The 54940-nt window shown below is 62.4% G+C and carries 59 protein-coding genes and 1 pseudogene (1 of these 60 only partly in view); 34 read left to right on the forward strand and 26 right to left on the reverse strand.

What is annotated here, in order from left to right; all coding sequences use genetic code 11:
• On the reverse strand, positions 1-7 hold the 5' end (the start) of the coding sequence (locus V1292_RS02225) for a pyridoxal phosphate-dependent aminotransferase (RefSeq protein ID WP_334370119.1). It extends 1196 nt beyond the left edge of the window; the window shows 7 of its 1203 coding nt (coding positions 1-7); its start codon is at positions 5-7; its stop codon lies beyond the left edge, outside the window.
• A 793-nt stretch (positions 8-800) separates the two neighbouring features.
• On the opposite strand from V1292_RS02225, the gene V1292_RS02230 reads away from it, so the two are divergent.
• The 3 genes from V1292_RS02230 to V1292_RS02240 all read left to right on the forward strand — a co-directional run bounded on the left by V1292_RS02230 (position 801) and on the right by V1292_RS02240 (position 3047).
• Complete coding sequence (locus V1292_RS02230; RefSeq protein ID WP_334370120.1) at positions 801-1454, forward strand: glutathione S-transferase family protein; 654 nt, start codon at positions 801-803, stop codon at positions 1452-1454.
• A 186-nt stretch (positions 1455-1640) separates the two neighbouring features.
• Positions 1641-1814 (forward strand): hypothetical protein, encoded by a 174-nt coding sequence (locus V1292_RS02235; protein ID WP_176721808.1) that lies wholly within the window; start codon positions 1641-1643, stop codon positions 1812-1814.
• A gap of 72 nt (positions 1815-1886) precedes the next feature.
• Positions 1887-3047, forward strand: a complete 1161-nt coding sequence (locus V1292_RS02240) for a PQQ-dependent sugar dehydrogenase (protein WP_334370121.1) — start codon at positions 1887-1889, stop codon at positions 3045-3047.
• 21 nt (positions 3048-3068) lie between these two features.
• On the opposite strand, the gene V1292_RS02245 is transcribed toward V1292_RS02240, so the two are convergent.
• Positions 3069-3419 carry a DMT family protein gene (locus V1292_RS02245; RefSeq protein ID WP_334370122.1) on the reverse strand — a complete coding sequence of 117 codons (351 nt, stop codon included), beginning with the start codon at positions 3417-3419 and terminating at the stop codon, positions 3069-3071.
• Positions 3420-3621: 202 nt separating this feature from the next.
• Here V1292_RS02245 and V1292_RS02250 point away from each other — a divergent pair, with 202 nt between their 5' ends.
• The 3 genes from V1292_RS02250 to V1292_RS02260 all read left to right on the forward strand — a co-directional run bounded on the left by V1292_RS02250 (position 3622) and on the right by V1292_RS02260 (position 6209).
• Positions 3622-4434: a PAS-domain containing protein gene (locus V1292_RS02250; RefSeq protein ID WP_334370123.1), complete on the forward strand. Its 813-nt coding sequence runs from the start codon at positions 3622-3624 to the stop codon at positions 4432-4434.
• Between the two features lie 105 nt (positions 4435-4539).
• A complete protein-coding gene (locus tag V1292_RS02255) occupies positions 4540-5001 on the forward strand; it encodes a GNAT family N-acetyltransferase (RefSeq protein ID WP_334370124.1) in 462 nt (153 codons plus the stop codon).
• Between the two features lie 266 nt (positions 5002-5267).
• A complete protein-coding gene (locus tag V1292_RS02260; protein ID WP_334370125.1) occupies positions 5268-6209 on the forward strand; it encodes an aldo/keto reductase in 942 nt (313 codons plus the stop codon).
• Here the strand turns inward: V1292_RS02260 and asnB are convergent.
• The 3 genes from asnB to V1292_RS02275 form a co-directional block, all read right to left on the reverse strand.
• Complete coding sequence (gene asnB / locus V1292_RS02265) at positions 6196-8127, reverse strand: asparagine synthase (glutamine-hydrolyzing) (RefSeq protein ID WP_334370126.1); 1932 nt, start codon at positions 8125-8127, stop codon at positions 6196-6198. The two genes, V1292_RS02260 and asnB, sit on opposite strands and share 14 nt — an antisense overlap.
• A 96-nt stretch (positions 8128-8223) precedes the next feature.
• A complete protein-coding gene (locus V1292_RS02270; protein ID WP_334370127.1) occupies positions 8224-9891 on the reverse strand; it encodes a hypothetical protein in 1668 nt (555 codons plus the stop codon).
• Positions 9892-10019: 128 nt separating this feature from the next.
• Complete coding sequence (locus tag V1292_RS02275; protein WP_334370128.1) at positions 10020-10751, reverse strand: class I SAM-dependent methyltransferase; 732 nt, start codon at positions 10749-10751, stop codon at positions 10020-10022.
• Between the two features lie 318 nt (positions 10752-11069).
• Here V1292_RS02275 and V1292_RS02280 point away from each other — a divergent pair, with 318 nt between their 5' ends.
• Genes V1292_RS02280 through V1292_RS02290 form a run of 3 tightly spaced genes read left to right on the forward strand, consistent with a single transcriptional unit; the run spans position 11070 to position 13447 of the window.
• Positions 11070-11852: a class I SAM-dependent methyltransferase gene (locus V1292_RS02280; protein ID WP_334370129.1), complete on the forward strand. Its 783-nt coding sequence runs from the start codon at positions 11070-11072 to the stop codon at positions 11850-11852.
• 9 nt (positions 11853-11861) lie between these two features.
• Complete coding sequence (locus V1292_RS02285; RefSeq protein WP_334370130.1) at positions 11862-12587, forward strand: class I SAM-dependent methyltransferase; 726 nt, start codon at positions 11862-11864, stop codon at positions 12585-12587.
• Positions 12584-13447, forward strand: coding sequence for a glycosyltransferase family 2 protein (locus V1292_RS02290; RefSeq protein ID WP_334370131.1), 864 nt, complete (start codon positions 12584-12586; stop codon positions 13445-13447). Before V1292_RS02285 ends, V1292_RS02290 begins: the two co-directional genes overlap by 4 nt.
• 26 nt (positions 13448-13473) lie before the next feature.
• Here V1292_RS02290 and V1292_RS02295 read toward each other — a convergent pair whose 3' ends face one another.
• Together V1292_RS02295 and V1292_RS02300 are read right to left on the reverse strand one after the other, a co-directional pair.
• Positions 13474-14718 carry a DUF1501 domain-containing protein gene (locus V1292_RS02295; RefSeq protein WP_334370132.1) on the reverse strand — a complete coding sequence of 415 codons (1245 nt, stop codon included), beginning with the start codon at positions 14716-14718 and terminating at the stop codon, positions 13474-13476.
• On the reverse strand, positions 14715-16283 hold the full coding sequence (locus tag V1292_RS02300; protein WP_334370133.1) for a DUF1800 domain-containing protein: 1569 nt from the start codon (positions 16281-16283) through the stop codon (positions 14715-14717). Before V1292_RS02300 ends, V1292_RS02295 begins: the two co-directional genes overlap by 4 nt.
• A gap of 98 nt (positions 16284-16381) precedes the next feature.
• On the opposite strand from V1292_RS02300, the gene V1292_RS02305 reads away from it, so the two are divergent.
• The 5 genes from V1292_RS02305 to V1292_RS02325 all read left to right on the forward strand — a co-directional run bounded on the left by V1292_RS02305 (position 16382) and on the right by V1292_RS02325 (position 20739).
• Complete coding sequence (locus V1292_RS02305; protein WP_334370134.1) at positions 16382-16585, forward strand: cysteine-rich CWC family protein; 204 nt, start codon at positions 16382-16384, stop codon at positions 16583-16585.
• A complete protein-coding gene (locus V1292_RS02310) occupies positions 16582-17268 on the forward strand; it encodes an HAD family hydrolase (protein WP_334370135.1) in 687 nt (228 codons plus the stop codon). The genes V1292_RS02305 and V1292_RS02310 overlap by 4 nt, the downstream gene beginning before the upstream one ends.
• 165 nt (positions 17269-17433) lie before the next feature.
• Positions 17434-17613, forward strand: coding sequence for a hypothetical protein (locus V1292_RS02315; RefSeq protein ID WP_334370136.1), 180 nt, complete (start codon positions 17434-17436; stop codon positions 17611-17613).
• 1283 nt (positions 17614-18896) lie between these two features.
• Positions 18897-19076: a helix-turn-helix domain-containing transcriptional regulator gene (locus V1292_RS02320; protein WP_334370137.1), complete on the forward strand. Its 180-nt coding sequence runs from the start codon at positions 18897-18899 to the stop codon at positions 19074-19076.
• 238 nt (positions 19077-19314) lie between these two features.
• On the forward strand, positions 19315-20739 hold the full coding sequence (locus V1292_RS02325; protein ID WP_334370138.1) for a hypothetical protein: 1425 nt from the start codon (positions 19315-19317) through the stop codon (positions 20737-20739).
• A gap of 152 nt (positions 20740-20891) precedes the next feature.
• Here the strand turns inward: V1292_RS02325 and V1292_RS33820 are convergent.
• A pseudogene (locus V1292_RS33820) lies at positions 20892-21122 on the reverse strand (hypothetical protein); the annotation flags it as partial.
• Positions 21123-21821: 699 nt separating this feature from the next.
• Between V1292_RS33820 and V1292_RS02330 the strand changes: the two are divergent.
• The gene (locus V1292_RS02330; RefSeq protein ID WP_334370139.1) at positions 21822-22808 is read left to right on the forward strand and encodes a transporter substrate-binding domain-containing protein; all 987 of its coding nucleotides are present in this window, start codon (positions 21822-21824) and stop codon (positions 22806-22808) included.
• Positions 22809-23035: 227 nt separating this feature from the next.
• Here V1292_RS02330 and V1292_RS02335 read toward each other — a convergent pair whose 3' ends face one another.
• The 5 genes from V1292_RS02335 to V1292_RS02355 form a co-directional block, all read right to left on the reverse strand.
• Positions 23036-23224 (reverse strand): hypothetical protein, encoded by a 189-nt coding sequence (locus V1292_RS02335; protein ID WP_334370140.1) that lies wholly within the window; start codon positions 23222-23224, stop codon positions 23036-23038.
• 181 nt (positions 23225-23405) lie between these two features.
• The gene (uvrB, locus tag V1292_RS02340) at positions 23406-26366 is read right to left on the reverse strand and encodes an excinuclease ABC subunit UvrB (RefSeq protein ID WP_334370141.1); all 2961 of its coding nucleotides are present in this window, start codon (positions 26364-26366) and stop codon (positions 23406-23408) included.
• 352 nt (positions 26367-26718) lie between these two features.
• A complete protein-coding gene (locus tag V1292_RS02345; protein WP_057842216.1) occupies positions 26719-26931 on the reverse strand; it encodes a hypothetical protein in 213 nt (70 codons plus the stop codon).
• 245 nt (positions 26932-27176) lie between these two features.
• Positions 27177-28397, reverse strand: a complete 1221-nt coding sequence (locus tag V1292_RS02350) for an NAD(P)-binding domain-containing protein (RefSeq protein WP_334370142.1) — start codon at positions 28395-28397, stop codon at positions 27177-27179.
• Complete coding sequence (locus V1292_RS02355; RefSeq protein ID WP_334370143.1) at positions 28387-29292, reverse strand: LysR substrate-binding domain-containing protein; 906 nt, start codon at positions 29290-29292, stop codon at positions 28387-28389. The genes V1292_RS02350 and V1292_RS02355 overlap by 11 nt, the downstream gene beginning before the upstream one ends.
• Positions 29293-29383: 91 nt before the next feature.
• On the opposite strand from V1292_RS02355, the gene V1292_RS02360 reads away from it, so the two are divergent.
• The 5 genes from V1292_RS02360 to V1292_RS02380 all read left to right on the forward strand — a co-directional run bounded on the left by V1292_RS02360 (position 29384) and on the right by V1292_RS02380 (position 33459).
• Positions 29384-30145, forward strand: a complete 762-nt coding sequence (locus tag V1292_RS02360; RefSeq protein ID WP_334370144.1) for a sulfite exporter TauE/SafE family protein — start codon at positions 29384-29386, stop codon at positions 30143-30145.
• 13 nt (positions 30146-30158) lie between these two features.
• The gene (locus V1292_RS02365) at positions 30159-30407 is read left to right on the forward strand and encodes a hypothetical protein (RefSeq protein WP_334370145.1); all 249 of its coding nucleotides are present in this window, start codon (positions 30159-30161) and stop codon (positions 30405-30407) included.
• Between the two features lie 134 nt (positions 30408-30541).
• A complete protein-coding gene (locus tag V1292_RS02370) occupies positions 30542-31249 on the forward strand; it encodes a glutathione binding-like protein (RefSeq protein WP_334370146.1) in 708 nt (235 codons plus the stop codon).
• Positions 31250-31450: 201 nt separating this feature from the next.
• On the forward strand, positions 31451-31729 hold the full coding sequence (locus V1292_RS02375) for a hypothetical protein (protein WP_334370147.1): 279 nt from the start codon (positions 31451-31453) through the stop codon (positions 31727-31729).
• 185 nt (positions 31730-31914) lie between these two features.
• Positions 31915-33459 carry a peroxidase family protein gene (locus V1292_RS02380; protein WP_334370148.1) on the forward strand — a complete coding sequence of 515 codons (1545 nt, stop codon included), beginning with the start codon at positions 31915-31917 and terminating at the stop codon, positions 33457-33459.
• Positions 33460-33569: 110 nt separating this feature from the next.
• On the opposite strand, the gene V1292_RS02385 is transcribed toward V1292_RS02380, so the two are convergent.
• From V1292_RS02385 to V1292_RS02400, 4 genes are all read right to left on the reverse strand, one after another.
• Positions 33570-34109, reverse strand: coding sequence for a DsrE family protein (locus V1292_RS02385; RefSeq protein WP_334370149.1), 540 nt, complete (start codon positions 34107-34109; stop codon positions 33570-33572).
• A gap of 29 nt (positions 34110-34138) precedes the next feature.
• Entirely contained in the window at positions 34139-34762 is a 624-nt protein-coding gene (locus V1292_RS02390; RefSeq protein WP_334370150.1) for a hypothetical protein, read from the reverse strand.
• Positions 34759-35781: a TAXI family TRAP transporter solute-binding subunit gene (locus V1292_RS02395; protein WP_442895593.1), complete on the reverse strand. Its 1023-nt coding sequence runs from the start codon at positions 35779-35781 to the stop codon at positions 34759-34761. Before V1292_RS02395 ends, V1292_RS02390 begins: the two co-directional genes overlap by 4 nt.
• Before the next feature lie 90 nt (positions 35782-35871).
• Positions 35872-38046 (reverse strand): hypothetical protein, encoded by a 2175-nt coding sequence (locus V1292_RS02400; RefSeq protein WP_334370152.1) that lies wholly within the window; start codon positions 38044-38046, stop codon positions 35872-35874.
• 398 nt (positions 38047-38444) lie between these two features.
• Here V1292_RS02400 and V1292_RS02405 point away from each other — a divergent pair, with 398 nt between their 5' ends.
• Positions 38445-39137 (forward strand): glutathione S-transferase family protein, encoded by a 693-nt coding sequence (locus V1292_RS02405; protein ID WP_334370153.1) that lies wholly within the window; start codon positions 38445-38447, stop codon positions 39135-39137.
• Positions 39138-39177: 40 nt separating this feature from the next.
• Here the strand turns inward: V1292_RS02405 and V1292_RS02410 are convergent, their stop codons facing one another.
• Positions 39178-40026 carry a metal-dependent phosphohydrolase gene (locus V1292_RS02410; protein WP_334370154.1) on the reverse strand — a complete coding sequence of 283 codons (849 nt, stop codon included), beginning with the start codon at positions 40024-40026 and terminating at the stop codon, positions 39178-39180.
• Between the two features lie 249 nt (positions 40027-40275).
• On the opposite strand from V1292_RS02410, the gene V1292_RS02415 reads away from it, so the two are divergent.
• From V1292_RS02415 to V1292_RS02445, 7 genes are all read left to right on the forward strand, one after another.
• Positions 40276-40488: a hypothetical protein gene (locus tag V1292_RS02415; RefSeq protein WP_334370155.1), complete on the forward strand. Its 213-nt coding sequence runs from the start codon at positions 40276-40278 to the stop codon at positions 40486-40488.
• A gap of 237 nt (positions 40489-40725) precedes the next feature.
• Positions 40726-41175: a nuclear transport factor 2 family protein gene (locus V1292_RS02420; protein WP_057842225.1), complete on the forward strand. Its 450-nt coding sequence runs from the start codon at positions 40726-40728 to the stop codon at positions 41173-41175.
• A gap of 88 nt (positions 41176-41263) precedes the next feature.
• Complete coding sequence (locus tag V1292_RS02425; protein ID WP_334370156.1) at positions 41264-41662, forward strand: hypothetical protein; 399 nt, start codon at positions 41264-41266, stop codon at positions 41660-41662.
• Between the two features lie 172 nt (positions 41663-41834).
• A complete protein-coding gene (locus tag V1292_RS02430; RefSeq protein WP_334370157.1) occupies positions 41835-42269 on the forward strand; it encodes a nuclear transport factor 2 family protein in 435 nt (144 codons plus the stop codon).
• A gap of 213 nt (positions 42270-42482) precedes the next feature.
• Positions 42483-43385 carry a hypothetical protein gene (locus tag V1292_RS02435; protein ID WP_334370158.1) on the forward strand — a complete coding sequence of 301 codons (903 nt, stop codon included), beginning with the start codon at positions 42483-42485 and terminating at the stop codon, positions 43383-43385.
• Between the two features lie 183 nt (positions 43386-43568).
• Complete coding sequence (locus V1292_RS02440; RefSeq protein ID WP_334370159.1) at positions 43569-43985, forward strand: hypothetical protein; 417 nt, start codon at positions 43569-43571, stop codon at positions 43983-43985.
• A gap of 158 nt (positions 43986-44143) precedes the next feature.
• Positions 44144-44281, forward strand: a complete 138-nt coding sequence (locus tag V1292_RS02445; protein ID WP_275190187.1) for a hypothetical protein — start codon at positions 44144-44146, stop codon at positions 44279-44281.
• Between the two features lie 42 nt (positions 44282-44323).
• Here V1292_RS02445 and V1292_RS02450 read toward each other — a convergent pair whose 3' ends face one another.
• The 3 genes from V1292_RS02450 to V1292_RS02460 form a co-directional block, all read right to left on the reverse strand.
• The gene (locus V1292_RS02450) at positions 44324-44467 is read right to left on the reverse strand and encodes a hypothetical protein (protein WP_197427265.1); all 144 of its coding nucleotides are present in this window, start codon (positions 44465-44467) and stop codon (positions 44324-44326) included.
• Between the two features lie 223 nt (positions 44468-44690).
• Positions 44691-45179, reverse strand: a complete 489-nt coding sequence (locus V1292_RS02455) for a MaoC family dehydratase (protein WP_334370160.1) — start codon at positions 45177-45179, stop codon at positions 44691-44693.
• A gap of 2 nt (positions 45180-45181) precedes the next feature.
• Positions 45182-45643 (reverse strand): MaoC family dehydratase, encoded by a 462-nt coding sequence (locus V1292_RS02460; protein WP_334370161.1) that lies wholly within the window; start codon positions 45641-45643, stop codon positions 45182-45184.
• A gap of 205 nt (positions 45644-45848) precedes the next feature.
• On the opposite strand from V1292_RS02460, the gene V1292_RS02465 reads away from it, so the two are divergent.
• The gene (locus V1292_RS02465) at positions 45849-46142 is read left to right on the forward strand and encodes a DUF4282 domain-containing protein (protein WP_028350758.1); all 294 of its coding nucleotides are present in this window, start codon (positions 45849-45851) and stop codon (positions 46140-46142) included.
• Positions 46143-46277: 135 nt separating this feature from the next.
• On the opposite strand, the gene ychF is transcribed toward V1292_RS02465, so the two are convergent.
• The 4 genes from ychF to V1292_RS02485 all read right to left on the reverse strand — a co-directional run bounded on the left by ychF (position 46278) and on the right by V1292_RS02485 (position 49393).
• Positions 46278-47375 (reverse strand): redox-regulated ATPase YchF, encoded by a 1098-nt coding sequence (gene ychF, locus V1292_RS02470; protein WP_334370162.1) that lies wholly within the window; start codon positions 47373-47375, stop codon positions 46278-46280.
• Between the two features lie 39 nt (positions 47376-47414).
• Positions 47415-48020, reverse strand: a complete 606-nt coding sequence (gene pth / locus V1292_RS02475) for an aminoacyl-tRNA hydrolase (protein WP_334370163.1) — start codon at positions 48018-48020, stop codon at positions 47415-47417.
• A 21-nt stretch (positions 48021-48041) separates the two neighbouring features.
• Entirely contained in the window at positions 48042-48764 is a 723-nt protein-coding gene (locus V1292_RS02480; RefSeq protein ID WP_334370164.1) for a 50S ribosomal protein L25/general stress protein Ctc, read from the reverse strand.
• A 338-nt stretch (positions 48765-49102) separates the two neighbouring features.
• On the reverse strand, positions 49103-49393 hold the full coding sequence (locus V1292_RS02485) for an accessory factor UbiK family protein (protein ID WP_334370165.1): 291 nt from the start codon (positions 49391-49393) through the stop codon (positions 49103-49105).
• A 184-nt stretch (positions 49394-49577) separates the two neighbouring features.
• Here V1292_RS02485 and V1292_RS02490 point away from each other — a divergent pair, with 184 nt between their 5' ends.
• From V1292_RS02490 to pgeF, 4 genes are read left to right on the forward strand one after another with little or no spacing between them, the layout of a single operon-like run.
• A complete protein-coding gene (locus tag V1292_RS02490) occupies positions 49578-50312 on the forward strand; it encodes a dienelactone hydrolase family protein (protein WP_334370166.1) in 735 nt (244 codons plus the stop codon).
• A gap of 12 nt (positions 50313-50324) precedes the next feature.
• Positions 50325-51170, forward strand: coding sequence for a prolipoprotein diacylglyceryl transferase (lgt, locus tag V1292_RS02495; protein ID WP_334370167.1), 846 nt, complete (start codon positions 50325-50327; stop codon positions 51168-51170).
• An 8-nt stretch (positions 51171-51178) separates the two neighbouring features.
• Entirely contained in the window at positions 51179-52306 is a 1128-nt protein-coding gene (locus V1292_RS02500; RefSeq protein WP_334370168.1) for a class I SAM-dependent methyltransferase, read from the forward strand.
• Positions 52303-53070 carry a peptidoglycan editing factor PgeF gene (gene pgeF / locus V1292_RS02505; protein WP_334370169.1) on the forward strand — a complete coding sequence of 256 codons (768 nt, stop codon included), beginning with the start codon at positions 52303-52305 and terminating at the stop codon, positions 53068-53070. The genes V1292_RS02500 and pgeF overlap by 4 nt, the downstream gene beginning before the upstream one ends.
• A 4-nt stretch (positions 53071-53074) precedes the next feature.
• On the opposite strand, the gene V1292_RS02510 is transcribed toward pgeF, so the two are convergent.
• Positions 53075-54076, reverse strand: coding sequence for an NADP-dependent oxidoreductase (locus tag V1292_RS02510; RefSeq protein ID WP_334370170.1), 1002 nt, complete (start codon positions 54074-54076; stop codon positions 53075-53077).
• A gap of 133 nt (positions 54077-54209) precedes the next feature.
• Here V1292_RS02510 and V1292_RS02515 point away from each other — a divergent pair, with 133 nt between their 5' ends.
• Positions 54210-54830 (forward strand): hypothetical protein, encoded by a 621-nt coding sequence (locus V1292_RS02515; RefSeq protein ID WP_334370171.1) that lies wholly within the window; start codon positions 54210-54212, stop codon positions 54828-54830.
• Positions 54831-54940 lie beyond the last annotated feature (110 nt).

Below are 54940 nucleotides of genomic sequence, written 5' to 3' on the forward strand. Positions count from 1 at the left end.
AGGGCATCATGATCTCCTGGCAAACGTCGTGACTTCTGAAATTCACGACTCTTTTTGATGGGAACGCTGCACCCTAAGGCGCTGCGCGCTGCATCGCAAGAAGCTTGGCCAAACAACGGCCAAACTTTGGGGAACGTTGCGCGGGCTCGGTACGATCGGAGCAATCCGAACGCAATATTCGCAAAGTTCCGCGGGCCGAATTGACTCATATCTGACAAGCCGCGGGTCAGGCAGAGAGGGCGCAACTCCCGGAGCGGCTGACGGCCGAGCGCCACCTACCCTCAAGGGCCAAAGCGAAGCCGCACGGTTCAACGCCAAGCTGTGTCGCCGCGATCTGCATCCGCTCTCGATGATGGCCCGCGAAGTCACTTTCGGACGTGTGATGGCCACCGCCCCCGATCCTGGGTCCCGGCTCTGCGCCGCGTCCGGAACACGAAAGCTTTTGGGTCAACGACCGATCTCCGTTCCCCGAACGCAGCAGACGCGCAGCGGCGCGCCGCAGGGCCGGTGCCCACGCGCCGGGTCCATGGTCATCACCCCGAGGCGTGACGCAGCCAGCATCGTCGCGCAGGATTGAATCGATCCGCTCGTCCGTTCCCGACCATGTGATGCGTTGCCCGACTGAGTCGTGGCATGGCATGCTGCGCGCGTGCAGTGCAGTAGAGGTTTTCGACTTTTTCCATTCCGCGGGTCTTGCGACGCATTCGTATCGGCATCATTGTTTAGCCGCGTTGCGGCGCGAAGGCTTTCCGCAGTTCGCTCCTCGCGCGCGCCCCTCGACCTCTGTGAACCCAACGACAATGTACAAGCTCTATTCGATGCAGCGCTCCGGCAACAGCTACAAGGTCCGCCTTGCGCTGGCGCTGCTCAACGCGCCCTATGAAGCTATCGAGGTCGACATTCTCCGTGGCGAAAGCCGCACGCCGGAGTTTCTGGAGAAGAACCCCTCAGGACAGGTGCCGCTGTTGGAAGTCGCCGAAGGACGCTACCTCGCCGAATCCAACGCCATTCTCTGGTATGTCTGCGGCGGCACGTCGCTGGCGCCGGAGTCGCGGGTCGAGCGCGCCGAAGCGCTGCAATGGATGTTCTTCGAACAGCACGCGCTGGAGCCCAATATCGGCGCCGCATATTTCTGGCTGTCGCTGGTCAAGGGCGGCCGCGACCTGCAGACGCATGCGCTGGAGGACTGGATGGAGCGCGGCTATGCGGCGCTTCAGGTGATGGAAAACCATCTCAAGACCCGCGCCTATTTCGCGGCCGGACAACTCACGGTCGCCGATATCGCACTGTACGGCTACACCCATGTCGCTGACCGCTGCGACTACGACCTCGCGACCTTCCCTGCCATCCGCGCCTGGCTGCGGCGGGTCGAACAGACTCCCGGTTTCGTGACGATGGACTGGCAGCCGGAAACCGAGGTCGACGACCAGGCCGGCATCGCTGCAGGCGCATAGCCAGCCTCGCCCCTCTCACTTTCGCGCGAGCACTCCGCCAAAAGTTAATAATAGCGGGCATAACGTTAACCTTTGCCGCGATTCCGCCATTTTCAGCCTCTGATTGCCGCAATATTGCCGGTGATCGTTGCAAGATTTTCCTGATGAGGAGCGGGTGATTCGTCCCGCGTTACAAGGATTTAGACTATGATGCGGTCACCCGGCGCGGTCGGCTTCGAGAGCAGCCGCGCGCCCGTCGCTTCTTCCCGATTGCTTGGTGCCATCGCCACCTCGCTTGCGATCGGCACACTTTCGCTTTGCCTCGTGGTCACCCTGACGGTGCTATCGATCAAGGCCACCGTCGCGATGCCCATTCCGTGACAGGTCCAGCCTTTTTGTTTGCATCATTGGACTAGCGAACGCGCGATGATCAGCATCGCGATGTAGACCAGAATGAAGACACCCGTCGGCCTTGTGACCGTCGCCTTGACGGTAGCGATCCTGCTCGCCGTCTCCTTCCTGATCGCCACCGGCACGCGCGGCGAAGAGCCGGCGTTCGACTCGTCGGCGGGCGAACTCGAGGTTCGCACCATTGCGAGGGGCCTCGTCAATCCGTGGGCGCTGGCATTCCTACCCAATGGAACGATGCTGGTGACCGAGCGTCCCGGCCGCATGCGCCTCGTCAGCGCGGAGGGCCAAGTCTCGCCGCCGCTCAAGGGCGTGCCTGACGTGTGGGCCTCAGGCCAGGGCGGCCTGCACGATGTCGTCACCGACAATTCCTTTGCGCAGAACCGGACCATCTATTTCTGTTACGCCGAACGGACCACGGGTGGCGGCCGCACCACGGCCGCGCGCGCAAAGCTGAGCGACGACAATGGCCGTCTCGACGAGGTCAAGATCATCTTCCGCCAGCAGGGGCCGCTATCGTCAGGCAATCACTATGGCTGCCGCATCGCGCAGGCCGATGATGGCAATCTGTTCGTGGCGCTCGGCGATCACTTCACCCATCGCGACCAGGCGCAGAATCTCGGCAATCATATCGGCAAGGTCGTCCGGATCGCGCCGGATGGTTCGGTACCGGCAGGCAATCCGTTCGCCGGCCGCGCCGATGCCAAGCCGGAGATCTGGAGCTACGGGCACCGCAACGTGCAGGCGCTCGCGATCAATCCGGCGAGCGGCGAGCCCTGGGAAATCGAGCACGGACCGCGCGGCGGCGACGAGGTCAATGTCGTCGGCAAGGGCAAGAATTACGGCTGGCCGGTGATCGGCTACGGCATCGATTATTCCGGCGCGAAAATCCACCAGAGCACGGCCAAGGACGGCATGGAGCAGCCGCTCAAATATTGGGTGCCGTCGATCGCGCCGTCAGGCATGGCCTTCTACACCGGAAAGCTGTTTCCGAAATGGAACGGCAGCCTGTTCACCGGCGCGCTGCGCAGCGCAATGCTGGTGCGGCTGACGCTGAACGGCAACACGGTGACGTCGGAGGAACGCCTGCTGCAGAACCTGCACGAGCGTATCCGTGATGTCCGCCAGGGACCCGACGGCGCGCTGTGGCTGCTCACAGATAGTTCGAACGGACGGGTATTGCGGGTGGCGCCGGCGGTGAAATGACGACGATCTGAACAAAAGCGCTCACCATTTGTGGAAGATCAGAAACGCACCCGCGGCGATGAGGAGAAAGCCGAGTGCGTGATTCCACGCTAGCGGCTCCTTGAGATAGAGCACCGAGAAGCAGGCGAATACCACCAGCGTGATCACTTCTTGCATGGTCTTGAGTTGCGCCGCCGAATACACCGCGCTGCCCCAGCGGTTGGCCGGCACCGCCAGCCAGTACTCGATGAAGGCGATCCCCCAGCTCGCCAGCACCACCATTGGCAATGGGCTTTCCTTGAATTTCAGATGGCCGTACCAGGCAAAGGTCATGAAGATGTTGGAGGCAAACAGCATCAGGATCGGCAGCAGCGTCGGCGAAACAGTGGGCATCGATGTCCTCTTGCAAAATGTCGAGCAGCTCAATGGTCGGGTGCAGTACCCCGTTCCTCAACTCGATATCATTTGATTTCAAAAATGCGAAAGTCTTACGCATGCCCGCAACGCTCTCTTAGGACTGGCGGCAGAAAGGCGTGCACAATCGCAACAATCAGGCATGCTTGCGTCTTATTCCCGGCAAGTGGCGAGAACGGGTATGCAGTTAGACTGGCGCGCAATCTCCGGTCCGGCTCTCACGACAGCGACGGCGATGATCGCCTTCGTCGTCGACCGGCACTTCGTTGCAGTCCCCAATCCCGCGCCGCTATTCGTCTGCATCGTCGCCTTTGCCGCTTCCATCAGCGGCATCGTCTCCGGCATGGCCAGCGCCATCATTGCGGTGACGTCATCGGCGCTGTTCTTCCTCAACCACCGCGCTACGCCCGGTTACGACATGTCCGACCTGGCGCGCATGCTGCTGCTGGCGGCGACCGCCGGCGGCACCGCGCTGATCACCGGCTTGTTGCGGAAAAGATGGGTCGATGCGTTCGCGTGGGAGAAGAAGCATCACGCTACCGCGGAGCGCCTGTCGGCCGCGCTCGACCAGGTCGATATCGGCATCGTGCTGCTCGATTCCGCCACCCGCGCCGAATTCATCAACCGCGCCTTCCGCGACTATTTCAAGCTGTCCGACGAGCAGGCCGACAGCAAGCCGCCCTTCATCGCGCTGATGTATCACGGCCGCGACACCGGCGCCTGGCAACTGCCGGAGGACGAGTTGAGCACCTTCATCGCCAAGCGCACCGAGATGATACGGACAGGCGATTCCACGCCGATCAACGTCGGTCTCGCGGACGGACAGGTTCTGCGCTTCACCTGCACGGCGCTTCCCGACGGCGGACGCATGCTGAGCTACACGCCGGTCACCGACCTCGTTCGCCACACCGACGATCCCGGCAGCGCGGAGTATTATCGCGCGCTGCGCGGCAGCCATCGCAGCCTCGCTGGGCACCTCGGCGCCGCGGAGTAGCGAAGCGATAAGTTGATCGTCTGCAGCCACATCTGTAATAATCAACAGACATCCCTCCTTGCCGCGTCCCTGGCGCGCCATCTCTTAACCAAAACGGAATCGCGCATGCCTGGCGACCTCACCATCCGCTTCGTCACCCGCCAGGACTACGCGCAATGGCTTCCGCTATGGGACGGCTACAACGCCTTCTATGGCCGTTCGGACGCGACCGCGCTGGCGCCCGAGATCACGGCGATGACATGGGCGCGCTTCTTTGATGCTTATGAGCCGGTGCATGCGCTGGTGGCCGAGAGCGGCGGCGAGCTGCTCGGGCTGACGCATTATCTGTTTCACCGCTCTACGACCATGATCGAACCGAACTGCTATCTGCAGGACCTCTTCACCAGTGCCGCAGCGCGCCGCAAGGGCGTCGGCCGCGCCTTGATCAACGGCGTCTACGAACAGGCAAAGCTCGCCGGATGCTCCCGCGTCTATTGGCAAACGCACGAGACCAACCACACCGCGATGCAGCTCTACGACAAGGTGGCGGACCGCTCCGGCTTTGTCGTGTACCGCAAGATGCTCTGAGGCACGGCTTTCGGCCGACCTGTGGATAAGTTCTGCTGTCACGCGCGCGTAACAAAGCGCGGCTAGCCTGCCCCTGCGTCTGATCAGGCCCCCCGTCTCAGATCACGCGCCCCAGCGGTCCCCGTCAGTCGCCGCGTCTGACCGGGGCCGCATCTTTTTGTGCCGCATAGCTGCCAAGCGCGGGCGCTGGTCACCCCGCTGCTTGCGGGGCGAAGCTGTGCGCGCCACAATGCGCCCTCTCCCCGCTCTTCCCACAGGATCGATCCATGCAAATTCGCAACCTCGGCGGCTCCGGCCTGCGTGTTTCCGCCGTCGGCCTCGGCTGCAACAATTTCGGCCAGCGCACCGATCTGGAGACCTCGCGCAAGGTCATCCACAAGGCGATCGACCTCGGCATCACCCTGTTCGACACCGCCGACATCTATGCAGGCATGGGCGGCTCCGAGACCGTGCTCGGCACCGTGCTCGGCGACCGCCGCAAGGATATCGTGCTGGCGACGAAATACGCGAAACCGATGGCGACCGACGGCACCAAGCAGGGCGCCTCGCGCCGCTACATCATGTCCGCGGTCGAGGCCAGCCTGAAGCGGCTGAAGACCGACTACATCGATCTCTACCAGCAGCATGAATACGATCCCCTGACGCCGATGGAAGAGACGCTGCGCGCGCTCGACGATCTCGTGCGCCAAGGCAAGGTCCGCTACATCGGCAATTCGAACTTTCCGGCCTGGCGCATTGCGGAGGCCGAAATGATGGCGCGGCAGATGAACGTCAACCGCTTCGTCTCCTGTCAGGATGAATACAGCCTCGTGGTGCGCGGCATCGAGAAGGATTTGCTGCCGGCGGCGCAGGAATACAAGCTCGGCCTGCTGCCGTTCTTCCCGCTGGCGAGCGGCCTCCTCACCGGCAAATACAAGCGCGGCACTGATGCCCCCGCCGACACCCGCTTCGCCAAGGCCCCGGCGCTGAAGGACCGCTACGTCACGGCGCGCAACGAGGACATCGTCGAAAAGCTCCAGTCGTTCGCACTGGAGCGCGGCCACACCATGCTCGAACTCGCCTTCTCCTGGTTAGCCCAGCGCCCGCAAGTCGCAAGCGTCATTGCCGGCGCCACCCGCGTCGAACAGATCGAGCAGAACGTGAAGGCGATCGGCTGGACGCTGAGCGCCGAGGAGATGGCGGAGATCGATGGGATTACGAAGGGATGAGGGCTTGCGTCCTCTCCCCCCGCAACTGAACGCCTTCCAGGCTGGACCTGTAGAGCGCAAATGTCAGCAGCGGCCACAGCGCGTAGGCGTGATTGGTCTTGCGGTCCGCATGGTCCCGCCAGAGCTCGCGGATCGCGTCGGGTTCAAGATACGGCTCGAAAATGTAGCGCGACCGCTCGAACGCATTTTCGCACAACGGACGCAACGGACCGCGCAGCAATCCGGCCAGTGGATTATTGAAACCCCGCTTCGGCGCATCAGTGATCTCCGCCGCCGCGCCCTTGCCGCGCAGTGCTTTCCGCAACAACGGCTTGGTCGGCCCGCGCAGCGGCACCAGCAGGTCGAGGGCGCAGCGCCCGGAAAATTCCATGATACGCCGGTCGAGAAACGGCACACGGATCTCGACGCCGTTCGCCATGCTCATCGCGTCCGTCTTCATCAGCAAACCGGTCGGAAGGTGATAGGTCTGGTCCGCGATCAGGCAGCGATCCAGAAGCGTTGGCCCGTCCGCCTGCTCGATCGCGGCTCTATAGCCGGCCATCGGGCTTTGCTCCGCGAGGTGGCGGAGCGCAGGGCCGTACAGGCGGGGAATGAGGAATTCCGGAACATAGCGCCGCCATTCGGCATGGGCATAGAGACCGCCGGAGGCGATCCCGAGCAGGAAGCGCGACAGCAGCGCAGTTGCCGGCAACCGCGTTTCGTTCGCTCCCGACGAGGCGTAGGTCCACCTTCCGGCCGTTCTCGCGACGCCCCCCGGAATCATACCGCCGAAGCGCTCGGCCAGCCGCGATGCCCGGTAGGTCGAGTAGCCGCCGAAGAACTCGTCGGCGCCGTCGCCGGAAAGCGCCACTGTGGAATTGCGGCGCAGCTCGGCGGTCAACAGCAACAGCGGACCGGCGCTTTCGTCCGCGACTTGGCCATCGAAATGGTGCACAACACGGGCAAGCGTAGCGTCGGGCACCGGATCGTCGCTCACCTGCACGATCCGGTGCGGCAGCGCGGTCTGCCGCGCCACCATCGAGGCGATTTCCGTTTCGTCGTGGGATTGCTCGGCAAACGCGGCGGTGACGAGCGGAAATTTGCCGCGTCTGGCGACGGAATAGGCCACCATCGAACTGTCTATGCCGCCGCTCTGCAGGATTCCGACCGGCACGTCGCTGATCAACTGGTCGCTGACGACCTGATCGAACAGGGGCAAGAACGCATCGACGGCGTCGTCGAGATTCTTAAAGTCTCTGGTCCGCCGCGGTCGCCAGAAACGCCGCAACGCCTCGCTGCCGTTCTCATAGACCACGATCGAGCCCGGCTCGACCTGGCGAACGTGCCGCATCGTCGTCGTCGTCGGCCCGACATAACCCATCGCGAAGAAGCGATGCAGCCCCTCTGGTTCCATCTCGCGCGGGTGCTCCGGATCGGCCAGCAGTCCCTTGATCTCGCTGGCGAAGCGAACAACGCCGCCCACCTTCGAGAAAAACAGCGGCTTGGTTCCGATCGAGTCGCGCGCCAGGATCAGGCGCTTCGCGCCGGCATCCCACAGCCCGATCGCGAATATTCCCTCGAGGCGCGAGAACAGCCCCTCGCCCCAAGCGAGATAGCCAGCCGGCAGGATCTCGGTATCGCAATGCGAGCGGAAGGTGACGCCGAAATCCCGTTCGAGTTCGGAACGCAGTTCGGCCTCGTTGTAGATCTCGCCGTTGTAGGTGACGGTTATTCGGCCGCTCGGGTCGCTCATCGGCTGCCGGCCAGCCGAGGAGAGATCACGGATGGCCAGACGCCGATGTCCGAAGCCGATCGCGCCGTTATGCCATGTTTCGCCGGCGTCGGGGCCGCGATGCGACAGCACGGCGGTCATCCGGGCCAACACGGCCGGATCGACGCTGCGACCATCGAAATTCAGGATACCGGCGATACCGCACATGGACTGGATCGGATCAGGACTGCGGGAGGAGCGAGAAACGGGAGCAATAACGCATGGGCACCGAGGATAGCGCGCCTGCGCGGCACGAACAATGAACTAGCGCGGACAATCGATCGCCTTTCCCGGATATGAGGCAAACCTGAGCAGCCGGATGCGGCCGGTATCGATCACCTCCGCGGCTTCGCGCGACGCGAACACGCCTGGCTCGCTCCCTTTCGGCAACGCGAGCACGACATTGAAATCGCCGCATACACGCGCCACGACCTTGTCGACATCGGCAAAATTGTCCGCATGGTGTACCAGCTTGAAGGCAGTGCCTACATGCACGGAGATCGGGTCAGCCTGAAGAACCGGCGATACGACGACGTCCTTGTAGGCCGTGTTGCGGCCAATATCGCTCCACATCAGGTAGGCGTCGCGATCGACCCGTCCTCTCAAAGCATAGCTTTGGTAGTCTGTCACATCCACGGCGTAGTAGAGCGCGGGTCCGGCTAAAAGCAGGCCGATCACCGCGAGGCCAGACCGCCGGGACGGGTCACTGGACTCGCCAATCGACTGTCGAACCAATATGAAAGCCGCGATCGGCAGCAGGGCGAACGGAACCATGGAATAGGCGAACAACGCCTTCGAGATCGCCCATCGGTGAATGAACGTATGCTGATAGATCACCAGCATATGCAGATAGAACGGAACGGTGATCAGCAGCAGAATTGACATCGTCGCAAAGATCGACCGGCGTTCGAAGGGGTCACGGGCCCGCCGAAACGCCGTGATGAGCAATCCCAGCGTCACCAGCGTGGAAACCGCGATCAGCGGGAACGCAAACTGCGAATAATAGTCCTGGTGCATCTCTTCGAAGAAGGCCTTGGCAAATCCGGTGATGGGACTATCAGCGGTCATGTTCATCCGCTGCAGGATTTTGTAGAATAGGTGCTTGATCGAGGCAGAGGCACTCATCGCGCCCGGCGCCAGAAACCGCCAGGCAAGGAAAATCGAAAAGGCCGAAAACGGCAGCAACAGCAGGCCGAAAAACCGGCGCAGATTCATCCGCTCGAGGACGCCGGCATATCCGGCGACGAAGCGACTGACCAGCCAGAAGATGAACAACGTGTAGGACAGCCAGTCGACGAAAAATGCCAGATAAATTGTGGTCAGTTGCAGGGCAGTGATGACCCATTGGTCGCGTCGCGACCTCGCGCCGTAATACAGCACCTCGAGCAGCAGGAATATAGCGGTGAATATCAGGACCGCGGTCACAACGTCGTAGATCTGCGAAAATGCGTAGATCAAGCCGCGCGAGAGCAAAATCGGAAACGCAACTCCGAGCGCAAGCAGCCCGCTGGCCACGCTGCCGAGCCGGTTCATCAGCGCGAGATTGTAGACGGCGAGCGCGGCCGACAGGGCGATCAGCCCGTGCATGATGACGTTGATCCAGTTGATCAGCGGGATGCTCGGCTGGATGCTCAGAAATTTTGCGGCAAGGTAGACGATGACAAAGGCGCCCGGCGGCCAGGAATCGTAGATGCCGCGCAGCTCCATCGTCGGCGTTTCGATGGAGAGCGGCGCGCGCGGGGTGGCGAACAACAAATGCCGCGCGCCCTCGTCCCACCAGATCCGCGCCCACATACTCGCCGCCGCCGTGGTGACGTCGGCGTCAAATACAGGGATTTGGTCCATATAGGGAAGCCGTTGCCGGAAGGTATAAAGCCACACCACCAGGACGCCAAATGCGACCAGCCCACCTACCAAACGTCGAGAACGCATGGAATCTTCCTAAGCGCCAATCCGCTCCGCGGTTGATATCGCGATTGCGCGGAGTTGTGCAATGAATGCTGATACTGCTCAACCTGCGAGGCTTGGAAACCCCTTATTCAACTTTAGGGGCATGCACGCTAGGCCACTTTCGCCGGTCGCGTTCCGACCACCGTCCAGCTGTATCCGTAGCGAAAGTGCGTTTGAATGTCGGCAAAGCCGTTCAATTCGAGCAGGGCGCGCGCCTCGGCTTCGCAATAGTACTTCGCATACGCCGGTCTCAATTGATCGTATATTACCAGATAGCGCTTCGAACGCGAAAACCGGCCCAGCACGTTCTTGACGTAGTCACGGAGAGGCAATCCAGGCATCAGACGGCAGGCCAAAATATAGAGGTCAAGCGCCAGCAACAGCACATGCGCGAGTGCCGCTACTAAAAAATGTGGAAGTCGCGTGGTCAGGACGCGCAATGCACGAATGCCGGTTACGATGACGCCGCTGCCCTCCTTCCCATAAAGCCAGACAATCATCTTCCCGCCCGGGCGCAGCGCATCCAGCGAAGCGGCGATCACGGGATCGGGATCCGGGATATGGTGAATTACGCCGATCGAGACGACAAGATCATACGCACCTTCCGCGGGAATTTCGTGTCCCGCCTTATTGAGAAGCACCACCCGGTCTGCATCGTCCGAGAGATTGCGCTTCAGCACCTCGAAAGCCGCCGACGGTTCTATCGCGGTGACCTCTTTCGCTCCGGCCTGCAGGAGCATTTTCACAATACGACCCGTACCGCTGCCGATCTCCGCAACGCGCTTCCCTTCCAGGTCCTCGAGCCTGAACAAGGGCTCGAGGGTTCCCTTCAGAATGCCCACGTCTCCGTAGTATCCTTCATTGTCCGTGTAACGCAGCCATTGATCCCCGAAATCAGATATTGTCTCATTTGAGAGGCGGGACTGGGACGCTGTAGTGCTCATCGTGCTTCCTCAACGACATCGCGGAATCCGCCACCGGGGTCCGAACGTTCAGCACAGCCGATTGGCGAAGTTCCTCGTGGACGGCCTGGCTGGGATGGAGGATCGCGGCTGTTGATATTGCGACGGTACGAAGCTATGCAATAAATCTGCCTTTTGCGCAACTCTCGCGGGAGCGGCGGAAGGCATTGTAACTAAAGTCATTTTGCGAATCGGATGATGGATAGCTCCCGTCAGAAACAACATTACGCCGACATCCACGATGCCTACGAGGCGCATTACTACGATGCGTCATCGATGAGGTATCGGTCGCGTTTTATCTATGACTGGCTGTTCGATCGCATCGATCTGAGCAACGCCAGCATCGCCGATCTTGCCTGCGGCAGCGGGCACAATTCACTGGCCGTCATGGAACGCTTCAGCGGCGTGCGTACCGTCGGGTTCGACATCTCCGAGCCGGCCTGCGCATCGTACCAGCGCACGACGGGAAACGCCGCGCAGGTGCTCGACCTGACGCGGCCCGCCGAGATCAAGGAGCAGTTTGACGGCGCGATCGTCGTCGGCGGGCTTCATCATTGCGTCATGGATCTCGGGCAGACGTTGCGTAACATCGCAGCGATGGTGAAGCCGGGCGGCCACCTGCTGATGATGGAACCAAGCGCCGATTTCGCACTCAACGTGGTACGGGACAAATGGTACGCCTCGGATAAATATTTCGATGCGCCGACCGAGCAGGCGCTGTCGCACGATGCCATCCTGAAGCAGGCTTCGCCCTACTTCGAAGGCGAAGCAGTCCGCTATTTCGGCGGGCTGGCCTATTTTCTTATCCTCAACAGCCTCATCATGCGCGTGCCTCTCGGCGCCAAGCCGGTGCTGTGGCCGATCGTCAAACCGATCGAAGTCGCGCTCGGCGGCATTCCATGGTCCGGCATGTATCCCTGTTTCCTCGCCAAATGGAAGCGCACCGCCGTGCCAGTTTCCGGCGCCGCCACCGTTCGATAGGGCTTTCCGTTGAGCAAAGACATATCCGCAACCCAGCAAATGGCGCCGACCTTCTCCAGCGCCATTGCCGATGCACACAACTACATGGACTGGATCATCGGCACCATGCACCCGTATTTCGGCCATGACGTGCTCGAAATCGGGATCGGCCACGGCAGCTATTACGAATATCTCGGCAAGCTCGGCCGCTATCGCGGCGTTGACATCGATCCGGACAACGTCGCCAATTCGCGCGCGCGATATCCTGACGGCAGCTTCGAGCTTGCAGATATCACCTCGGACGAGTTCAGATTGAGCCTTCCGCCGGGCAGCGTCGACACCGTGGTGTGCTGCAACGTCATCGAACACATCGAAGACGACAATCGCGCGGTCTCCAACATGGCCAACGCGCTTGGCCCTGGCGGTCATCTATTGATCCTCGTGCCGGCGCTGCAGCAGCTTTACGGCGACCTCGACCGGCTCGCCGGCCATCACCGCCGATACAACAAGCCGCTGATGCTGAAGGCCTGCGCCGGGGCGCCGATCGAGATTCTCGAACTGCGCTATTTCAACCCGATCGGCGGGCTGGCGTGGTGGATCAACAGCTTTGCGAAACACGAATCACTGGATGATTCCGCGGTCAACGCGCAGATCCGGATTTTCGACAAATATGTGCTGCCGATTTCGAGGCTGGTCGATCCATTGACCCGCGGCTTCTTCGGCCAATCCCTGATCTGCATAGCGCGCCGGACATGATCTCGATCGTTATCCCCGCATTGAACGAGGAGCGCGGCATCGGCGCGACCGTCGCGAACATCACCAGCGTGCTGGCTGCCGCCGAGCTGGTGCCGTTCGAGATCCTCGTGGTCGATGATGGATCATCGGACGGCACCGGGAAGGCCGCGGCGGAAGCCGGCGCCCGGATCATCCGCCATCCCCACAATGTCGGTTATGGCCGGTCCCTCAAGAAGGGGATCGAAGAAGCATCGTACGACATGATCGCCATTTGCGATGCCGACGGCACCTACCCGGCAGCGGCCATTCCCGACCTTGTCCGGCTTTACAACGAGGGCTTCGATATGGCCGTCGGCGAGCGCCACGGCCCCCACTATCGGCAATCCGCACTCAAGATGCCGCTGCGTGCGATATTGCGCTTCCTCGTCGAGTGGACCGCCGGCCGCCGCATTCCGGACATCAATTCGGGCCTGCGCGTGTTCAGCCGCACCGCGGCGATGAAGTACTTCCCGCATCTGTGCGATACGTTCAGTTTCACGACGTCCATGACGCTCGCCTATATGATGACGCGACGCTTCGTCACCTATCACAAGGTCGACTATTTCGAGCGAACTGGCAGCAGCAAGGTGCGCCTTTTCAAGGATTCCCTGAAAACGCTGCAGTACATCATCGAAGCGATCGTCTACTACAATCCCTTGAAGCTCTTTCTGCTGTTCAGTCTGATCTGCACCGTCATCGCCGCGATCACGATGCTGATCTCCCTGTACTTCTCGATCGTGACGGGAATCATGCTCGCAGTCGGCACCGCGATGGCCGCGATCATCATGTTCGGCATCGGTCTGCTGGCGGTGCTGCTCAAGCAGATCATGGACAAGGCCTGAACGCGGCGAATTACCGGTGCGTGCGCTCAGCTCACCAGCCCCTGCATCGGCTTCACCGTGGCGCTCTCCGGGAACACGCTCTCCGCCAACACCTTCTCAGCCAGCCCGAACTGATCCTTCAGCACGCCTTTCATGACCGCGCGCAGATCGGTGGTCGGCGCGAGGTCGCGGCCCTGATAGAGGCTCGCCGGCTTCAGCCCCGGCCAGTCCGCGATCACCCGCCCGCCGTTCACGGCGCCGCCGGCGAGCAGCGCGACGGTGGCGGTGCCGTGGTCCGTGCCTTGCGTGCCGTTGATGCGCGCGGTGCGGCCGAACTCCGTGGCGACCATGATCACCGTGTCGCGCCAGCGCGGCCCCAGCCCGGTTTCGAATTCGGCGAATGCGCCGTCGAGCCCACCGAGCAGTAGCGCCAGCCGGCCGACCGGGCCGCCTTCATTGGCATGCGTGTCCCAGCCGTCGAAGGCGAGCGCGCCGATCCGCGGGCCGTTGTCGGCCGCCATCAGCCGGGCCACGCCGCGCGCCGCCAGCCGCATCGCGGCTGCGCCGCCAGCGCCGGGTTTCGGTTTCATGTCGTCGCCCTGCGCGGCCTTGTCGAGCGCGAGGCCCTGCTTCAGCGCCGAGCCCAGCGCAGCGTCCCGGTGCTGATAGAGGTCGAGCAGCCGCATCGCGGTATCCTCGCTGGCCTGCGGCAGCGCGAGCGGCGCCCAGCCAACGGTCGGTGCCGCGCCGCGCAGCACCAGCGGCGTGATCGGGCCGACAGCGAGCCCGCTCGTCGCCCGCTCGCCTTTCGGCAGGCCTTCCAGCGCGCGGTTGAGCCAGCCGGACTGCACCCGGCCGGGGCCGGCAAAGCCGCTTTCGAACACGTCCTGCCCGTCGAAATGCGAGCGGTCGCGATAGGGCGTCGCCACCGCGTGAATCACCGCGGCTTTCTTCTCGCGATACATCCGCGCGAATTCAGGCATCGCCGGATGCAGTGAGAAGAAACTGTCGAGCGGCAGCGCCGCGTTCGGCCCGCCCGACGACAACGCGATCGCGCCGTGCAGGCCGGCGTAGTCGGGGTCGCCCGTTGGAGCGACGGTGGCGAGCCCGTCGAGCGCGCCGCGCAGAATCACGAGCACCAGCCGCGGATCGCGGCCGTCGGCCGCGCGCGCGAACTTCGGCAGGTAGGCCCACGCCGCAAAGGAGGCGCCGCCGAGCAGCACGGCACGCCGCGTCGTCGGCAATGACCGCACGTCTTCACAGCAACCCATTGTCGTTTCCATGGACGTCATCTCCTCTGGAATTCCGGCGACATCAACAACAGCGCCAGCGCCTGCTGCCGCGATTCCGCGCGCTCGATGGTCCGCCGCGTCTCCACCGACGCGGTGTCGGCGGCCGCGAGCTCGAGCAGGTCGCGCGTATCGACGCCCTCGGCGAGCCTTGATGCAATCTGCGTGGAGATATCGAGGCGCAATTTCATGCCCTCCGGCGCCAGCCATGCAGCGTTGCTATCGGGAAAACCGTTCGGCCCGGCCGGCGACCATAATGGCTGACCGAGCGCCCTCAGGCCGGCGAGATAGAGGTTGGGATTGTTCGGAATCTGCGCCAGCAGCCGGCCGGCCGCGACGAGAAATTCGTAAGGCGAGCGGATCTTGGTGAGCGGCGCGCTCCAGGCCTCGTCGGAATCGACCAGCGCCAGCGCCAGCGCCTTTAGATCGCCGTCGGTTTTCGTGAAGACATCGGCGAGCCGCGCCACCAATGCCGGTGGCGGATCGTCCGATACGAAATGGCGCGCAAATTTTCCTGCGATGAATTTCGCAGTCGAAGGATGCCGCGCGATATCCGCCAGCACCGCCTCGCCCTGCGCCACGCCTTCGGCATCGTAGACCTTGCCCATCACCCGCTGCGCGCCCGGCTGGTGCGCATTGGCATTGAACACGAAGGTGCCGGGCGCGCCGAGCTGGCCCAACCTTCCCGCATAGGTCCAGCCCGTGATGATGTTCGCTAGCGACGTCACGTCATCCTGCGAATAGCCGCCGCCGACGCCGAGCGTATGCAGTTCCAGGATTTCGCGTGCGAGATTTTCGTTCAGTCCGCGGTTGCGGTTTTTCCCGGCGCGCGAATCCGGGCCCAGCGATTGCTGGTTATCGAGGAAGAACAGCATCGCCGGATGCTGCTCGACCGCCTTCAGCATATCGGCGAAGCGTCCGAGCACGTGCGGCCGGATCGCCTCGCGCTCGAACGAGCCGGCCCACATCCGCGCCGGCCCGCCCTTGTTGGCGGAAATGCAGAAATGATTCGACCAGAACACGACAAGCCGCTCGGCAAATCCGCCATCGGCGACGACGGCCCGCTGCAGCCGCGCCAGCGCCTCGGCGCGAAAGGTTTTCTGGATGATGTTGAGCGGTTGTGGCGCAGGTTTTGGCGCATTGGGCTGCATCGCTTCCGCCGGTGCCATCGCGCCGGGATTCTCCGCAGGCTTGGCCTGTGGCTCCCGGGGTGGCTCCTTGGGCGCCATCTCCATGGCGATGCCGTTGAGTGAGAGGTTTCGCCGCTGGCCCTTGACTTCGGGCCGCGGTGAAGCGCCTTCGCCTGCAGCCGGCGGCGCGGCCGATTTGGCGGCGGCCTGGCGAGCCTGCTGGATTTCGAACTGATAGTCGAACACCGCCTTGCCGAGCGCGGGCGTCGACTGCAGCCCCGGCGCTTCGAGCAGCGCGCGATTGGGACGGCCGAGTTCCGCCTTGACGAAACCGCGCGGATCGGACGCGGCGTCGAGAACATCGCCGGATGCCCCGCCGCGCGCGCCGAAGCCGAAGCGATTGAGCGCAACGAGAGCTGCTTGCGAATCGCGGGCCATCGGATTTCCCTTAGAATTTCCCAGGCGTATAGTGGCGAAGTATAACGCGCCTCAGTGTGAACCCGGGATTAATTCCGCGTCAGGATTCAGCCTCGTTGATGACAGATCGTTTGGAAAATGCGGCCTCGCGCCGCCTCGCCTGCGCCGGCTGCGGCAACGAATTCGGCTGCAACCTGTCCGGCCCCTGCTGGTGCAGCGACGAGACGTTCCGCCTGCCGATGCCGGTGGACGGCAGCGATTGTCTCTGCCCGGACTGCCTGCGCAAACTCGCTAGCCAGCGCGCCGGCACGGGTGCCGCGTGATCGAGAAATGGAACGTCAGCGCCGTCCTGCTCGACATGGACGGCACGCTGCTCGACACCGAACGGGTCTATTTCGACAGCCTGGTCGCAGCGCTCACCGCGCATGGCTACACCGACGACGCCGTAAAGCTGTGCCAGGCGATGGTCGGCCTGCCCGGTCCGGAGTGCGAGGCCCTGCTGCAAGCGCGCTACGGAGACGGCTTTCCGCTTGCGGAGGTCAGCCGTGCCTTCGTCAGCAACCGCAATGAAATTCTCGGCGCAGGCTTGCCGCTGAAGAGCGGCGCGATCGAACTTTTGGATGCGCTGCGTGCGGCCGAATGTCCGATGGCGATCGTCACCTCCTCGTCGCTGCGCACGGCGAATGCGCATCTTGAGCTCGCGGGTATCCGCCACCGTTTCGAAACGCTGCTGACCCGCGACGACGTCGCCCGCGGCAAGCCGAGTCCCGATCTCTATCTGCTCGCGGCATCGCGGTTCGGCCTGAAGCCGGAGGCTTGCGTCGCCGTGGAGGATTCCAACCACGGCGTGGCCGCCGCGCATGCCGCAGGCGCCATTACCATCATGGTGCCTGACATGGTGACGCCGACGGACGAGTCGCGTGCGCGATGCGCAGCGGTGGTGCCGGATCTGAATGCGGTGCTGGCAATGCTGCGCGAGCGTGGCGCGTTAACGCGAAGCCGCTAGCAGCCGTCATCGCGAGCAACGCGACTTGTCCGCCGAAGCCTTGGCGAAGGCGGAAGCCGCTAGCCATAGCGCTACAAGCGGAGGCATCGATTGCGCCGCCGTTCCGCGCGGAACGATTTCGCCAAGGCCAGCGTTGTCTTTATTCCGTTGATAACGGAGACCATGATGACAAAGACCGCGCCTCCGATTCCCCCGGATAATCGGAGCCCCAAGGGCCCCGGCAGCGCGCCCCGCGTGCCCCTCGACACCACCAAAGGCCATCGCGACGACGAGAAGAACAACATCCGCGAACAGGGCGCACACGGCAATCTGACGCAGAACACCAGCCACCGGCGATCGGGGTGAGGGTGTTCAACCGCATTCTTCAGATTCGAATTTCAAACAACCGGTTCTCCGTTGTCGTCACCCGCCAACGGGTCGCGCAAATGCGCGCCCGATGACAGGCTCCGGCGGGTGATCCAGTTCCAGAGACGCCTGTGCTTGAGCGGAAAGGCTGCGGCGTACTGGATGCCCCGCCTTCGCGGGGCATGACAATCGAGAAGACACGCCCCTACACTCTCGCGGCGCGAAGCGCCCGAAGTCATGCGATCGGCGATGCCCTCGAAATCGAAGAAGGCGCAGGGAAAGCCGGGTGCCCAAACACCCGCAGTCGTGCGCAAGAATGCACACGGCGGACTGCAGGTGCGCCGGAACACCCGGCCTTCCCTGCGCAATGGTTTTACGGCTTATACCGTGCTCTCCCCGGAGCCGAATTCCTCTGGCCTCCGTCGCTGGCGGATTGACGATTGATCGAAGCCCGGTTGTGCCAGATCAATCTCCGCCAGCTTGACACCAGCAACGGGTGCCAGGACCACACGGCTTTGCCGTCCGCGGCTTCCCCGACCAGAATGTTTCGATCGGCCCGTATGCTGCCAAACCGAAGTCCTGGTCGAAGCGTTTAAGTGCCGGTCGTCTGCGCGCTGTTCGATCGCTCACGGGAGACCCGCCCTGCGATCAACTTGCGCACCCGACGCTGCCGCGTCCATCGCCTCCCGCGCCCAACGTCCGTGACGATCGCGATACGCCCCTCTAGCGGGTGCGGGATGGCGGGAGTTGTAGGAGTGATTTGGGGTAATCGCGAAGCGGTTTATTTTCGCAGCGAGGACTGGACCAAGCCATGCCTGATTTGCCAGGTCAGCTGCGCAATCGGTAGTAGTGGCCTCCTGTAAGCGTCGCTTCGGTTCGTCGACTTTGCGAGCGTGAAGCGCATCGAAAGTCACCTCGCCCCGCTCTTGCGGCGAGAGGTCGGCGCAAAGCGCCGGGTGAGAACAGCTACGAGCCGCTGTTCTTCGACGCGAACCAGTCGTTCGCCGAGCGGCGAGCGCAGCCGATGGTGTCGCTGCAACTAGTAACAAATGTGATGATGCTGTCGGTGCTGGCGGTGGCGGTCGGGCGGTAGCTTTCTCCGCTCGTCATTCCGAGGCGCCGCGAAAACGGCGAGCGAGGAATCAATAGCCACGATAGGGAGTGTGGCTTCCGGTCAGCCGTTGGCGCGAGAAGCCCCTCGTCGACAAGAAATGCTCTGTAGCGTATAAGCTACTAACACCTGCATCTCAGCAGGTGATATCCCGCTGACGTTGAGCGCTGAAATGGCCAAGGCAAAACCGTTCGATGCAGCCGAATATCTCGACAGCCCCGAGATGATCGCGGCGTACCTCAACGAGGCATTCGAATGCGAAGATGCTTCTGCAATCGCCGTTGCCATCGGCACGGTTGCCCGCCAGGCCCCACCGCTTCAGGAAGTTTGCGATCGCGGTGACGTGTGCTAGCTAGGTGCCGCGGTGAAAAAGGCCGTGATCCCGACTATGGAGGGGTGTCATGCGCAAGCATCGCGATCTCGAAAACCTCTCCAGCTTTTCGCATCACGCGTAAGCGGCGGAAGTCCTTCCCTTCAGAAACCCATGTCAAGCGCAGACGGCGTATCGTCCATGGCGAGGTCGAGCGGATTGAAAAATCCGGCCGCAATGACCTATGTAGGTGCAGTTTTCTGTCCAAGGTACGTGATCAATGACGCTCATTGTGGCTGGTGTCACTTCAGGAACAGGCTGGATCATATCGGACACCCTCATAACGGGCGGCACTATCCAACTTCGGGATCGAGAATATCAGGTCAAATGTCTTCCGGCGCAGGATAGGCAGTCCTTGGTTGCTTTTTCAGGCGACGCACACAACGGAGTTCAGCTGATTGAACAAGCGGCGGGCATGCCAAGTGGTCAGAATACCATCCGTATGTTGTGTCAGGCACAGACCGAAAATCCGAATGTAGATTTTCTTTATATGTACTTGGACGCGAGTACTCCGCGTCTTTTTAAGATATCCGGAGGCAATGCTCACGAAGTGGCCGCCACGTACATAGGCGAGAAGGATGCCTTCGAACAATTTCAACGCATTCGCCACGCGACCGAAATCGACCCCGTTCCAAAGTCTGTGGAGCATTTCATGTTTGGCAGCAAAGCTCCTAGGGAAATCCCCGAGGGCGTCTCTGAAGCTACGGTCTCGATGCTCCGGTTGTTTTTGCAGCGCGCTGAACGCGATGTTGGAGGATGGGCAGTACCCTATGTTCTCGTCGGCGAAGGCGCTTATTTGTGCGGTTATGCGCACGCGGTTTCTGATCCGATCTTGGATAAGGTTGGTCCGGGTGCGGTTGTCCCTCACGGCACCGCGGAAGCCGGGGGGTACGGTTTGGCCGTGACTGAGGTTCAGGACCCCGAGGGTATGGTGATCTACCGCCGGCAATCTCCAGGCGGGTTGATTTTGATCCGAGAAGGGCAAGGTTACAGAACAGTTCGAATTGAGGGCGCACCGGCAGAGTTTCGCGCCAAAGCTTCTAAACTGCTTGAGAAACCGGTCGATATATTCTTTAGCGACGACACCCCTGTTGGACTGCCTGAAAGCATAACCATTCTCCGTGATGAGCATGGTCAGCCCGCTGCAGCAATTGCAAAACGGGGCAACAATCTGTCGTTCTCGGTCTTAAACGTCGCAACAGCGTTCAAAAGTAAGGCGAAGCTTGATTTTGATGGTGGGCAAAAAGGGCTAGAACCGTTGACTGTACAGAACCTAAGTCTAACGCTCGCTGACGATAAGAGCCACGTGCATTTGCAGTTGCTGAACGATGGCAAAGTCGTTGGGGAATCGACATTAAATGCAGATGAAATGGATGCCGTGATCGCCGGCCTCGGACAATTTCGCGCTGCCCTAAACCAACAGGTGCGCCCAGAGCCGGACCAAAGCGGGGGAGCGCAGGAATTCCTTGTGGTCGACCCGGCTTGGCGTACTATTCAATCTCCCCATGCAGAAATCGACGGCATTGTAATGCGCCTGAGGCACATCGGGCTCGGGTGGGTTTCTTTCCTTTTCCCGCGCCATGAAGGTCGTGCATTAGGTAGGTGGCTTACGGAAACCTGTGTCGAGCCCGCTAAGCCGGTTTAGTTTGAATTAGACCGCCACTCCCAAATCGGAGCATGCCGCGAAGCCAAGCGAGGTCAGCCTTAGCGGAAGTCAGCTTCGTGGCCCGCTCGGAGCCGAGTTAGCCCGAAGCAGACATGAAGCGCTTAGGAGTACACGCGCGGATCACAGGCGAGTCATCTCTTCTTCCACCCACCTCGATGTCCCGGCGCGCCGCCGCTCGATCGCGGCGCCGGTCCGAACTCTGGCCCGGACTGCCGCGAGTCCGTCGGCTGGAAGATTTTGCAGCCGCTGCCGATCTCCGGCTTGCGCAGTTTGGCGCCGCTGGGGCGGTGGGGCAAGGATTCCGGGCCGTGCATTTCGTCGAGATGGGGTTTGTGGACTTTGGAGGTGGAAGGACCGCCGCTGCGGCTCACCCGCCCCCGACCGCCTGCGGCGGTCGACAGCGCGGAAGCTCGATGCCGCCGATCAGCCGGCGATCTTCCGAATATCTCGCAAGCCGGATATTTGGGTGCGCTCCCGAGCAGAGCGCCTACTCGCGCGATCGAAGCGGTCGAAAGGTTGGCGTGCTCCTGCTCGCCAACCGCGCCGAATTTTCGCACGAAATTGCGCGCTATCGTGCACTTCCAGCATTGTCGCGCATTGCAGGTGCCGGCAGGTGATCGCGAGGAAGGGCGCCGGCGGCGGAGGGACGGGTTGAGCGAACATTGAAGCCGATATTCACCGCGTCACCGCTTCTCGGGAGCTGACCGCGTTCCGGCGCGTTGGTTCCGCATCGGGCCGAGCCGGTCCGGCGCCCCGCCTGATGACGAAATGCCGCCAAATAGCAATGCTTCCGTCGGCCGATCTCGAAATGTATCAAGTTAAGGTCCGCTATGAGTTCGTTCGAGGAATCTCCGGCAGTCCCGCACCGCGGCGCATATGACGGGCTGGATTTCGCTCCGGAATCCGTTAGCCGGTTAGAGCGTCGAGATCGGGCCTCGCAAGGCGAACCAGCGATTTCGTCACTTCGACCGGTCCTGCTATGCCTTCTGTCGCTGGCGGTGCTTGCACTCGGCTGCAACGCCGTTCGAGCTCAAAGCACAGTCCCTGACAGAGAATTGGTAGTGGCGACCAAGGAGGCCCCGCCCTTCGCGATGAAGCAGCCGGATGGGAGCTGGGGCGGTATCAGCATCGAGCTCTGGGAAAAGATCGCTGCCGGAGCACATCTGCGCTTTCGTTTGGTTGAGACCCAGAGCGTGCAGGACCTGGTGAACGGCGTCGCGAATGGCACTTTCGACGCCGGTGTCGCAGCAGTAACTGTGACCGCCGGGCGTGCACGCAGTGCCGACTTTACTCAACCTTTCTACAACACCGGACTTGGGATTGCGGTGCCGATCCATGAAAACGTCTGGGTCTCGATCGGGCGGGCGCTGCTTTCGTTCGGCTTTTTTCAGGCTGTCGCCGTGCTGCTATGTTTTGCGATGGCAGTCGGATTCCTCATTTGGTTGCTGGAACGCCGGAAAACGGAACATTTCGGCGGAGGGGCCAAGGGACTCGGCTCCAGCTTCTGGTGGTCGACCATTGCCATGACACAGGCGGGAGCCGCCCAGAATGCGCCGACAACTCTCCCCGGGCGCATCGTCGCAATCGGGTGGATGATCGCTTCCATCATCGCCATAGCCGTCTTCACCGCAGGGATCACCTCCACCCTCACGCGCCGAGGGCTTGAAGGCGCCGTTCACGGCTTCAACGACTTGCGATCCGTGCGCGTCGGCGCCGTCGCGAACTCTACGACAACCGACTACCTCACTCGTCAGCAACTTTCCTTTCGAGCATTTCCAGACCCTCAAAGCGGCCTATCTGCATTGAGCCGCGGCGCGATCGATGCCTTCGTCCATGACAAACCGCTTCTGACCTGGATCGTTCGGAAGGATTTCTCGGCCTCGGTTCGTGTTGTCGACACCAGCTTCAGCAGCGAGAGCTATGCAATCGTGCTGCCGAAGGGCAGTACCTTGCGGCCCATGCTCGATCTCGCCGTGCTCGATCAGATCGAAAGCGATTGGTGGCGACAAACGCTGTTCCAAACCCTTGGAAATGCACGATCTCCCTAGCTGACCGTTGCGACTCCCATCCGCTTTGCGGCGCGGTTCGGCCGAAGCCAAAGGTTTGATCGATCGGAGGTCGCCTGATTGAGATACTCTCCGGGATGCAATTTCCGCATTGGTTGATGGTAGCTGGCGCTGTCTTGGTGGTGCTCGGCTTTATCGGTTTGGTAGTCCGCAACCATCCTATGCCATTCATCCGATGAGTGGATGATTTGATTGGGGTTGCGAAGTCGTTAGAAAAACGATTTGACCGTTAGTCCTGCCGCCCGGGCATCCTGTATGAATGTATGTGCTTCCTCATTGGACATGGTGAGGTCAACGCCGCCGAGGAATTCCTCTCCCTTGGCGGTATTCGCACGGAATGTCGTCTCGTGTCTGCCGACATGAACTGTATAGTCAATGTCGCTTTGTGCTTCGGGCATGACATTCTCCTCGATCCGAAGCCTGTCGCCGATGCAAAGAGCGAGCTGAATCCAGGCGAAGAACGTCCATGACCAGCTCATCAGGCCAAAGAAGCGCTAGATTGTTCTCAAGCCGACTTTCGATGCGACAGTTCTCCCGTCTATTGCGAACGACGATTTCCGGGCGCCGACCGTTGATCGACTACCGCTTCTTCCACCCACCCCGGTGCCCCGGCGCGCCGCCGCTCGACCGCGGCGCTGGGCCGAACTCGGGCCCCGACTGCCGCGAATCCGTGGGCTGGAAGATTTTGCTGCCACTGCCGATCTCCGGCTTGCGCGGTTTGGCGCCGCTGGGGCGGTGGGGCAAGGATTCCGGGCCGTGCATTTCGTCTAAGTGGGGTTTGTGGACTTTGGAGGTGGAAGGACCGCCGCTGCGGCTCATCCCGCCCCGACCGCCTGCGGCGGTCGACCCTCCCCCTACAGCGGAGGGTGAAGACGCGCCGCGCTTCTTCATCGCTGATGTCGGCAGGTTGGCGGCCTCGCCGTACTTCTTCGTCCCGGCATAGGCGCCGGCCTTGCCTTGCACGGCGCGCTGTTTTGCGGTGGGGTCGTCGACCACGGCCATTTCCGTCGCGCGCAGGCGCTTGACTTCGTCGCGGAGCCTGGCGGCTTCCTCGAAGTTCAGATCGGCGGCGGCCTCGCGCATGCGGGTTTCGAGGTCGTTCAGGACGGCCTCGAAATTGTGGCCGATCGAGATGACGTCGTCCGCCATGCCGCCGTCGCCGATCTCGACCAGCACGTGATCGCGCTCGTAGACGGAGTTGAGGATGTCGCCGATCGATTTCTTCACGCTCTCCGGCGTGATGCCGTTGGCAGTGTTGTATTCGACCTGCTTTTCGCGACGGCGATTGGTTTCGGCGATGGCGCGCTCCATCGAGCCGGTCATCTGGTCGGCGTAGAGGATCACCTTGCCGTCGACGTTGCGCGCGGCGCGGCCGATGGTCTGGATCAGCGAGGTCTCGCTGCGCAAAAAGCCTTCCTTGTCGGCGTCGAGGATCGCGACCAGCGCGCATTCGGGAATGTCGAGGCCTTCGCGCAAGAGGTTGATGCCGACCAGCGCGTCGAACGCGCCGAGACGCAAATCCCGGATGATCTCGATGCGCTCGATGGTGTCGATATCAGAGTGCATGTAGCGCACACGAATGCCCTGCTCGTGCAGGTACTCGGTGAGGTCTTCCGCCATGCGCTTTGTGAGTACCGTGATCAGCGAGCGATAACCCGCGGCAGCGGTCGCGCGGACCTCGCCGACGAGATCGTCGACCTGCGTGCGCGCCGGACGAATGTCGACCGGCGGATCGATCAAGCCCGTGGGACGGATCACCTGCTCGACGAACACGCCGCCGCTTTCGTTCAGCTCCCAGCCGCCGGGCGTCGCCGACACCGCGACCGATTGCGGGCGCATCATGTCCCATTCCTCGAACCGCAGCGGGCGGTTGTCCATGCAGGAGGGCAGCCTAAAACCGTATTCGGCGAGCGTCGCCTTGCGGCGGAAATCGCCGCGGAACATGCCGCCGATCTGCGGCACGGTGACGTGGCTTTCGTCGGCGAACACCAGCGCATTGTCGGGCACGTATTCGAACAGCGTCGGCGGCGGCTCGCCGGGGCGGCGCCCGGTGAGGTAGCGCGAATAGTTCTCGATGCCGGCGCAGCTTCCGGTCGCCTCCATCATTTCGAGGTCGAAGGTGGTGCGCTGCTCCAGCCGCTGCGCTTCCAAGAGGCGGCCCTGGTTGTTGAGCTCGTCGAGCCGCAGCTTCAGCTCGCTCTTGATCGACTTGATCGCCTGCACCAGCGTCGGCCGCGGCGTCACATAGTGCGAGTTGGCGTAGATCTTGATGAATTCGAGATCGTCCTGCTTGTGGCCGGTGAGCGGATCGAACTCCTCGATATTCTCGACGGTGTCGCCGAACAGGTTCACGCGCCAGGCGCGGTCCTCATAGTGCGCCGGGAAGATGTCGATGACGTCGCCTCGGACGCGAAACGTGCCGCGGGTGAAATCGGCCTGCGTGCGCTTGTACTGCAGCGCGACGAGGTCGGCGATCAACTGCCGCTGGTCGATGCGCTCGCCCTTCTTCAGCGCAAAGGTCATCGCGGTGTAGGTCTCGACCGAGCCGATACCGTAGATGCACGACACGGACGCCACGATGATGACGTCGTCGCGCTCCAGCAGCGCGCGCGTCGCCGAATGGCGCATGCGGTCGATCTGCTCGTTGATGGACGAGTCCTTCTCGATGTAGGTGTCGGTGCGCGGGACGTAAGCCTCGGGCTGGTAGTAGTCGTAGTAGGAGACGAAATACTCGACCGCGTTGTCGGGAAAAAAGTTCTTGAACTCGCCATAGAGCTGCGCGGCCAGCGTCTTGTTCGGCGCGAGAATGAGGGCCGGGCGCTGCGTCGCCTCGATCACCTTGGCCATGGTGTAGGTCTTGCCCGAGCCGGTGACGCCGAGCAGCACCTGGGTGCGGTCGTTGCGGCTGATGCCTTCGACCAGTTCGGCGATCGCGGTCGGCTGGTCGCCTTTCGGCTGGTATTCGGATTTGATCTCGAAGCGCACGCCGCCTTCGGATTTTTCGGGCCGCGGCGGCCGGTGCGGCGTCCAGACTTTGAGCTGGCCGTTATCGCCGCGAAATTCGGGACGGCCGTCGCGGATCAGGCTTTCCAGCGCATCGGCGGTGGCTTTGACGCCGAGCGCTTCCATCTTGTTGCGCGGTGGACGGGCAAGGGATTCCTCGTCGTCTTCCGCGGTCGGCAGGCCGAGCTGGCGCGCGAGTTCCGGGTCGAGCGTCGGGATCGTGGCCGCGGTGCCGTAGTTGGCTTGGGGGGATTCGTTGAGGCCTTGCCTGGCATCGCGTTTCGCGACGTCATCGCTCGTCCCTTTGGTCGAGGCTCGCGCGCGATGCGCGGCGGCCTCGCCGCCGGCGCGGCGGTCCCAGGAATTGTCCGGCGGCGGCTGCAGGCCGGTGCCCGAGCCCATGCCGGCGTCGCCGCGGTTGAGCGCGGGATTGAGCAGTTCCGCGAGCGCCGGTCCGATTGGTTGCACCTCGGGCCGGTGCGCCTTGGATTTCGGGGTTTTGCCTGATTTTCGGGGAGCGTCCGGTTTCTTCGCCATGCGGCGAATATGGGACGAGTCAGCCGGTGAGAAAAGGGCAAATGGCCGCGCGAAAGCGCGCGTGCTTCTGCCTGTCAGCAGATGTCAGCAAGACCGCAATCGGGAACCCCGCGCCTCAGACGCGAAGGTCACCATTGTCAGCTCTGGCCGGCGCTGCCTTGACGATCTCCAGATGAATCCCGCCGCAGCGCGTGCATCGCATGGTCCAGTACTCGGCACCGGCGCGGCCGGATGATACGCAGCACCGCGAGCGCCGCGCTGCAATCCGGACAGGTCGAAAGCAGCGGCGTGGCCTGCAGGGTCTGTTCGGAAGGGGGAACGGAGATTCGGCCGGCCAGCGCGCCGACAGCGCTTACCGATTCGCGAACCGCGGCATGAAGCGATCGATATGGGCTTTCGCATCCGCGATCGCCGCTTCCGGATTCGACCAGGCGAAGCCGACCTCGAGCGTCGGAAACGCCAGGCCATCGATCACCACCGGCTCCTGGTCGGCCCGTTGAATCCTGGCGTGCCATAGCCCTCTCCCTGCTTCGAACGACTGAATTTCAAAGCCGCCATAGATCATGGCGCGTCCCCCGGAAATTGCGCATGGCGCGAGCAGAGCACGGCGCGGCGGAGGCAGATGTGAAGCGGTTCACATGTCGCGGAGGTTTTTTCGGAAGACGTCGCCTGGGCCGGCGTTCCCCGGATGCTGCGCAGCGCGCTGGCGGTGCGCTGCTGTTCCGGGGTCCATCGGTTCGGGCGAGAGTCGTGAGGTCCCGGCCCTGCGGAGCAGCGTTTCACGCCGCGTCGCGTCCGGGACACGAGTGCTCAGCGTCGGGAAGCAATATGATCCGCGAGCACCACGGCATCGTCGCCGACGCCTGACAGGAACGAGGAGTTCATCTTCGACAGCCATTGCAGGCCGAGGAAGTACAGGCCGGATACGGCTGAGATGCCGTTGCGATGAACCGCTTCGCCGCGGGCGTCGAGGACCGGGATATCGATCCAGCCGAAATCGACGCCGTAGCCAGTCGCCCAGATGATCGAAGAGATGCCCTCCGCGGCGAGGTCGAGGCGCGTCAGCGGCGCGGTGACGCAAGGCGGGTCGGGAAGCGTCGCGCGGGCGCCGGGTTCTTCCGGCAGTTCCAGGCGGCGCCGTTTCACATATTCATCGATGGTGTCGAGGAAGGTGGTGAAGGCGATGTCGCCGTCGCCAAGGCTCTTGTCGAGGCTAGGTGCGATGTCGAGCACGCCGCCATCCGCGGCGTCGAGGCGTCCGAGCAAAATCATGCCGCGGGCGGCGAAGTCGCGGAAATCGATGCTGCGGCCGCCATAGGCGCCCGAAATCACCGGGCCGAGGCGCGCGGGCCCGCGCTCCTCCGGGGTGATCTGGTCGAACTGCATTTCGGCGAGCCACCAGATCAGGTCGCGGCTGCGGTAGCGGCGCGGCAGGCGGCGATGCCGTCCGACCGAGAGATAGACGCGCCGCCCGGCCTGCAGCAATTCCTCGGCGATCTGCGCGCCGGACGCGCCGGCGCCGGCCACCAGCACCGCGCCCGGCGGAAGCTGTTCGGGATTTTTGTAATCGGCGGCACGCACCTGAAACACCGGATGATCGCGCAACAGGTCCGGGATCACGCTGCGCTGATAAGGTCCGGTGGCGACGACGACATTGTCAGCTTCGATCGTGCCATCCGTGGTCTCGGCGACAAAGCGCCCGCCGTCACGCTGCGACAGCCGCGTCACCGCGACGCCGCAGCGGATCGGCGGCGCGACGAAATCCGCATAAGCCTCGATAAACTTGATGATGGTGGCCGTATCCGAAAACCCATCGGGATCACTGTGCGGAAACGGAAAGTCCGGCAGCCGCACCGACCAGTTCGGAAACTGGAATATCAATCCGTCCCAGCGTTCGCTGCGCCAGCGTTCGGCGATCCGGTGGCGCTCGAGCACCAGATGCGACAGTCCGCGCTGCTTGAGGCGGTGGCTCATCACGAGGCCGGCCTGGCCGCCGCCGATCACCAGCGTTTCGATCTTCTCATCCGGCATGTCTGTGGCCCCTGCGGCGCGTGGCGGGCTCCGCTGCCGCGCGAACGATCCAGCGCCGGAACGCGGCGAAATCGCGCTGCCCGGTGCTGAAGCCGCGATAGACCAGATACCAGCGCATGCCTTTCGGCACACTTAACGCAAACGGCGCGACCAGCCGGCCGGCGGCGAGGTCGTCGTCGATATAGGGGCGGATGCCCATGGCGACGCCGAGGCCGTCGACGGCGGCCTGCAGGGCCTGGCCGTAAAATTCGAACTCCGGCCCGCGGGCGCTGATGCGGGCGGTGCCGGCGGCCTCGAGCCATGACGGCCAGTCGTCGGGCGAATGCGCCACCCGCAGCAGGGTCGGCCCCTTCAGATCGCCAGGACGTTTGAGCGCGTTCGCAAGGCGCGGCGCGCAAACCGGCAGCAGATCGGCGGCGAACAACGGCTCGGCGATCAGTCCGGGCCATTCGCCGTCGCCGAGCTTGATGCCGCAGCTCCAGTCCTCGCCGAACGGCACCGCGGCGCCGCCGGTGGTGATGCGGACGTCGATATCGGGCTCCTCTTTCCGGAAGTCCGCCAGCCGCGGGATCAGCCATTTCATCGCAAAGGTCGGACCGACGCCGATGGTCAGCACGCGCACGCTTGCAGGCGCGGTCACCTGCGCTGTCAGGCTCGCCAACGCGTCGAAGATCGGCGTCAGCCCGTTCTGATAGGCGCGGCCGGCGGCGGTGGTCACGAGGCGGTTGGCCTTCCGCTCGAACAGCGCCACCCCCAGCCGCTCTTCCAACAGATGCACCATCCGGCTGACGGCGGCGGCCGAAACGTTGAGCTCGGTCCCGGCGGCGGCGAAGCTGCCGGTGCGCGCTGCCGCTTCGAACGCCTTGATGCCGTTGAGAAAGAGCAGCCGCCGCACATGACCCTCAGGAAAACTGATGCCAGAGCAAGATAACTCAGTTTGCGCACGCCGTCCAAGCACGGCAGAAATATGATTGTGGAGATTGCCGATGACGGCCCTGATGATTGCAGCCCTCGGTGCTTTGATGGTCGCGACGGCGTTTCTGTCCGGCCTGTTCGGCATGGCCGGCGGGATGATCCTGATCGGCGTGCTGCTGATGCTGATGCCGCTGCCCACCGCGATGGTGCTGCATGCGATCACGCAGATGGCCTCCAACGGCTGGCGCGCGTTTCTGTGGCGGGCGCATATCCGCTGGCGGCCGGTGTTCGTCTATCTGATCGGCTGCGCGCTGGCGCTCGGCCTCTGGTCGCTCACCCGCTACGTGCCGGACAAGCCGATTGCCTTGCTGTTGCTCGGGGCCACGCCGTTCATGGCGCGGCTGATGCCGAAGAACCTCAAGCCGAACCCGGACAGCATCTGGCAGGGCTCGTTCTACGGCTTCATCTGCATGGGGCTGATGCTGATGACCGGCGTCTCCGGCCCGCTGATGGACACGTTCTTTCTCGGCGGCAATTTCGGCCGCCGCGAGGTGGTCGCCACCAAGGCAACCTGCCAGGTCGCCAGCCATCTCACCAAACTGATCTATTTCGGCGGCATCATCGACCAGGCTGCGACGCTCGATCCCGTGCTGGCTGCAGTTGCGATCGCGGCCTCGATGCTCGGCACCACACTGGCGCGGCGGATTCTTGAGGCGATGAGCGACGCGCAGTTTCGTACCTGGGCCAACCGGCTGATTACGACGGTAGCCGGCTATTACATTCTCTACGGAAGCTGGCTGTTGCTGGTTCGCGGCTCGGTTGCTTCCTTCTGAAGGGAGAGGGCTGATGTCGGATGCTGCAGATCCACTGGTGCTCGACTTCGTCGAATGGGTCGCTCGCGGGCCGCGGAATTACGCAGAAGTGGTCGCGACCTGGCGGACCTCCTGCCCGCGCCTGACGATCTGGGAAGACGCTTCCGATCGCGGCTATGTCGTGCGCGAAACCATCGCCGGAACCGGACTGATGGTGATCGTCACCGCATCAGGCGAAAAGCTGCTGCGAGAGCACGGCCGCATCGGCGTGCCGCAACGCTAGTCTCGCGGCGCCAGCCGTCATCACATTTCCGCGCGACGCCCTTAGCCCGCATTGACTTGGGACATCGGTCCGATCAAATTCATGCATCCGCATCTTTCTTGCGACGCACGGATTTCAACCAGCAGGATCGCCCCATGATCGACCTTCACTACTGGACCACGCCGAACGGCCACAAGATCACGATGTTCCTCGAAGAGACCGGGCTGAAGTACAAAATATTTCCGGTCAACATCGGCAAAGGCGACCAGTTCAAGCCGGAGTTTCTGGCGATCGCGCCGAATAACCGCATCCCCGCGATGGTCGATCATGAACCCAAGGGCGGAGGAAAACCGATCTCGATCTTCGAGTCCGGCGCGATGCTGCTGTATCTCGCCGAGAAGACCGGAAAGTTTCTGCCGTCCGATCTCTACGGCCGCTATGACGCGATCCAGTGGACGTTCTGGCAGATGGGCAATCTCGGGCCGATGGCCGGGCAGAACCATCACTTCTCCAACTACGCCGAGGACAAGATCAAATACGCGATCGACCGCTACGTGAACGAGACCAACCGGCTCTACGGCGTGCTCAACAAGCGTCTGGCCGATCGCGAGTTCATCGCCGGCGACTATTCGATCGCCGACATGGCGAGCTATCCCTGGATCGTGCCTTACAAGAACCAGAGCCAGAACATCGACGACTTCCCGCATCTGAAGCGCTGGCTGGAGACCATCCGCGCCCGCCCCGCGACGGAGCGCGCCTATGCCAAGGCGAAAGAGGTCAATCCGAACTTTGGGCAGCCCGTCAACCGCACCGAGGAGGAGCGCCGAATCCTGTTCGGCCAGACCGCGGCAGTGGTGCGGTAACGCAGCATCGCCGGGGACTTGGCTTGCCTGGTCCGCCTTTCCGGCGTGATAGGCTGGGGATTCACGCGTATCCCCGGATACCCATCCCCAGCACGCATAGGCAATATCGCCGAATCATGGCGAGAATCGCCGCGTAAACGCCCAACTTTTGCCGGGCCCGGGCGTTGTCAAACAGCAGGACTCGTTGTTTCGGAGACGATTGTGGACACCACACTGAAGCTGAAGCCACGCCCAACCAACGTGGCGTTGATCGCCTGGCAGTTCACCGGACAGCCGCTGCACGAATGGCCGAGTTGGGTACAATCCAGTTGCTCGCTGCAGCGAAGCGAGGACGGGCACCTCGAGCTCCGACATGAAAGGCAAAGCGGGACACAGATCGTGTATCTGCAGGAGTGGCTGGTGCGGGATCTCGATGGCGGCGTGTGTTTTTACACCGACGCCGAGCTGCGCAAAGAGTTCGACATCGCATCCGGTCAGTGAAGCTGCTCACACAAATCGAAAAATAAACCGCTGGCACCGCGCTCCGATTGGCCACAATCTGGAGATGGGTTTTGCTGACTGAACCCTTTCGAGGGGTATCGAGCTAATTTGCCTGTATCTTTACTGACCTGACACGCGACACACCGGTACCCCTCTTCTCCCAACATTTGCGATTGGAGGAAGTGATGGCAACTCAAGTGAATGTCCAGCCCGGCCATGGCAAGGCTGGCCGCCAACCGACCCGACAGTTTCTCGATTCGCTTTCCGGACATGACGATCCCGGAATGTTCGGGCGGATGTTTCCGAATCTCGAACCGCTCGCCGTCGACGACGCGCCGCTGCAGGAGCTTGCCGACGCGATGAAGGATCCCAACCCCGGTGACGCCGCCGGCAACAACACCAAGATCCCGGCGGGCTTCACCTATCTCGGCCAATTTGTCGATCACGACATCACGCTCGATCTCACCTCATTCGGCGACAAGGAAGCCGACCCGACGGCGGTCGAAAACTTCCGTACGCCGGCGCTCGATCTCGACAGCGTCTACGGTCTCGGTCCCGACGGCAGCCGGCAACTTTACGCGCGCAATCCCGGCGATGCCGACGGCAAGTCGCCCGGTCCGAAACTGCTGCTCGGCAAGACCATCAGCGTTGACGATGTAACCATCACGCCGCGCAACGACCTGCCGCGTAACCCGGAAGGCTTCGCGTTGATCGGCGACCATCGCAATGACGAGAATCTCGTGGTTGCCCAGACGCACCTGGCGATGCTGAAGTTTCACAACAAGGTCTGCGACCGTCTTGCTGCGTCCGGGGTGCCGGCCGGCGAGATATTCACGCAGGCGCGCCAGACGGTGACCTGGCATTACCAATGGATGGTGCTGCATGATTTCGTGGAGCGCATCACCGAGAAAGGAATCGTCGCCAAGATCCTCGATCAGGGCCGCCGCTTCTACCGCTTCAAGAAGACGCCCTACATGCCGGTCGAGTTTTCCGCGGCGGCGTACCGCTTCGGCCATAGCATGGTGCGCGAGGTCTATAGCCACAACCGCAAGTTCACGCCGGGCGGCGGCATTCCCGCTACGCTCAATCTGCTGTTCAGGTTCACCGGCCTGTCGGGCGGCATCATCGGCGATCTCGCGCCCGATCCGGTGCAGCCGCCGCTGCCTATACCGGTGCTCTCGAGCAACTGGATCATCGACTGGCGCCGCTATCACGAGGTGCTGGCGGCCAATCCTCCCAATGTGCGGCTCAATCCCTCGCGGAAGATCGATCCGTTCCTGATACCGCAGTTGCACGAGCTGCCGGGCGGTGGCGGTAGCCTGCCGTTCCGCAATCTCAAGCGCGGCGTGATGCTGGGGCTGCCGTCGGGACAGGATGTCGCCAAGGCGATGAAGATCAAGAATCCGCTCACCCCGGCTGAGATCGCGAGTGGCACGGACGGCGCCGCGGCAAAGAAGCACGGCCTGCACGAGCACACACCGCTCTGGTACTACATCCTCAAGGAGGCCGAGCAGCGCGGCGGCGGCGAAAAGCTCGGACCGGTGGGCGCCACGATCGTGGCCGAAGTGTTCGTCGGCCTCGTCCACGGCGACCGTCAATCGTATCTGTGGCTGAAGGGCAAGAACTGGAAGCCGACCCTGCCGTCCAAGACACAGGGCGAATTCACCATGGCCGATCTGCTGCGGTTCGTCGGCGATATCAGCCCGATCGACGGGATTTCGACGGTCTAGGCATTCGGTGCCATCGTGCCCCTAGGATGAATCCAGCGATTGCGCGGCGGTAAAGCTGCGCAATCGCTGGCCGTCAGGCGAAAGCTGCCGGCTCCGCAGGGGCGGCGTCATCACGGCTTTACATATGTCCAGCCCTGCTCCTGCAACTCCATGACACGCACGACTCCGGATTTCACGACCTTCGCTTCCGACATCAGCGGAATTTCCTTGCTTTCTACCCTGCTCATATTGTCGCGCGTATTGGCGCAGGCTTCGAACGAGATCGATGGATTGTTCTCCGAGATCGTCTTGATCCGCGCCTTGACCGGAGAGGTGTCGTCGCGCAGCATGTGCAGGCCCGGGCCGAACGTGACGATGTCGATCGCCACGTTCTCGCCGAGGTCCTTGTAATACTGCACAACGTTCGTTGCGTTGTTGAGTGCGAGATTCATCATCGCGGGCTCGTTCGAATTCACCTGCAAGATCAGGCGGTGTGGCTTCTTGTCGACAAGGGCAACGGCAGCAGTACGCTTCAACCCTTGCGCAGGTGCCGCCTGCTTCTTTACCAGCGCCGCTTGATTCTTTTCCTGCGCCGGCGCTGATGGCGCCGCCATGATGAGCAGCGCTATGACGCCGGCCATCACTCTGACTGCATTTCCAATCCTTGTCATGACGCTTCTCCCGTGATTGTTCGACGACCTCAGTTGCGTGGACCGGCTACCGTGTGTGGCCATTTGCACACCGCGGCGAGCCGCTCTCGCGCCGTTTTCAGCCCGCCAAGCAAGAAGTGTCCTTCCTGAGCGGTGCCGGTCCGGTTCACCACACGAACGGCAAGCTCGCCCTGCTCGGGCAGCGACTGCAGCAAGCGCACGACGTCCCCGGTGAACGCTACACCGGTTCCGGACGACGGCTGGGCTCCCGCAAGCCGCACGGGCTGATCGTCATCGATGCGGTAAGAAATGGAATAATCCTTCGCGCTGCCGGAGAGGACCGGTGCTGCAATGACCGTTTCGGTGCGACCGGCGCGGCAGCGAATCGAGAGTTGCATCGGATAATCATTTGAGCCGCCGTGGGACAGGGTGGTGGCGGTGATGATCGGCGTATAGTCAACGGGCGAGGTGGTCTCGCTGACAATCCAATTGTCGCCCCCAGGAGCCGGCCGAGCCGGCGCAATGTTGCGCAGCACATTGTCCAGACATTCCAGCCGCTCTTCGCGCTCCAACTGGGAGCAAGCGCGAAGATCCGCCATCGGGTCAGTCGGACCTTGCGCGAGCGCGATCCTGCTGACGACTTCAAACGCGACGGAGAGAGGAAGCGCTTTCATCGCGACACCTGTGCCGCGTGTGCCTGGCGATCCAGCCACTCCTGCGCCGCCGCAAAGCGGGCGAGGCTGGGGACCGTCGCGGCCAGATTGATCGACTTCCACTTCGGGTCGAAGCCCGGCCTCTGCAGCTTGTCGATACGGGAAAACAGAGCATCAACAAAGCGGGCGACGCGCTGATAGCGGTTTGTCCCTGCCGGCCAATTGAAAGCGACCAGAACGGTCGGTACCGCAATCGTCTGAACACGCTCGCCTTGCTTGATCAGACCGGGGTATTCGGCCGCTTCCAGCACCGCGGGAAGATAGTAGTCCTCGAATTTGCTTTCGTATTTGACAGGAAGGAATTTGAAACCGGGCTCCCAGCGCCCGCGCACGAAGGCGTCAACCGGCTTCGAGGTGATGAAAACGACGGCCGCCATCTCGCCTTTGCGCATCTGCTCCAGCGCGACCTGATGGGGGATGAAAGTGTTTTCTGAATTGATGCCGAGACGGCTGAAGATCAGCGGTCCCGAATAGGCGGCGGCCGTTCCCTGGGTATTGAAGTTCACTTTCTTGCCGGCGAGATCCTGCAGGCTCTGGATTTCGGGTCGAACAAAGATATGTAGCTCCGAGGGAAAGAGATTGAGCAGGTAGGTAATGCGGCGCTGGATCTCGGGTACCTGAACCTTGTACTCTTCGAGCGCGTCGGAATTGATGATCGCCGTGTCGACACCGCGCAAATAGAGCAGCGAGTTCAGGTTTTCGGTAGCGCCCCGGGTGACGATCGGTAGCACATGCAAATTCGGCCCGTCGTCGACAACGCGGGCGATTTCTGCCGCGAGGCGGAGGGGCGCACCCTCTAGCAAGCCGCCGGCGAGGCCGACCGTCCAGGCATTCATCTTCTCTTTTTCAGAGATCTGCGTTGGGGAGCGTTGCGCCTTGCGGGCGCTCTGCGTTTGTGCATCCAGGGTGGCAGGCTGAAGCACCAGAATGATCGGCGCCAACACAGCGAACGTGAGCAAAATGCTCGATCTGGAAATCATGTTCATCTGTAATATCCTCTTGTATAAACTTCGGCTTCAGCCGGCCATGGCCCGCCTGGCTCCATGCCCAATTATCAGAACGTCATCCTCTCACTGATCCAGCCGCTCCAATCGATCCTTTGCATCCTGAATTCCGCCGGCACGAGCCTTCGCATAGAGCTCGCGCGCCTTGATCGCATCGCCGCGCGTACCGTATGTTCCCCATGTGGAAAGAATGGCGGGATCATACGTCTCTGCGAGCGTGAAGCTTGCCCGTGCACTACCCGTCTCGGCAGCACGCTCGAGCACGATCCGCGCCGCCCCAATATTTCCCTGACCGAGCAGCGTGCGGGCGCGCGCGATTAACCTCGTCGCCTCCGGACTCCCTTGCGCTTCCTCGGCCGGCGGCTGCGCCGTCGCGGCTACCTCGATCACGTGCGCTGCGGTGGAAATGCTGCTGTTGGCCGTCGGTTCAGGGTCAGCACGCACAGCAATCGTGTGCCGCGAGGACTCGATTTCTCGTGCCATTACCTCGGTTCGGTCGCGCTCTTGCTGCAGAGATTGTCGCAGGTCGGTCAGGGAGCGTTCCGCCGCTTGCTTGAGCTGCTCCATTTCCTCGCTGGCGTTGCGCAGTTGCGCTGTTAGCATCTCGTTTTCGCGCTTCGCTGTGGCAAGTTCGCCCGTCAACGCGGCGCTGCGCGCGCGCTCCTCATCGAGCGTTTGACGATGCTTCGCCGCGCTCACGGTCAGCTGCTGCTGCGCAGCCGCGGCCTCCTGCGCGACGGCAGCCGACTTCTGCCGTTCCTGTTCGAGCGATTGTGCCCCCTGCTTGAGCTGCCTGATTTCCTCGCTCGCCTTGCGCAGTTGCGCCGCCTGCGCCTCTATCTCGCGCTGCGCCACCGCAAGTTCGCTCCACTGTGTGACCTGCCGTGCGCGTTCCTCGTCGAGCGCTTGACGATGTTTCGCCGCGCTCGCGGTCAGCTCCTGCCGCGCAGCCGCGGCCCCCTGCGCGAGGGCAGCGGTCTTCTGCCGTTCCTGTTCGAGCGAGCTGTCCGCCGCTGCCGCCTGCCTGAGTTGCCCGATTTCCTCATTCGCCTTGCGCAGTTGCGCCGCCTGCGCCTTTATCTCGCGCTGCGCCGCCGCAAGTTCGCTCCACTGTGCGGCCTGCCGTGCGCGTTCCTCGTCGAGCACTTGACGATGTTTCGCCGTGCTTATGATGAGTTCTTGTCGCGCAGCTGCGGCCTCCCGTCCGAGGGCAGCCGTTTTCTGCCGCTCCTGTCCGAGCGATTCTGCGGTGTCTGCGGCAGCTTGCTTGAGCTGCCGCACTTCCCCGTTCGCCTTGCTCAACTGCGCCGCTTGCGTCTCGTTCTCGCGCTGGGCTGTAGCGAGTTCGCTCTTCAGCTCGGCACTGCGCTTGCGTTCCTCGTCGAGCGCTTCCCGGTGCTGCGCCGCGCCTGTGGTCAGCTCTTGTCGCGCCGCTGCGACCTCCTGCGCCAGGGCTGCAGCCTTCTGCCGTTCCTGCGCGAGCGATTGTGCGCTGTCCGCGGTTGCCGCCTGCCTGGATTGCCGTACCTCCTCGTTCGCCTTGCTCAATTGCGCCGCTTGCGTCTCGTATTCGCGCCGCGCCGTGGCAAGTTCGCTCTTCAGCGCGGCACTGCGTGCGCGTTCCTCATCGAGAGCTTGACGGCTTTCCGCCGCGCTCATGGTCGGCACTTGTTGCTCAGTCGCGGCCTCCTGCGCCAGGGCAGCCGTTCTCTGCCGCTCTTGTTCGAGCAATTGTGCGCGGTTCGCAGCCGCAGTCTGCAGCTTGATATCTAGCCCCTCGATAGCCCGTCGGGCACCGGGTGCCTCTACGGTCTGCTCGGCCTGCATAGCCTTCGTGCCCGCGTCCGCTTGACCGGCCTCGGCTTGCTGCCGAGGCGCCAATGACTCGGGTTTCTGCAAGTCCTCACCGTGCAACGAGGTCTCTTGCCCGAAGCCGAAGTAAAGCCGAATGACCACCGCCGCGATGAGCGTGATCCAGCAAGCCGTGATTAGCCGCCGCGCGCGCGGCGAAGACGGCCAGAACCGGGAGGAAGTGTGCGCTTCATCGTGCTCTTGTGGGAGATTTTTGTCGCCCGGCATTGGACGCCAATGCGTCGGCGTGATCTTGCTTGGCTCACCATTTTCAGTGACCCACTGACCCACGTGAGCCGACCACTGAGCAATGTCATAGGTCCCAGTCGGATCATGCTCCAGGATTACGGCTTTCCCATCTCTTGGTGCGGTCTCGATGGTGTGGCGCATTGCAATGAACGCCTCTTCTGGCGGTATAATCTTCTGACGTACTATCTGAGGTATTATCGAGTCAGCGTCTCAATCCGGGTCAACTTCTGAATTTCGCTAATGAACCCAAGCGTATTCGAGCGTGGAAAGGAGATTCAATACTCCTTCCGAGATACTGCCGAAGAGCGCTCATACTGCTTTCGATATTGCCAAAGGGTCCTCAAGGCCGCCGAGGCTTGTGCTTCTCCCGTAGTTCTACGGCGTGGAAAGCTATCCGTCGCTCAAGCAGCACCGATTGGTAGCGGGCGATGATGGATTGCGTTCGCCTCCGTCTTCGAGCTACGCGGACACCTCGTTGCATGCACTCCTTGCAATGACAGCGCTTGTGTAGTTGCCGCTGCTCGCGCAAGATGTCGCCGATGCCTCTCAAACTCTACGAACTCGTCGGCACCGATCCGTCCCGTCCGTTCAGCCCGTTCTGCTGGCGAACGCGGATGGCGCTGGCGCATAAGGGGCTGTCGGCGGAGACGATTCCCTGGTGCTTCACCGAGAAAAGCGCGATCGCGCCGCATGGCTCGGAGAAGGTGCCGGTGCTGCTCGACGGCGACAGCGCCGTCGTCGATTCCTGGACCATCGCCAACTATCTCGAAGACAAATATCCGGACCGTCCGTCGCTGTTCGGCGGCGAAGGCGGCCGCGCCATGGGACGGATGCTGAACTGGTGGGGCGATGGCGTGATCGGCGGCATGTTTCCGCTCATCATCGCCGACATCCCGCTCAACCTGAAGCCGGAGGACGCCGCCTATTTCCGCACATCGCGCGAGGCGCGCTTTGGCAAGAAGCTGGAAGACATCATGGCCGGCCGCGACAAGGCGGTCGAAGGTTTTCGCAAAAGCCTCGATCCGCTGCGGCAGACATTGCGGACGCAGCCGTACCTCGGCGGCACGGCAGCGAACTATGCGGACTATATCGTGTTCGGCGCGTTCCAGTGGGCGCGCGTGGTCAGCCCGTTCAAGCTGCTGATGGAAGAGGATCCAGTCTATGCCTGGCGCGAGCGGCTGTTCGACGCGTTCGATGGGCTGGCGCGCAAGTCGCCGAGCTATCACGGCTAGCGGACGGCGGCTCGATCCACGCGGAGCGAGCATGCCATTATCACGGCTGCGGGCCGGACAAGTTCATTTCGCGCTCGGCCCGAAAAACGTTGCTGTGCAGGTTTGCTATCCATTGCCGTCCACTCGACGTGACATTGAGATAGCGTATGGCCGTCTGGATCTGCGGCGCGACGTTGTTCCAATAGAACTGCGGATATTTGTAAACAACGTCTGCCGGCGTCTCGTAGCCGAGCGTTTTGTTCATGCCGACTTCTTCAAATTCGTAGAACAGGGCATTCGCTTTCTTCAGATAGTTGGGGTCGCCGAGCTGCCCGATGAGGTCGGCCGCGCGCAGCAACAGGCCCTCTTCTTCGATCAGCTCGTCGTTTGACGATGAATCAACATAGGGAAATCGGGTATATTCGATTGCCCTGGCGATCCGGCTCGCATCGACTTCTTCGGCAGTGTCGAGCCGCTCGAAGACGAACAGCTTCGAGCGGTCCACATGGTAGGCTGCCAGCGCAGCATCGGATGAACCTCGCGCCAGGCGAACAGTACGGCCGCTGAGATCTGCGACATAGGAATCTCCGTCATCTCCCTGGACAATTCCACGAACGAATCCGATGTCGTGGCTGAGGCACGCCAGGATGAAATTGGCGTAATCGTCTGCCGTCGTTGGCCGTAGCATCGCCCGACCCATGAGGATATCGTGCCCGGCAAGGGTCACGAGCATTGTGTGCTCGATGTTGTGATACAGGGCATCGCTGTTGCCGATGCATTCCAATGTGAGCCTGGCTGCATAGGGCAGAAATTCAGCCAGCCGGGCATGGGAGGAGCCAAACCGGCTCTTTGTATCCGAGGCCAGAAACGACCCCAAAGCTTGCGCCACCAGTTCCGGGATTGTGATCATCTGAGCACCGCGTCATTTGTGCGACGTTGGCGCCGGCATGATAGCACATTGCCGTTCTTTCCGGTGGCAAATGTCTGCTCTCGCCACCAGCAGACGTGACCCACCCGAGGCACATGACCAGGCAACGATTGCCGGAGCGTCCGCGCAATCGCCGAGGCTGTAAATTAGTTCTATCCAATAACGATGTTAGCCGTGACGTAAAATGAAGGCGTAAGCTGATCCCCTTGGTGGCTGTTGGGGAGACGCGTCATGACCGACCTTGAAGCCAAATTGGAGCGGTTCGAGACTCTCGCTGCCGAATGCGATTTGATCGGCAAGTTGACGTCGGATGGGGCGAAGCGCGAGCTATACCTGCGCCTCGGCTTGCATTACCGCGAACTGGCCGACGACATCCGGGCGGTGATCGCAACCAAGACGCCGCTTAGCCGACCGGACAGGAGCGGCAGCACTATCCTGGCCTAGCGCTAATCTTACCGTGTCATAAGCCCTCAATGGTGACGAGCGCCAACGGGTCCGCGCGCAGCGCGGCCGGATGACAGGCTCCGCGCGTGTTCGCTGCGTCGTCGCACCGCGGCAGTGAACCTTTTGGAAACCACCGCGTCACATACTGTAGGTTGCTTTTTGCTGATTGATCCCCCGCCCTTCCCTTCACAATGGACTGGGCCGCAGAGCCGGATCGAACCCAGACGGGGTGGACGAATGACCGAGGAATCTCATCGTCAGCGCGTACTGGATTTCCTCAACATCCTGTATTCCGGCGACGTCGAAGGCGCACTGGCGCGCTGCACCGACGACATCGAATCGCTTGCCAACGCCCCGATCGACATCCTGCCGCATATGGGCCATCGCCGCGGCAAGGCCGAAATGCGCGAGATGTGGAACGCCGTCCGCGCCCGCTATTCCGAACTGCGCTGCGAGGTGCCGATCCTGGTCGTCGAGGGCGACAAGGCGGCCGCGTTCATCCGCGTGTTCTTCCGCAAGAGCATTAACCAGCGCATGGTGCAGTTCGACATCGCCGGCTTCTACACGCTACGCGACGGCAAGATCAGCCAGATCAGGGAAATCATCGACACCTTCGATCTGGTCCAGCAACTGCTCGAACGCGACGTCGCCGCGATCCTGACCGGTAGAAGGCCGGAGCCGATTTAGCGTTTGCCCAACGGCGTCATTCCGGATGGTCCGTTAGGACCAGACCTCAGATGCGCAATTGCGCATCGGGGAATCTCGAGATTCTCAGGTGCGCAATTACGCACCTGAGTTCGCACTTCGGGCGCCCCGGAATGACAGCACCACCTATTCCCTCCCCGCCATGAACCTGATCGCGCCGGCCGCGACACACTACGAGGCTGTTTGCGGACCAGAAGATCATATGAAGATCGCGTTGCTGGCTTTGCTTGGTTTGGCGTTGGGGGCGTTGGGAGGCGCAGCACTGGGCATCGGGCTGGGTCTCGCCTGGGTGGAAATCTTCAAAACCACGAGTTTTGAAGGTTATGGCAGCGTGCTGGTGTTCTTCACCTTCATGCCGATGGGGGCCGCTATCGGCGGTATCGGCTGTGCCCTGCTGTTCGGCATCATCGCCATTCGCGACGCCGAGATCGCCATCGAGCGCGAGCCGGTGCGCCGCCACGACCGATAACGCGGCCAGAACAGTCGCATTTGTGCATTGCAAAAACGACAATTGTGTTCTGGCGAAACTGCTCTATTTCTGGCTGCAACGGTGAAGTTCGGCATTTCGGCCCGGCGTCGATGAAGACACCTGATTGGGCGCGATTGCCGTTTTGAAATCCAGTTTTTAGGACCAAATCAAAATGACAGAGCATAGTCTCTGGCGTTTTTCGCGCGCGTTGCATCGTGCGATCAATGAACGCCAGCCCGCCGATCTCGAAGCCCTGCTCGACGAAGAGGTCGACTGGGCGATCTATGGACCGATCGATATGTATCCGTTCTTCGGCCAGCGCCGCGGCAAGGCGGCCGTGATGGAGGTGATCAGGCAGATCGCGGACAATTTCCGCGTCCACCGCTTCGACCGCGAATCGATCATGCTGGGAGTGGATACGGCCGCCTCGATGATGCGCTATTCGCTGACCGCGCTGGATTCGGACAAGCCGATCAGCCTGCGCATCGCCCATTTCGCCCAGTTCAGGGCCGGCCGCCTGACCAATCTGCGCGTGCTGGTCGACACCTTCGATCTGGTCGAGCAGACCGTGGGCTACCCGATTCACCTGCCGCGGATGGCGGTGTAGCTCACAGATGCCGTCATTGCGAGGAGCGCAAGCGACGAAGCAATCCATGCTTCGGCGTGCGCAGAGAGATGGATTGCTTCGCGGAGCCTGTCATCGGGCGCGCATTCGCGCGACCCGTTGGCTCGCAATGACAAGAACCCGGTCATAATTTCGCACTAAGACAAACGCATTCTTGGCGCGACTGGGAATGCGGGCGGGGCAATGATTCCGAAAATGCGATTTGGCTGGGCGCGGCTGCCAATGCTGGTGGCCGGCGTAAGTTTGGCTTCGATATTGGCTGTGGCGGCGCAAACGCCGCCGACCGACGACGAGCCGGAGATGCAAGAGGCTGAACAAGCCGAGGCGGCTTCCAGCGTCAACGATGCCGACATCATGAAGGACATCGACGTCGAAAAGCTCGACTGGAGCCAACTCAACGTCGATGCATCGACCCTGAGCTTTCAGGCGCCGAAGGGAGGCAATTCGTCGAAAGGCGCTGCCAGCGCGGATGCCTCATGGTCCGCCAATGAAAGACCGAACGGCACCTCCGCGGTATCGGTCAAGCAATCCATCTCGCCGTTCTGGGATGCGCGGATCGGCGCCGACATGACGGTCGCGCGGCAAGGCACGGTGACGACGTCCGAACTGCTTTCGGAAAAACTTGCCAATGGCGGCAGCCTGCCGCAATCGTCCGGTACCGCGTGGGCTGCGATTACGGCCCCAGGCGTTGGCTCGATTTGGGACACGACCGCGGTCGAGGCCCGGGTCGATCCCGGATCCGAGCAGAGCAAGCTCGGCACATCCTTGAGCAAATCGCTGCCGATCAGCGAGCAGTATTCGCTGACCCTGAAGAACGACTACAACCTGATCCAGCAGGGTATCGTGCCGGTGCCCGGCATCGTCGGCCATCCGGTCAGCAGCTACGAGACCGACCAGTCGGCAAGGCTCAGCATTGCCGACACCGGCACCAGCTTGATCGCCGGCCAGACGCTATCGACATCCGACGACAAGTGGCTGCGCAAGGTCGGCGCCGAGCAGAAGCTGTTCGACGGCGTCACCATCTCCGGCTCGATCGGCGAAACGCCCTCGGGTGCCGCCAACAAGAGCCTCAGCGCGGGCTTCAGGCGTAGCTGGTGAGAGCCGAAATCGTCCCAATTTGACGCGTTTTCCGATCTCGAGGGTACTGCCCCAGAGAATGAACCATCATTGCCGCAGATTGGCCAAGATGCGGACAAAATCGGCAGGACAGATGGGGCCGCTCCACTTCGTCGTGCGGGGGACTGTCCGCGCTCGCCTGAAAGCGAAACAGAGGAATAGCCGATGAACGCCACCATTCGTTCCGAACAAGTTGATTCCAACCCGGAAGTCGACAACGATCTCGCCGCCGTATCCGAAGTCGAGGCCGGCATCCGCGATTTCGTTCGCAACGATATCGCTTATCTGCGTCGGCCCGCGGTGGCCCCGGACGCCATGCCGATCGACGCCAATGCCGAAGCGACCGTCAACAACGTCAATTCGCTGATCCAGCGCGTCGCCGGCACGTCGCTGGCGGAAATCGAGAAGCTGATTTCCGAACTCGAAAGCCTCCGCGACTTGCTCCATGCCGAAGGCCAGCGCGTCCAGCGCGAGATCTCGGGCTATGCGCAGCTCAGCCAGGCGGCGATGAAGTCGACGCGCATGATTGCCGACAACGTCACGCAGTGGAAGCGCGCTGCCGACGGCCTGCGCAACGCCTAATCCGATCGTTGCAAAAATCTAACACTCCGCCGCGTTCCGTAACTGAGCGCGGCGGTTTTGTTTGGCTGTGTTCGATCTGAACTCTATAAGCACGGTCGCGTCCAACGACGGATGTCGTCACTTGGCGGCAGGCACCTTTTTGGGGACACACACCGGCGATGCAAAACGTTCAGCCAGACAACATGAATTCAATGCCGTTGCGGCAATCGTCGCATAGCATGGGCACGCTCGTGATCCGCTTCGTCGGACTGCTGACGCTTGCGGTCGTGGCAATGACGTTGATCTGGAGCCGCTGAATCTTTTTTGAGATTCGGCGTCTATGCTTGCCCGATCCGCAACTACTGGCGGACGAACGCGGTGTCCTCGATCGTGTAAACGCCGTCGGCATAGGATTTCACCACCATCGTGGCGGTGAGCATCACCGCCATCGTGACGGTTGCGAAGACAAAGCCGACGAATTTCAGGCCGCTGCGATCTGCCATTTTCATCCCCTCGGTACTTCCCCTGAGACGCATTTGGCAGGCAGAAAGTTCAAAATGCGTTAGCAAAAAAACGGTTTCGTGGAGTCTTGGATTACGAAGCACTAACGAAACAATTGGCTAACCATGTTGCCCCGAAGGGACATGTAGCCCGGATGAGCGCAGCGATATCCGGGATTCACACGGGCATCGGTCCCGGATGTCGCTACGCTCATCCGGGCTACGATTAAGCTCCGGAAATCCCACTCCGTCGCGGCACGAACGCGGTGGCGAGGAACGAGAACACGACTTCGTCGCGCTGGTTGGTGCCGGTATTGCGGGCCTGCAGGATGCCCCATTCGGGACGCTTCTCCGAGGTCCGCTTGGTTTCGACCTGGTTGGAAAAGCTGACGGTATCGCCCGCCAACACTGGCCTGACCCAGCGCAATTCACGAAAACCCGGCGACGGCCCCCACACCGCGACCTGCTCACCGCGTGCGACGGCCTCGGCCGTCAATCGCTTGCCGTCGGCGACCAAGAGCTTCATGCACACCGCCGCAATATGCCAGCCCGATGCGGCCAGCCCCCCGAACAGGGATTTGCGCCCCTCTTCCTCATCGAGGTGAAAGCGCTGCGGATCGAACTGCGCGGCAAACCGCTTGATGTCGCCGGCGGTGAAGGTGAACGAGCCAAACTCGCGCTGCGCGCCGATCTCGATGTCCTCGAAGAAACGCATCGCTACTCCGCTCCTGCTTCAAGGCGGCGGCGCACAATCATCGGGGACTCCATCTCGCACAGTACGACCCCGGCCGCGTTGCGGATCGTACTCTTGAGGGTCACGATGCCGGTCTCGGGCCGGCTTTTCGAAATCCTGGCCTCCGCGACGCTGACATCCAGCGTCAGGTCATCGCCCGGGCGCAGCGGCGACAGCCAGCGCATTTCGTTGACACCGGGCGAGCCGAGCGAGGCGGTGCGGCCGATAAACCCGTCGAACAGCATCCGCATCACGAGCGAGCTGAGATGCCAGCCCGAACCGGACAGCCCCTTCAGCATCGACGCGTTGGCGGCGGCTTCGTCCAGATGCATCGGTTGCGGGTCGAATTCGGCGGCGAACGCCAAAATCTCCTCGCGCGTGACGTGGCGCGGTCCGAACGTGCCGAAATGGCCGGGCGTGAAGTCTTCGAAGGTCAGCGTTGTCATCAGTTGACGATTTGGATTGAGGATTGCGGCGGGGAAGCCCGATTGTGGCCGTTATTTGCAGCAATCTCAACCCGCCCACCCGCATGGCTCGTTCGCCACGGGCGAGTACCGCTGCCGGCGCTCGCCCTGACTTGCCCGAAGCAGTTTTCGGAGCTAGCCCTGTGCCGTCTGGGACCAGGTTTCTTGACCCGCCGGAGAACCATCGATGTTCGATTTTCAGGATCTATTTCAGTGGGACCGCTTCATAACGCCCACGATTATCAAGACTTTCTACTGGCTGGTCATCGGCTTGATCGTGCTGTTCGGCCTATCCGGAATTTTTTCGGCGCTTGCCGCGATGGCGGTCAGCCCGTTCGGCGGATTCATCCTGCTATTGTCCTCGATCGCCGGCGTCGTGGTCGGCGTGGTGTTTTCGCGCATCGCCGCGGAATTCATCCTGATCGTCTTCCGCATCAACGAGCATCTCGGCGCGATCAGAGATCAGGGCGGGATGCGGTGATTACGCGGGAATCGTAGAGTGGGCAAAGCCAACGGTCGCGCGAACGCGCGCCCGTTGGCGTGCCCACCATTTCGTTCGCGCCGGCGGAATGATGGTGGGCACGGCGCGATGCGCCTTTGCCCACCCTACCAATTCTCACGTATTAAACCTGAAATGCATCACGTCGCCGTCGGCGACGACATATTCCTTGCCTTCCAGCCTGAGCTTGCCGGCATCGCGGGCGCCGGCTTCGCCGTTCAGCGCGACGTAATCGGCATAGGCGATGGTCTCGGCCCGGATAAAGCCCTTTTCGAAATCGGTATGGATGACGCCGGCCGCCGCCGGCGCCTTGGTGCCGCGGTGGATGGTCCAGGCGCGGGCTTCCTTCGGGCCGACGGTGAAATAGGTGATGAGGTCGAGCAACTGGTAGCCGGCGCGGATCAGGCGGTCGAGGCCGGCCTCTTCCAGGCCGAGCGTCTCGAGAAACTCGGCGCGCTCCTCGCGTGACAGGGTCGCAATCTCGGATTCGATCTTGGCCGAGATCACCACCGCGACCGCGCCTTCCTTCTTGGCGTGCTCGAACACCTGTTTTGAGAAGCTGTTGCCGTCCTTGGCCGAACCTTCCTCGACGTTGCAGACATAGAGCACCGGCTTGGAGGTCAAGAGGCCAAGCATGCCGAAGGCGCGCTCTTCCTCCGGCTTGCGCTCCAGAAACCGCGCCGGCTTGCCCTCGCGCAGCAGCACCAGGGCGCGGTTAGCGAGGTCGAGCGCCTCCTTGGCGTCCTTGTCGTTGCCCTTGGCCTTTTTCGCCAGATTGTCGACCCGCTTCTCCAGGCTGTCGAGGTCGGCGAGCATCAGTTCGGTCTCGATGGTCTCGATGTCGGCCAATGGCGCGATCTTGCCTTCGACATGGGTGATGTCGGAATCTTCGAAACACCGCACCACATGCGCGACCGCGTCGACCTCGCGGATGGTGGCGAGGAACTGGTTGCCGAGGCCTTCGCCCTTCGAAGCGCCGCGGACGAGCCCTGCGATATCGACGAAGGTCAGCCGCGTCGGGATGATCTGCGCCGAGCCTGCGATCGCCGACAGCTTGTCGAGCCTGGGGTCAGGCACGGCGACTTCGCCGACATTCGGCTCGATGGTGCAGAACGGATAATTCGCCGCCTGCGCCGCTGCCGTCTCGGTCAGCGCGTTGAACAGCGTCGACTTGCCGACATTGGGCAGGCCAACGATACCGCATTTGAATCCCATAACTTGTCCTGAAGTTCGTTGCTGACGGTCGACGACGCGTCACGGCGCGCCATCATCACCCTTGTCGAAAATTCCCTTGGCCTGCAGCGCCAGATGCACCTTGTTCTGGAACGAGGAGTCGTGCCCTGCGGCCAGCAAGCCCGCATTCTCGGCCACCGCCGCGCACAGGGCTTCCACCCAGGCGCGGTCGCTCTTGGTGAAATCCGAGAGCACGTGACCGTGCACCAGCTCCTTGATGCCGGGATGGCCGATCCCGAGCCGCACCCGGCGATAGTCGTTGCCGATATGCGAGGTGATCGAGCGCAGCCCGTTGTGGCCGGCGATACCGCCGCCGACCTTGACGCGGACTTTCGCCGGCGGCAGTTCGAGCTCGTCCTGAAACACGGTGATGTCGGAGGCGCCGAGCTTGAAAAAGTTCGCGGCTTCCTGAACCGCGCGCCCGGACTCGTTCATGTAGGTGGTCGGCCGAAGCAGAACGACCTTCTCGCGATCGAGCGTGCCCTCGGATGTCTCGCCCTGAAAACGGCGGCGCCACGGTGCGAAACCGTGACGCCGCGCAATTTCATCGACGGCCATGAACCCGATGTTGTGCCGGTTGTTCGCGTATTTCGAACCGGGGTTACCTAGGCCAACAAACAGGCGCATGACGCGGCATCCTGCCGCTGCTTACTTCTTCTTGTCGCCACCAGCCGGCGCCTTGGCGCCAGCCGCCGGAGCGGCAGCTCCCGCCGCAGGCGCGGCAGCAGCAGCCGGAGCGGCACCCGCCGCCGGAGCGGCCGTGCCTGCCGCCGCGGCAGCCGCCGCAGCCTTCTGTTCTTCGGCGTAGCCGGACGGCGGCACGATGGTCACGAGCGTTGCGTCCTCACGCGACAGCGACTTCACGCCCGTCGGCAGCTTGATGTCGGACAGATGCAGCGAGTAGCTGATTTCCAGTGCGCCGGCATCGGCCTCGATGTACTGCGGAATGTTGTCGACCGAGCATTCGAGCTCGATGGTGTGGGTGACGACGTTGATGGTGCCGCCGCGCTTGACGCCGGGCGAGGTTTCGCCGTTCACGACATGCAGGGGCACGCTGACGCGGATGGTCGCGCCTTCGCCGAGCCGCAGGAAGTCGACGTGAATCGGGAAGTCCTTCACCGGATCGAGGTGGAAGTCGCGCGGAATCACACGGTGCTTCTTACCCTCGAGATCGATGTCGAACAGCGTGGTCAGGAAACGGCCGGCCAGGATGCGCTGGCGCAGTTCCTTGTCGTCGACCGAGATGGTCACGGGGGGCTGGTTGTTGCCGTAGATCACTCCGGGCACTCTCCCGGCGCGACGCTCTGCCCGGGCGGCCCCCTTGCCGCTCTGCGGACGCGCGGTCGCCTTCAATTCCTTGACGGTCGCCATCGTGTTAAGTCCTTGTTTTCTAAAAAGTTAAAGGCCGCATCGCGGCCCGTTGGCGTCCCACAGCAAGCCTCCAGGGGTGCGGGGGCTGCGGACGTGGCGGGCTTTTAGCCCCAAAGGGGCGAAATGACAAGGAAATGAAGGGATTTTTCTTGTTCTTCACCCTCCCCTGGAGGGGTCCGGACGAGCGAAGCTCGCTCGGGGGTTGACGCGAAGCGGCGGGGTGGGGTGACGGTCCATCCCCTCGATCAGTGCCCGAGTGGAGAGATCACCCCACCCCGTCTCACATTTCGCTGCGCTCCATGTGAGCCGACCCTCCCCCCAGGGGAGGGTAACAAGCCCTACCCGTCCGCCAGGACGCCGGCATCCGGCGTGGCCGGCGCAATGCCGAGCTTGGCTTCCAGAACAGCAATCCGGCTCTTTAGCGCCTCATTCTCCTCGCGCGCCAGGCGGGCCATATCCTTGACCACATCGAACTCCTCGCGCTTGACGACATCAAGATCGCGCAGGATGCGTTCGGCCTGGTTGCGCATGACGGTATCGACCTCGCGCTTGACGCCCTGGGCGGCGCCGGCGGCGTCATTCATCAAACGGCCGATCTCGTCGAAAAACCGATTGCTGGTCTGGGTCATCTAAAACGCTCCGGTCGCTGCAAATTGATCGTCACGACAAGACAATGGCAATCCCAAGCGAAACGTTCAAGAGCGCGGTTCAACGCCAACGTGACGGCCGTTCGCCTTGTCATGCTGCAGTTTCCTTGCAATCGTATCGAACAGCCAGCCAGACACCGGAATCACAACACAAAAAGCAACGCCCATGATCGACCAGCAGATCGATATTGCGACCAAGGACGGCAAGACCACGACCTTCATCACCCACCCTGAGCGCGGCGGCCCCTTCCCGGTCATCATCTTCTACATGGACGCACCGGCGATCCGCGAGGAACTGCGCGACATGGCGCGGCGGCTCGGCACGTCGGGCTATTATGTGATGTTGCCCAACCTCTATTACCGCTCCGGCGTCATGGAGCTGGGGCCGATCCCGCCGGATCCGGAAGCGCCCGAGCGCAAGCGGATGTCCGGCTTCATGAACTCCATCAATATTCCCATGGTGATGGAGGACACCAAGGCGCTGCTCGCTTATGCAGAGACGCAACCTGCCGCAAACACGAAGGTCGTCGGCACCGTCGGCTACTGCATGAGCGGCCGCTACGCGGTCAACGCGGCAACGCATTTTCCGGATCGGGTGAAGGCGGCGGCTTCGATCTACGGCACGCATCTCGCGACCGACCAGGCTGACAGCCCGCATCTGGCTGCATCGAAGACCAAGGCAGAACTCTATTTCGCCTGCGCTGAGACCGACATCTACGCGCCGCAGGAGATCATCGACAAGGTGAAGCAGGCGATGGAAGGCACGAAGAACGAGGTCGAGATCTATCCCGGCACCCATCACGGCTTCGCCTTCCCGAAGCGTCCGGTCTATCATCGCGACGCTGCAGAGCGGCACTGGGAGCGTCTGCTGGCGCTCTATCGCCGCAACCTCGCGCACTAGACCTCCCGCCCAATGCCCCTTCTCACCATAGCCTTTCCGGAAATCGATCCGGTCGCCATCTCGATCGGACCGTTCGCGATCCGATGGTATGCGCTGGCCTATATCTGCGGCATCGTGCTCGGATGGATCTATGCGCGCGCGCTGATCAGGAAAGAGAAATTATGGGGCGGGCCGGCGCCGATCGCACCCGTGCAGCTCGACGACTTCATTCTCTGGGTCACGATTGGCATCATCGTCGGCGGCCGCACCGGCTATGTGCTGTTCTATAACCCGGCCTTCTTCATCCAGAACCCCATCGCCATTTTCAAGCTGTGGGAAGGCGGCATGTCCTTCCATGGCGGCTTTCTCGGCTGCGTCGCCGCGGTGATGCTGTTTGCGCTCAAGAACAAGATCTCCATCCTGTCGCTCGGCGATATCACGACCGCCGTCGCTCCGATCGGAATATTCCTCGGGCGGCTTGCCAATTTCATCAAAGGGGAGTTGTGGGGGCGTGAGGCGGATGCCAGCGTGCCCTGGAGAATGATCTTTCCCGATGACCCGCTTCAACTTTTCCGCCATCCAAGCCAGCTCTACGAAGCGGCGCTTGAGGGTTTCCTGCTGTTCGTTGTCCTGGCGGCCATGGTCCGGATGGGCGCGCTGAAGCGGCCGGGCCTGATCCTCGGCAGCTTCATCGCGATCTACGGCCTTGCACGCATCGCCAGCGAATTCTTCCGCGAGCCCGATCCCCAGCTCGGATTTTTGTGGGGCGGGCTGACCATGGGTATGCTGTTGTCGGTACCGATGATCATTGCCGGAGCCATCCTGATCATGATGGCATGGCGCCGCGAGACGCCGCAGCATATAGAGAAGTCGATTTAAGGCAGGCCGTGACCGAATATTCGCCGTTACAGTCGGAGATCCACAAGCTGATCAGATCGTCCGGACCGATGCCGGTCTGGCGGTACATGGAGCTGTGCCTGATGCATCCCGAGCACGGCTACTACGTGTCGCGCGATCCATTGGGCCGCGAGGGCGATTTCACCACCGCGCCCGAGGTCAGCCAGATGTTCGGCGAGTTGCTCGGGCTATGGACGGCCTCGGTGTGGAAGGCGATCGGGTCGCCGCCGATGCTGCGGCTGGTCGAGCTCGGCCCCGGCCGCGGCACCATGATGGCGGACGCGCTCCGCGCGGTCCGGGTGCTGCCGCCGCTCTATCAATCGATCCAGATCCATCTCGTCGAGGTCAATCCGGTGCTGCGCGAGAAGCAGCAGGCGACGCTATCCGGCGCGCGCAACATCACCTGGCATGACAGTATCGACGACGTGCCCGAGGGCCCCGCGGTCATTCTCGCCAACGAATATTTCGACGTGCTGCCGATCCATCAGGTGGTCAAGCGCGAAACCGGCTGGCACGAGCGCGTCGTCGAGCTCGACGCCAATGGCAAGCTGGTATTCGCGGCCGCGGATGACCCGATGCCGCGCTTCGAGGTGCTGCTGCCGCCGCTGGTGCGCGCGGCCCCGATCGGCGCCGTGTTCGAATGGCGGCCGGATACCGAGATGATGAAGATCGCATCGCGGGTGCGCGACCAGGACGGCGCGGCTCTGATCATCGATTACGGACATCTGCGCAGCGACGCCGGCGATACCTTCCAGGCCATCGCCCGGCACAGTTTTGCCGATCCCCTGAAAAATCCCGGACAGGCCGACGTCACCGCCCATGTCGATTTCCAGGCGCTGGCGCGCGCGGCGGAAGACGTCGGCGCGCGCGTTCATGGCCCGGTGACGCAGGGCGAATTCCTCAAGCGGCTCGGCATCGAGACCCGCGCCGTCACGCTGATGGGAAAAACCACGGCGGAGGTTTCCGCCGATATTTCCGCCGCGCTCAAGCGCCTGACCGACTCTGGCCGCGGCGGCATGGGATCGATGTTCAAGGTGCTTGCGGTTACCGAACCAAATCTCACCTCGGTTGCAGGCCTCAGCGATGAACCGCAAGCACCGGGAGACGAAAAAGCATGACGTTCGGATCGTCGCTGCTGTCAGCCATTCCCGGGCTGCGCCACGCGTTCTTCACCCGCGAGGGCGGGGTATCCAGTGGAATTTACGAAGGACTCAATGGCGGGCTCGGCTCCAACGACGATCCGGCCAATGTCGCGGAAAACCGCCGCCGGATGGCCGAGCAGATGGGGGTTACGCCCGAGCGCTTGCTCAGCGTGCACCAGATCCATTCGCCCGACGCTGTGGTCGCGACCGGACCATGGCCGGGCGACAAGCCGCGCGCCGACGCGCTCGTCACACGCACGGAAGGCATCGCCATCGGCGTCACCACGGCGGATTGCGGTCCGATCCTTTTCGCTGACCCCGCCGCGCGCGTGATCGGTGCCGCGCATGCCGGTTGGAAAGGCGCGCTGACGGGTGTTCTGGAATCCACCATCGACGCAATGGAAAAACTCGGCGCCGACCGCTCCGGCATCGTTGCCGCCATCGGTCCGCTGATCCGCCAGCACTCCTATGAAGTCGGCAGTGAACTCGTCGAGCGCTTCATGGATGCCGATGCGGAGAATGGCGTGTTCTTCATCCCGTCAGTGCGTGCGGGTCATTCGATGTTTGATCTTCCCGGATTCATCCGCATGCGGCTGGAGAATGCCGGCATCCTGATGATCGACGACCTCGGCGTCGACACCTATTCCGACGAGCGCTTCTACAGCTACCGCCGCTCGGTGCACCGGAAGGAGCCGGACTACGGCCGCCACGTCCACGCGATCGCGCTGACGAGCGAGTAATTTCCTACTTCACCCGCAGCACCACCTTGCCCCGCGCCCGGCCGGCTTTCAGGTAGGTGAGCGCCACCGGCAACTGCTCGAAGGCAAATTCGCGATCGATCACCGGCCTGATCGCGCCGCTGTCGACCAGGTGGGCGATCTCGCGCAACTGATCGCCACTCGGCTCGGTGAAAAACCAGCAATAGCTCGCGCCGGCCTCGGCGCTTGCGGCATAGACCTTGCGGCTCATCAACCAGACCGCCGCGCGGACCAGCCAGCCCGCGCCCTCGCGGCGGGCGAAATCGCGATCGGGCGGTCCACTCAGGGAAATCACAGCGCCGCCCCGCTTCACCACCTTGAAGGCATCGACCGTGAATGCGCCGCCGAGCGTGTCGTAGACAATGTCGTAGTCCCCGCCCGCTTCGAGATAGTTTTCGCGGTCGTAGGCGATGACCCGGTCGGCACCGAGCGATTTGACGAAATCGGCGTTTTTTGAACTCGTGGTCGTGGTGACCTCGAGGCCGAGATGCTTGGCGTACTGGATCGCGAACGTGCCGATCCCGCCGGCGCCGGCGTGGATCAGAATGCGCTGGCCGGCGCGTGCCTTGACGCGCGCAAATCCCTGCAGGGTCGTCAGCCCCACCAGCGGCAGCGCCGCAGCTTCCGCATGCGAGATGGCTGCCGGTTTCAACGCCACGAATTGCTCCTGCAGCGCGATCTTCTCGGCAAACGTGCCGATCGTTTCGCGCGAGGCGCGCGCATAGATCGCATCACCCGGCTTGAAGCGGGTGGCACGCGCGCCTGCCGACAGCACGATGCCGCTGGCATCGAAGCCGAAGGGGCGCGGCAGTCGATATTTCGAGACGCGCTTTAAGTCGCCATGCACGATCTTGAAGTCGATCGGGTTGAGGCTGGCGGCATGGATTTCGATCAGGACGTCTTCGGCGCCCGGGGCCGGATCGGCGATTTCGGCAAGGTGGACATGGTCGGCGATCGCGCCATAGCCGTCGAGGACAAAGGTTCGCATGGATGATCCTGCGGCGTTGAAGAATTCTGGCAACAAGAAGGAGAGACGGGACGAGCCGGACGCAATCTTTTTGGCGAGCTTATCCACGCGCTGCCCTAGACCTTAACACATTTTAACGATATCGCAGGGAGCAATGAGGAACATCTTGATTGCTTCGTGCCTGCAAACCCCGCGCGCCTTGATCGCAGCAGTGCTGCTTGTCGTTTCTTGCGCGCTCGGTGGCTGTGCCGGCGGCGGCGCGGCCAGCGGCTCGTATGCGATGGCACCGAGCGGGGGCGGCGGTCCCACCGTGGCGTTCGAATCAATCGACGGTCCGCCGCCGCAGGTATTCGACCGGATGGTCAGCGTGCTCGACAGCGAATCGAAGCTGCGAAACCTGTCGATCGTCTCGCGCGAAGGCGGAGCATCCTACCGCGTGCGCAGCTATCTGTCGGCGCAGGTGGTTCGCGGCAAGACCGTGATCGCCTGGGTCTGGGACGTCTATGACAACGGCCAGCAGCGCGCGCTGCGCCTTTCCGGCGAAGAGCCCGCCGGCAAGGCTGGCCGCGACGCCTGGGCGGCAGCCGACGACCTCGTGTTGCGGAAAATCGCGCAGGCCGGCCTCAGCGGTCTGTCCGGCATGGTCAACGGAAGCCCGGATGCAGCGCCTGCGCCGGCCCCGGAGCGCCGCGGTCCCGCGGTCGCGAGTGCGGAAGAAACAGTACCCGCCCAGGATGCGGCCGGCGTCACGGCGCTCGGTTTCAGCGCCCAATAAACAGCCCTGTTAAAGTCCCGTATCGGCCGATTTTTGACCGGGAAAACGACATCAACGGGTTGCCAGCCGAGCCACCCGCCTGATATCTCCTCGCTCACAAAACGCGCCGG

The organism is Bradyrhizobium sp. AZCC 1719, assembly GCF_036924525.1.
Taxonomy (GTDB): Bacteria; Pseudomonadota; Alphaproteobacteria; order Rhizobiales; family Xanthobacteraceae; genus Bradyrhizobium.

Coding starts and splice junctions, on each gene's coding strand:
- V1292_RS02230 (WP_334370120.1), top strand. CDS start 801: ATGTACAAGCTCTATTCGATGCAGCGCTCCGGCAACAGCTACAAGGTC.
- V1292_RS02235 (WP_176721808.1), top strand. CDS start 1,641: ATGATGCGGTCACCCGGCGCGGTCGGCTTCGAGAGCAGCCGCGCGCCC.
- V1292_RS02240 (WP_334370121.1), top strand. CDS start 1,887: ATGAAGACACCCGTCGGCCTTGTGACCGTCGCCTTGACGGTAGCGATC.
- V1292_RS02245 (WP_334370122.1), bottom strand. CDS start 3,419: ATGCCCACTGTTTCGCCGACGCTGCTGCCGATCCTGATGCTGTTTGCC.
- V1292_RS02250 (WP_334370123.1), top strand. CDS start 3,622: ATGCAGTTAGACTGGCGCGCAATCTCCGGTCCGGCTCTCACGACAGCG.
- V1292_RS02255 (WP_334370124.1), top strand. CDS start 4,540: ATGCCTGGCGACCTCACCATCCGCTTCGTCACCCGCCAGGACTACGCG.
- V1292_RS02260 (WP_334370125.1), top strand. CDS start 5,268: ATGCAAATTCGCAACCTCGGCGGCTCCGGCCTGCGTGTTTCCGCCGTC.
- asnB (WP_334370126.1), bottom strand. CDS start 8,127: ATGTGCGGTATCGCCGGTATCCTGAATTTCGATGGTCGCAGCGTCGAT.
- V1292_RS02270 (WP_334370127.1), bottom strand. CDS start 9,891: ATGCGTTCTCGACGTTTGGTAGGTGGGCTGGTCGCATTTGGCGTCCTG.
- V1292_RS02280 (WP_334370129.1), top strand. CDS start 11,070: ATGGATAGCTCCCGTCAGAAACAACATTACGCCGACATCCACGATGCC.
- V1292_RS02290 (WP_334370131.1), top strand. CDS start 12,584: ATGATCTCGATCGTTATCCCCGCATTGAACGAGGAGCGCGGCATCGGC.
- V1292_RS02295 (WP_334370132.1), bottom strand. CDS start 14,718: ATGACGTCCATGGAAACGACAATGGGTTGCTGTGAAGACGTGCGGTCA.
- V1292_RS02300 (WP_334370133.1), bottom strand. CDS start 16,283: ATGGCCCGCGATTCGCAAGCAGCTCTCGTTGCGCTCAATCGCTTCGGC.
- V1292_RS02305 (WP_334370134.1), top strand. CDS start 16,382: ATGACAGATCGTTTGGAAAATGCGGCCTCGCGCCGCCTCGCCTGCGCC.
- V1292_RS02315 (WP_334370136.1), top strand. CDS start 17,434: ATGACAAAGACCGCGCCTCCGATTCCCCCGGATAATCGGAGCCCCAAG.
- V1292_RS02320 (WP_334370137.1), top strand. CDS start 18,897: ATGGCCAAGGCAAAACCGTTCGATGCAGCCGAATATCTCGACAGCCCC.
- V1292_RS02325 (WP_334370138.1), top strand. CDS start 19,315: ATGACGCTCATTGTGGCTGGTGTCACTTCAGGAACAGGCTGGATCATA.
- V1292_RS02335 (WP_334370140.1), bottom strand. CDS start 23,224: ATGCCCGAAGCACAAAGCGACATTGACTATACAGTTCATGTCGGCAGA.
- uvrB (WP_334370141.1), bottom strand. CDS start 26,366: ATGGCGAAGAAACCGGACGCTCCCCGAAAATCAGGCAAAACCCCGAAA.
- V1292_RS02345 (WP_057842216.1), bottom strand. CDS start 26,931: ATGATCTATGGCGGCTTTGAAATTCAGTCGTTCGAAGCAGGGAGAGGG.
- V1292_RS02350 (WP_334370142.1), bottom strand. CDS start 28,397: ATGCCGGATGAGAAGATCGAAACGCTGGTGATCGGCGGCGGCCAGGCC.
- V1292_RS02360 (WP_334370144.1), top strand. CDS start 29,384: ATGACGGCCCTGATGATTGCAGCCCTCGGTGCTTTGATGGTCGCGACG.
- V1292_RS02365 (WP_334370145.1), top strand. CDS start 30,159: ATGTCGGATGCTGCAGATCCACTGGTGCTCGACTTCGTCGAATGGGTC.
- V1292_RS02370 (WP_334370146.1), top strand. CDS start 30,542: ATGATCGACCTTCACTACTGGACCACGCCGAACGGCCACAAGATCACG.
- V1292_RS02380 (WP_334370148.1), top strand. CDS start 31,915: ATGGCAACTCAAGTGAATGTCCAGCCCGGCCATGGCAAGGCTGGCCGC.
- V1292_RS02385 (WP_334370149.1), bottom strand. CDS start 34,109: ATGACAAGGATTGGAAATGCAGTCAGAGTGATGGCCGGCGTCATAGCG.
- V1292_RS02390 (WP_334370150.1), bottom strand. CDS start 34,762: ATGAAAGCGCTTCCTCTCTCCGTCGCGTTTGAAGTCGTCAGCAGGATC.
- V1292_RS02395 (WP_442895593.1), bottom strand. CDS start 35,781: ATGATTTCCAGATCGAGCATTTTGCTCACGTTCGCTGTGTTGGCGCCG.
- V1292_RS02400 (WP_334370152.1), bottom strand. CDS start 38,046: ATGCGCCACACCATCGAGACCGCACCAAGAGATGGGAAAGCCGTAATC.
- V1292_RS02405 (WP_334370153.1), top strand. CDS start 38,445: ATGCCTCTCAAACTCTACGAACTCGTCGGCACCGATCCGTCCCGTCCG.
- V1292_RS02410 (WP_334370154.1), bottom strand. CDS start 40,026: ATGATCACAATCCCGGAACTGGTGGCGCAAGCTTTGGGGTCGTTTCTG.
- V1292_RS02415 (WP_334370155.1), top strand. CDS start 40,276: ATGACCGACCTTGAAGCCAAATTGGAGCGGTTCGAGACTCTCGCTGCC.
- V1292_RS02420 (WP_057842225.1), top strand. CDS start 40,726: ATGACCGAGGAATCTCATCGTCAGCGCGTACTGGATTTCCTCAACATC.
- V1292_RS02430 (WP_334370157.1), top strand. CDS start 41,835: ATGACAGAGCATAGTCTCTGGCGTTTTTCGCGCGCGTTGCATCGTGCG.
- V1292_RS02435 (WP_334370158.1), top strand. CDS start 42,483: ATGCGATTTGGCTGGGCGCGGCTGCCAATGCTGGTGGCCGGCGTAAGT.
- V1292_RS02440 (WP_334370159.1), top strand. CDS start 43,569: ATGAACGCCACCATTCGTTCCGAACAAGTTGATTCCAACCCGGAAGTC.
- V1292_RS02445 (WP_275190187.1), top strand. CDS start 44,144: ATGCAAAACGTTCAGCCAGACAACATGAATTCAATGCCGTTGCGGCAA.
- V1292_RS02450 (WP_197427265.1), bottom strand. CDS start 44,467: ATGGCAGATCGCAGCGGCCTGAAATTCGTCGGCTTTGTCTTCGCAACC.
- V1292_RS02455 (WP_334370160.1), bottom strand. CDS start 45,179: ATGCGTTTCTTCGAGGACATCGAGATCGGCGCGCAGCGCGAGTTTGGC.
- V1292_RS02460 (WP_334370161.1), bottom strand. CDS start 45,643: ATGACAACGCTGACCTTCGAAGACTTCACGCCCGGCCATTTCGGCACG.
- V1292_RS02465 (WP_028350758.1), top strand. CDS start 45,849: ATGTTCGATTTTCAGGATCTATTTCAGTGGGACCGCTTCATAACGCCC.
- ychF (WP_334370162.1), bottom strand. CDS start 47,375: ATGGGATTCAAATGCGGTATCGTTGGCCTGCCCAATGTCGGCAAGTCG.
- pth (WP_334370163.1), bottom strand. CDS start 48,020: ATGCGCCTGTTTGTTGGCCTAGGTAACCCCGGTTCGAAATACGCGAAC.
- V1292_RS02480 (WP_334370164.1), bottom strand. CDS start 48,764: ATGGCGACCGTCAAGGAATTGAAGGCGACCGCGCGTCCGCAGAGCGGC.
- V1292_RS02485 (WP_334370165.1), bottom strand. CDS start 49,393: ATGACCCAGACCAGCAATCGGTTTTTCGACGAGATCGGCCGTTTGATG.
- V1292_RS02490 (WP_334370166.1), top strand. CDS start 49,578: ATGATCGACCAGCAGATCGATATTGCGACCAAGGACGGCAAGACCACG.
- lgt (WP_334370167.1), top strand. CDS start 50,325: ATGCCCCTTCTCACCATAGCCTTTCCGGAAATCGATCCGGTCGCCATC.
- pgeF (WP_334370169.1), top strand. CDS start 52,303: ATGACGTTCGGATCGTCGCTGCTGTCAGCCATTCCCGGGCTGCGCCAC.
- V1292_RS02510 (WP_334370170.1), bottom strand. CDS start 54,076: ATGCGAACCTTTGTCCTCGACGGCTATGGCGCGATCGCCGACCATGTC.
- V1292_RS02515 (WP_334370171.1), top strand. CDS start 54,210: ATGAGGAACATCTTGATTGCTTCGTGCCTGCAAACCCCGCGCGCCTTG.